This is a genomic window from Aeromicrobium sp. MLTX1, assembly GCF_046452335.1.
Classification (GTDB): Bacteria; Actinomycetota; Actinomycetes; order Propionibacteriales; family Nocardioidaceae; genus Aeromicrobium.
In genome coordinates this window covers 959151-1015639 of the sequence record NZ_JBKFDN010000002.1, presented here as the reverse complement: position 1 = coordinate 1015639, position 56489 = coordinate 959151, and the positions used below count along the sequence as shown (strand labels likewise).

The 56489-nt window shown below is 71.5% G+C and carries 56 protein-coding genes (2 of these 56 cut by a window edge); 45 read left to right on the top strand and 11 right to left on the bottom strand.

All coding sequences use genetic code 11. The features are described from left to right. Positions 1-904, top strand: the 3' portion of a protein-coding gene (locus ACK99Q_RS15350) for a sulfate/molybdate ABC transporter ATP-binding protein (protein ID WP_410186969.1). Its footprint begins 116 nt before the window's first position; 904 of the gene's 1020 nt are visible here — the last part of the coding sequence; the start codon falls outside the window, past its left edge; its stop codon occupies positions 902-904. Positions 905-949: 45 nt separating this feature from the next. After that, complete coding sequence (locus ACK99Q_RS15345; protein ID WP_410186968.1) at positions 950-1870, top strand: tyrosine recombinase XerC; 921 nt, start codon at positions 950-952, stop codon at positions 1868-1870. Position 1871: 1 nt separating this feature from the next. Here the strand turns inward: ACK99Q_RS15345 and ACK99Q_RS15340 are convergent, their stop codons facing one another. Then, positions 1872-2747, bottom strand: a complete 876-nt coding sequence (locus ACK99Q_RS15340) for a peptidoglycan DD-metalloendopeptidase family protein (RefSeq protein ID WP_410186967.1) — start codon at positions 2745-2747, stop codon at positions 1872-1874. Between the two features lie 313 nt (positions 2748-3060). Here ACK99Q_RS15340 and rpsB point away from each other — a divergent pair, with 313 nt between their 5' ends. The 10 genes from rpsB (at position 3061) to ACK99Q_RS15290 (ending at position 13067) form a co-directional block, all read left to right on the top strand. After that, positions 3061-3954, top strand: a complete 894-nt coding sequence (rpsB, locus tag ACK99Q_RS15335; protein WP_410186966.1) for a 30S ribosomal protein S2 — start codon at positions 3061-3063, stop codon at positions 3952-3954. A gap of 67 nt (positions 3955-4021) precedes the next feature. Then, positions 4022-4837, top strand: coding sequence for a translation elongation factor Ts (gene tsf / locus ACK99Q_RS15330; protein ID WP_410186965.1), 816 nt, complete (start codon positions 4022-4024; stop codon positions 4835-4837). 135 nt (positions 4838-4972) lie between these two features. Next, positions 4973-5677 carry a UMP kinase gene (gene pyrH, locus ACK99Q_RS15325; RefSeq protein WP_410186964.1) on the top strand — a complete coding sequence of 235 codons (705 nt, stop codon included), beginning with the start codon at positions 4973-4975 and terminating at the stop codon, positions 5675-5677. 72 nt (positions 5678-5749) lie between these two features. Beyond that, positions 5750-6271, top strand: coding sequence for a ribosome recycling factor (gene frr, locus ACK99Q_RS15320; RefSeq protein ID WP_410187005.1), 522 nt, complete (start codon positions 5750-5752; stop codon positions 6269-6271). Beyond that, on the top strand, positions 6261-7109 hold the full coding sequence (locus ACK99Q_RS15315) for a phosphatidate cytidylyltransferase (protein ID WP_410186963.1): 849 nt from the start codon (positions 6261-6263) through the stop codon (positions 7107-7109). Before frr ends, ACK99Q_RS15315 begins: the two co-directional genes overlap by 11 nt. A gap of 3 nt (positions 7110-7112) precedes the next feature. Continuing rightward, positions 7113-9584 carry a circularly permuted type 2 ATP-grasp protein gene (locus ACK99Q_RS15310; protein WP_410186962.1) on the top strand — a complete coding sequence of 824 codons (2472 nt, stop codon included), beginning with the start codon at positions 7113-7115 and terminating at the stop codon, positions 9582-9584. Beyond that, positions 9581-10456, top strand: coding sequence for a transglutaminase N-terminal domain-containing protein (locus tag ACK99Q_RS15305; RefSeq protein WP_410186961.1), 876 nt, complete (start codon positions 9581-9583; stop codon positions 10454-10456). Before ACK99Q_RS15310 ends, ACK99Q_RS15305 begins: the two co-directional genes overlap by 4 nt. Positions 10457-10513: 57 nt before the next feature. Continuing rightward, positions 10514-11506 carry a putative zinc-binding metallopeptidase gene (locus ACK99Q_RS15300; RefSeq protein WP_410186960.1) on the top strand — a complete coding sequence of 331 codons (993 nt, stop codon included), beginning with the start codon at positions 10514-10516 and terminating at the stop codon, positions 11504-11506. Positions 11507-11559: 53 nt separating this feature from the next. Further along, positions 11560-12705 (top strand): 23S rRNA (adenine(2503)-C(2))-methyltransferase RlmN, encoded by a 1146-nt coding sequence (gene rlmN, locus ACK99Q_RS15295; protein WP_410186959.1) that lies wholly within the window; start codon positions 11560-11562, stop codon positions 12703-12705. 5 nt (positions 12706-12710) lie between these two features. Next, positions 12711-13067 carry a hypothetical protein gene (locus ACK99Q_RS15290; protein WP_410186958.1) on the top strand — a complete coding sequence of 119 codons (357 nt, stop codon included), beginning with the start codon at positions 12711-12713 and terminating at the stop codon, positions 13065-13067. A 204-nt stretch (positions 13068-13271) separates the two neighbouring features. Here the strand turns inward: ACK99Q_RS15290 and ACK99Q_RS15285 are convergent, their stop codons facing one another. Genes ACK99Q_RS15285 through ACK99Q_RS15275 form a run of 3 tightly spaced genes read right to left on the bottom strand, consistent with a single transcriptional unit; the run spans position 13272 to position 15670 of the window. Then, on the bottom strand, positions 13272-13811 hold the full coding sequence (locus ACK99Q_RS15285; RefSeq protein WP_410186957.1) for a hypothetical protein: 540 nt from the start codon (positions 13809-13811) through the stop codon (positions 13272-13274). A 60-nt stretch (positions 13812-13871) separates the two neighbouring features. After that, positions 13872-14531: a response regulator gene (locus ACK99Q_RS15280; protein WP_410186956.1), complete on the bottom strand. Its 660-nt coding sequence runs from the start codon at positions 14529-14531 to the stop codon at positions 13872-13874. Further along, entirely contained in the window at positions 14519-15670 is a 1152-nt protein-coding gene (locus ACK99Q_RS15275) for a sensor histidine kinase (protein WP_410186955.1), read from the bottom strand. The genes ACK99Q_RS15280 and ACK99Q_RS15275 overlap by 13 nt, the downstream gene beginning before the upstream one ends. A gap of 129 nt (positions 15671-15799) precedes the next feature. Here ACK99Q_RS15275 and ACK99Q_RS15270 point away from each other — a divergent pair, with 129 nt between their 5' ends. Genes ACK99Q_RS15270 through ACK99Q_RS15225 form a run of 10 tightly spaced genes read left to right on the top strand, consistent with a single transcriptional unit; the run spans position 15800 to position 25575 of the window. After that, positions 15800-16711 carry an ABC transporter ATP-binding protein gene (locus ACK99Q_RS15270; protein WP_410186954.1) on the top strand — a complete coding sequence of 304 codons (912 nt, stop codon included), beginning with the start codon at positions 15800-15802 and terminating at the stop codon, positions 16709-16711. After that, positions 16708-17538 (top strand): hypothetical protein, encoded by an 831-nt coding sequence (locus tag ACK99Q_RS15265; RefSeq protein WP_410186953.1) that lies wholly within the window; start codon positions 16708-16710, stop codon positions 17536-17538. Before ACK99Q_RS15270 ends, ACK99Q_RS15265 begins: the two co-directional genes overlap by 4 nt. Positions 17539-17581: 43 nt before the next feature. Further along, positions 17582-18310 (top strand): enoyl-CoA hydratase, encoded by a 729-nt coding sequence (locus tag ACK99Q_RS15260; protein WP_410186952.1) that lies wholly within the window; start codon positions 17582-17584, stop codon positions 18308-18310. Then, positions 18310-18768 (top strand): AMP-binding protein, encoded by a 459-nt coding sequence (locus ACK99Q_RS15255; RefSeq protein ID WP_410186951.1) that lies wholly within the window; start codon positions 18310-18312, stop codon positions 18766-18768. Before ACK99Q_RS15260 ends, ACK99Q_RS15255 begins: the two co-directional genes overlap by 1 nt. Positions 18769-18821: 53 nt before the next feature. Continuing rightward, a complete protein-coding gene (gene dxr / locus ACK99Q_RS15250; RefSeq protein WP_410186950.1) occupies positions 18822-20042 on the top strand; it encodes a 1-deoxy-D-xylulose-5-phosphate reductoisomerase in 1221 nt (406 codons plus the stop codon). Next, the gene (locus ACK99Q_RS15245; RefSeq protein ID WP_410186949.1) at positions 20039-21340 is read left to right on the top strand and encodes a M50 family metallopeptidase; all 1302 of its coding nucleotides are present in this window, start codon (positions 20039-20041) and stop codon (positions 21338-21340) included. Before dxr ends, ACK99Q_RS15245 begins: the two co-directional genes overlap by 4 nt. Before the next feature lie 17 nt (positions 21341-21357). Then, positions 21358-22488, top strand: a complete 1131-nt coding sequence (gene ispG, locus ACK99Q_RS15240; RefSeq protein ID WP_410187004.1) for a flavodoxin-dependent (E)-4-hydroxy-3-methylbut-2-enyl-diphosphate synthase — start codon at positions 21358-21360, stop codon at positions 22486-22488. Positions 22489-22529: 41 nt separating this feature from the next. Further along, positions 22530-23396, top strand: coding sequence for a GNAT family N-acetyltransferase (locus ACK99Q_RS15235; RefSeq protein ID WP_410186948.1), 867 nt, complete (start codon positions 22530-22532; stop codon positions 23394-23396). Between the two features lie 8 nt (positions 23397-23404). Next, the gene (locus tag ACK99Q_RS15230) at positions 23405-23776 is read left to right on the top strand and encodes a hypothetical protein (RefSeq protein WP_410186947.1); all 372 of its coding nucleotides are present in this window, start codon (positions 23405-23407) and stop codon (positions 23774-23776) included. Positions 23777-23826: 50 nt separating this feature from the next. Further along, positions 23827-25575 carry a proline--tRNA ligase gene (locus ACK99Q_RS15225; protein WP_410186946.1) on the top strand — a complete coding sequence of 583 codons (1749 nt, stop codon included), beginning with the start codon at positions 23827-23829 and terminating at the stop codon, positions 25573-25575. 108 nt (positions 25576-25683) lie between these two features. On the opposite strand, the gene ACK99Q_RS15220 is transcribed toward ACK99Q_RS15225, so the two are convergent. Continuing rightward, on the bottom strand, positions 25684-26094 hold the full coding sequence (locus ACK99Q_RS15220) for a DUF4439 domain-containing protein (RefSeq protein WP_410186945.1): 411 nt from the start codon (positions 26092-26094) through the stop codon (positions 25684-25686). Further along, a complete protein-coding gene (locus ACK99Q_RS15215; protein ID WP_410186944.1) occupies positions 26091-26504 on the bottom strand; it encodes a hypothetical protein in 414 nt (137 codons plus the stop codon). Before ACK99Q_RS15215 ends, ACK99Q_RS15220 begins: the two co-directional genes overlap by 4 nt. A gap of 73 nt (positions 26505-26577) precedes the next feature. Between ACK99Q_RS15215 and rimP the strand changes: the two genes are divergently transcribed. From rimP to ACK99Q_RS15170, 9 genes are all read left to right on the top strand, one after another. Then, on the top strand, positions 26578-27042 hold the full coding sequence (gene rimP / locus ACK99Q_RS15210) for a ribosome maturation factor RimP (RefSeq protein WP_410186943.1): 465 nt from the start codon (positions 26578-26580) through the stop codon (positions 27040-27042). Then, entirely contained in the window at positions 27042-28070 is a 1029-nt protein-coding gene (gene nusA / locus ACK99Q_RS15205) for a transcription termination factor NusA (protein ID WP_410186942.1), read from the top strand. The genes rimP and nusA overlap by 1 nt, the downstream gene beginning before the upstream one ends. 17 nt (positions 28071-28087) lie before the next feature. Next, positions 28088-28360 (top strand): YlxR family protein, encoded by a 273-nt coding sequence (locus ACK99Q_RS15200; protein WP_410186941.1) that lies wholly within the window; start codon positions 28088-28090, stop codon positions 28358-28360. A 158-nt stretch (positions 28361-28518) separates the two neighbouring features. Next, on the top strand, positions 28519-31314 hold the full coding sequence (gene infB / locus ACK99Q_RS15195; RefSeq protein ID WP_410186940.1) for a translation initiation factor IF-2: 2796 nt from the start codon (positions 28519-28521) through the stop codon (positions 31312-31314). Positions 31315-31316: 2 nt separating this feature from the next. Then, positions 31317-31757 (top strand): 30S ribosome-binding factor RbfA, encoded by a 441-nt coding sequence (gene rbfA / locus ACK99Q_RS15190; protein WP_410186939.1) that lies wholly within the window; start codon positions 31317-31319, stop codon positions 31755-31757. 67 nt (positions 31758-31824) lie between these two features. After that, on the top strand, positions 31825-32676 hold the full coding sequence (gene truB, locus ACK99Q_RS15185) for a tRNA pseudouridine(55) synthase TruB (protein WP_410186938.1): 852 nt from the start codon (positions 31825-31827) through the stop codon (positions 32674-32676). 20 nt (positions 32677-32696) lie between these two features. Continuing rightward, a complete protein-coding gene (locus ACK99Q_RS15180) occupies positions 32697-33938 on the top strand; it encodes a phospholipase D-like domain-containing protein (protein ID WP_410186937.1) in 1242 nt (413 codons plus the stop codon). Between the two features lie 95 nt (positions 33939-34033). After that, on the top strand, positions 34034-34495 hold the full coding sequence (locus ACK99Q_RS15175; RefSeq protein ID WP_410186936.1) for a hypothetical protein: 462 nt from the start codon (positions 34034-34036) through the stop codon (positions 34493-34495). Continuing rightward, a complete protein-coding gene (locus ACK99Q_RS15170; RefSeq protein WP_410186935.1) occupies positions 34495-35355 on the top strand; it encodes a serine/threonine-protein kinase in 861 nt (286 codons plus the stop codon). The genes ACK99Q_RS15175 and ACK99Q_RS15170 overlap by 1 nt, the downstream gene beginning before the upstream one ends. Positions 35356-35361: 6 nt before the next feature. On the opposite strand, the gene ACK99Q_RS15165 is transcribed toward ACK99Q_RS15170, so the two are convergent. The 4 genes from ACK99Q_RS15165 to ACK99Q_RS15150 all read right to left on the bottom strand — a co-directional run bounded on the left by ACK99Q_RS15165 (position 35362) and on the right by ACK99Q_RS15150 (position 38298). Further along, positions 35362-36021, bottom strand: coding sequence for a response regulator transcription factor (locus ACK99Q_RS15165; RefSeq protein ID WP_410186934.1), 660 nt, complete (start codon positions 36019-36021; stop codon positions 35362-35364). 1 nt (position 36022) lies between these two features. After that, positions 36023-37405 (bottom strand): sensor histidine kinase, encoded by a 1383-nt coding sequence (locus ACK99Q_RS15160; RefSeq protein WP_410186933.1) that lies wholly within the window; start codon positions 37403-37405, stop codon positions 36023-36025. A 21-nt stretch (positions 37406-37426) separates the two neighbouring features. After that, a complete protein-coding gene (locus ACK99Q_RS15155; RefSeq protein WP_410186932.1) occupies positions 37427-37744 on the bottom strand; it encodes a hypothetical protein in 318 nt (105 codons plus the stop codon). A gap of 62 nt (positions 37745-37806) precedes the next feature. Further along, complete coding sequence (locus tag ACK99Q_RS15150) at positions 37807-38298, bottom strand: Lrp/AsnC family transcriptional regulator (RefSeq protein WP_179425088.1); 492 nt, start codon at positions 38296-38298, stop codon at positions 37807-37809. A gap of 118 nt (positions 38299-38416) precedes the next feature. Here ACK99Q_RS15150 and hppD point away from each other — a divergent pair, with 118 nt between their 5' ends. The 8 genes from hppD (at position 38417) to ACK99Q_RS15110 (ending at position 47393) form a co-directional block, all read left to right on the top strand. Further along, positions 38417-39616, top strand: coding sequence for a 4-hydroxyphenylpyruvate dioxygenase (gene hppD / locus ACK99Q_RS15145; protein ID WP_269306488.1), 1200 nt, complete (start codon positions 38417-38419; stop codon positions 39614-39616). Between the two features lie 11 nt (positions 39617-39627). Beyond that, the gene (locus tag ACK99Q_RS15140) at positions 39628-40806 is read left to right on the top strand and encodes a homogentisate 1,2-dioxygenase (RefSeq protein WP_410186931.1); all 1179 of its coding nucleotides are present in this window, start codon (positions 39628-39630) and stop codon (positions 40804-40806) included. Beyond that, on the top strand, positions 40803-41504 hold the full coding sequence (locus ACK99Q_RS15135; protein WP_410186930.1) for a hypothetical protein: 702 nt from the start codon (positions 40803-40805) through the stop codon (positions 41502-41504). The genes ACK99Q_RS15140 and ACK99Q_RS15135 overlap by 4 nt, the downstream gene beginning before the upstream one ends. Further along, entirely contained in the window at positions 41501-42649 is a 1149-nt protein-coding gene (gene fahA / locus ACK99Q_RS15130) for a fumarylacetoacetase (protein WP_410186929.1), read from the top strand. Before ACK99Q_RS15135 ends, fahA begins: the two co-directional genes overlap by 4 nt. Positions 42650-42669: 20 nt before the next feature. Next, the gene (locus tag ACK99Q_RS15125; RefSeq protein WP_410186928.1) at positions 42670-43554 is read left to right on the top strand and encodes a phenylalanine 4-monooxygenase; all 885 of its coding nucleotides are present in this window, start codon (positions 42670-42672) and stop codon (positions 43552-43554) included. A gap of 33 nt (positions 43555-43587) precedes the next feature. After that, on the top strand, positions 43588-44520 hold the full coding sequence (locus ACK99Q_RS15120; protein WP_410186927.1) for a bifunctional riboflavin kinase/FAD synthetase: 933 nt from the start codon (positions 43588-43590) through the stop codon (positions 44518-44520). A 165-nt stretch (positions 44521-44685) separates the two neighbouring features. Then, positions 44686-44940 (top strand): 30S ribosomal protein S15, encoded by a 255-nt coding sequence (gene rpsO / locus ACK99Q_RS15115; protein ID WP_410187003.1) that lies wholly within the window; start codon positions 44686-44688, stop codon positions 44938-44940. Between the two features lie 236 nt (positions 44941-45176). Next, complete coding sequence (locus ACK99Q_RS15110) at positions 45177-47393, top strand: polyribonucleotide nucleotidyltransferase (protein ID WP_410186926.1); 2217 nt, start codon at positions 45177-45179, stop codon at positions 47391-47393. A gap of 65 nt (positions 47394-47458) precedes the next feature. On the opposite strand, the gene ACK99Q_RS15105 is transcribed toward ACK99Q_RS15110, so the two are convergent. Continuing rightward, positions 47459-50515, bottom strand: a complete 3057-nt coding sequence (locus ACK99Q_RS15105; protein WP_410186925.1) for a hypothetical protein — start codon at positions 50513-50515, stop codon at positions 47459-47461. 255 nt (positions 50516-50770) lie between these two features. Between ACK99Q_RS15105 and ACK99Q_RS15100 the strand changes: the two genes are divergently transcribed. The 6 genes from ACK99Q_RS15100 to ACK99Q_RS15075 form a co-directional block, all read left to right on the top strand. After that, positions 50771-52057 (top strand): ABC transporter substrate-binding protein, encoded by a 1287-nt coding sequence (locus tag ACK99Q_RS15100; protein WP_410186924.1) that lies wholly within the window; start codon positions 50771-50773, stop codon positions 52055-52057. 92 nt (positions 52058-52149) lie between these two features. Next, positions 52150-53052: a carbohydrate ABC transporter permease gene (locus ACK99Q_RS15095; protein ID WP_179425062.1), complete on the top strand. Its 903-nt coding sequence runs from the start codon at positions 52150-52152 to the stop codon at positions 53050-53052. 1 nt (position 53053) lies between these two features. Beyond that, complete coding sequence (locus tag ACK99Q_RS15090; protein WP_410186923.1) at positions 53054-53950, top strand: carbohydrate ABC transporter permease; 897 nt, start codon at positions 53054-53056, stop codon at positions 53948-53950. After that, on the top strand, positions 53947-55305 hold the full coding sequence (locus tag ACK99Q_RS15085) for a GH1 family beta-glucosidase (RefSeq protein ID WP_410186922.1): 1359 nt from the start codon (positions 53947-53949) through the stop codon (positions 55303-55305). Before ACK99Q_RS15090 ends, ACK99Q_RS15085 begins: the two co-directional genes overlap by 4 nt. Then, positions 55302-56306: a LacI family DNA-binding transcriptional regulator gene (locus tag ACK99Q_RS15080; protein WP_410186921.1), complete on the top strand. Its 1005-nt coding sequence runs from the start codon at positions 55302-55304 to the stop codon at positions 56304-56306. The genes ACK99Q_RS15085 and ACK99Q_RS15080 overlap by 4 nt, the downstream gene beginning before the upstream one ends. Beyond that, positions 56303-56489: the 5' end (the start) of an ABC transporter ATP-binding protein gene (locus tag ACK99Q_RS15075; RefSeq protein WP_410186920.1), read on the top strand. Its footprint extends 887 nt past the window's final position; only the first 187 of its 1074 coding nucleotides appear in the window; the start codon lies at positions 56303-56305; the stop codon falls past the right edge of the window. Before ACK99Q_RS15080 ends, ACK99Q_RS15075 begins: the two co-directional genes overlap by 4 nt.

Sequence of the window (56489 nt, the reverse complement as noted above, 5' to 3'; positions counted from 1 at the left end):
CCTGCTCGCGACCATCGCCGGCCTGCTGAGGCCGACCGAGGCGGAGGTCGTCGTGGGCGACCGCGTGCTCGCGGGGGACGGCACGTGGGTGCGTCCGCACCTGCGCTCCGTGGCACTGCTCGGCCAGCAGCCACGACTGTTCCCCCACCTGACGGTCCGGCAGAACGTCGCCTTCGGGATGCGCGGCGACGATGACGTCGAGCACTGGCTCGAGCTCGTCGGTGCCGGGGAGCTGCGCGACCGGCGCCCGCGCGAGCTGTCCGGGGGACAGGCCCAGCGAGTCGCCATCGCCCGCGCCCTGGCCGTGCGGCCCGACGTCGTGCTGCTGGACGAGCCCCTCGCGGCACTCGACATGGAGGCCGTTCCCGAGATCCGTCGCCTGCTGCGACACGTCCTGGACGCGAGCACGGTGGTGCTGGTGACCCACGATCCCCTGGACGCGCTGGCGCTCGCCGATCGAGCGGTGATCGTGGAGTCCGGACGGGCGGTGCACGAGGGCCCGGTCCGCGACGTGCTGGCCCATCCGCGCAGCGCGTTCGGCGCGGCCCTCGCTGGGGTGAACCTCGTGGACGGGGTCGCGCTCGGCGCGGATCGGATCAGGACGGCGGACGGCCGCGAGCTCACCGGCACGCCCACGGGTGGACTCGAGGCCGGCTCGGGGGCGACGGGCACCTTCGCCCCGTCGGCGGTGGCCGTGCACCGCGAGCATCCGAGCGGCAGCCCGCGGAACGTGCTGACCGGCACGGTCACGGGCGTCGAGGTCCGGGGCACGACGTGCCGTGTCGAGATCTCCGGATGGCTCGCCGACGTCACGACCGCGGCGGTGGCCGAGCTCGAGCTCGAGCCCGGCCGCGAGGTCTGGATGAGCATCAAGGCCACCGAGGTGCACCTCCACCCGGCCTGACCGCGCCTCCCGAGGATCCCGCGACGGCGGTGCGAGAGTGGGGGAGTGAGTGACTTCTCCGAGGCCTGGGCGCGCACGCTGGCCGACTACGAGCGTCACCTCGTGCAGGAGCGCGACCTGTCCGACCACACCGTACGGGCCTACCTGACCGACCTCGCGAGTCTCGCCGAGCACGCGACGCTGTTGCGGGTGGACGACCCCGCGGACCTGACGATCCGCACCCTCCGCAGCTGGCTCGCGAACCTGCAGACGCGCGGCAAGGCGCGCACGACCATGGCCCGTCGGTCCACCGCCGCACGCGTCTTCACCGCGTGGATGGAGCGCACGGGCCGCGCGTCCACCGATGCCGGAGCGCTCCTCGCGGCGCCCAAGGCGCACCGGTCGCTGCCGCCTGCGCTCAGCCAGGCCGACATGCGCGGCGTGGTGGACGCGATCGTGGAGTCGATCGATGACGACAGTCCGGTCGGTCTGCGCGACCTCGCGGTGATCGAGCTGCTGTGGGCGACGGGCATCCGCGTGGGCGAGCTGGTCGGCGCGGACGTCGACGACCTGGACACGTCACGTCGCGTCCTGCGGGTCATGGGCAAGGGCTCGAAGGAGCGGATGGTCCCGTACGGCATCCCCGCGCAGGACGCCGTCGCCGCCTGGCTGGACCGAGGACGGCCCGCGCTGGCAGTCTCCGGAAGCGGACCCGCGCTCTTCCTCGGGGCCCGCGGCGGCCGGGTGGACGCGCGCGTCGTGCGCCGCATCGTCCACGATCGCGTGGCCGCGGTTCCCGACGCACCGGACGTCGGGCCGCACGGGCTGCGGCACACCGCCGCCACCCACCTGCTCGAGGGCGGAGCCGACCTGCGCTCCGTGCAGGAGCTGCTCGGACATGCGTCCCTCGGGACGACCCAGATCTACACGCACGTCAGCGCCGACCGGCTGCGCGCCGCGTTCGCCCAGGCGCACCCGCGCGCATGACTCACCGCGCGGCGAGCGGATCGACGGGCCGCCCGTCGACGAGCCGCATGAAGTGCAGGTGGCAGCCCGTCGAGTAGCCAGTCGAGCCGACGCGCCCCACCACCGTGCCGCCCCCGACGCGCTGGCCCGGGCGCACCGCGACGGACCCGAGGTGGGAGTAGGAGGACGCGACGCCGCCCGCGTGCTCGACCTGCACCTGCAGGCCGTACCCGCCGCTCGGCCCGGCACGGCTGACCTCGCCTGCCGCCACCGTGGGCACGGAGGTCCCGCACGGCGCTCCGACGTCGACCCCGTCGTGCAGCTTCCGCTCGCCCGTGACGGGGTGCACGCGCATCCCGAACGCGGAGGTCACGGGACCGTCGATCGGCAGGTCGCCCGTGCCGGCGTCCGGCGGCTCGGGGACCTCGCCGTCGGGATCGATGAGCCGGTAGGCGCCGGCGGTGGCGAGCAGGTCGGCCGGGTCGAGGTACTCGTCGCCGCGCAGACGTCCCAGGTTCAGACATGTGCGACGGCACGACGGGTGGTCCGCGAGGAGGCGTCCGATCGGCTGGCCCGCCGTGACCGCGTCGCCGACGCGCACCGACGGCGCCACGGGCTGGTAGGTGGAGCGCTCGCCACCGTGATCGATCGTGATCGTCCAGATCCCGGCGACGCGTCCCGCGAACGCCACGCGGCCGACCGCGACGGCCCGCACCGTCTGACCGGCACGTCCGGGGATGTCGACGCCGCGGTGTCCGGCCCCGTACTCCGACGACGGCGGGTCGAAGGGCCGCTCGATCGTGTGGTCTCCCAGCGGCCACGTCCACGGGGCGGCGACGGCCGGCGGCGCGAGGACGAGGGCGAGCAGGAGCGGGACGAGGAGGAGGGCACGGCGCATGCCCCGAGCCAAGCGACCCGGGAGCGCCGGCGGAACCGTCGGCGGCGGCCCTGTGGACGGCTGCCGACGAGCCGCGTGACCCTGTGGAGATCGCCGCTTCGGCCCACCGTGGCACCGATTTCCTCGGGGGAGGGGCCGTGGACTAGACTTGGTCCGATCCGTCCACCGGACGGAAATTCGCGTGTCCTCTCCCGTGACGTGAGCAACCGAACGGGGCGCGATCCAGGTCCCATCTCCGATGGGTGGCCCGCGTCGGACACCAGGGCATCGCCGACCGGCGATGCGACAACTTGGTTTGAAAGGAAGTACGGCCATGGCCGTCGTCACCATGCGTCAGCTGCTCGAGAGCGGCGTCCACTTCGGGCACCAGACCCGTCGCTGGAACCCCAAGATGAAGCGATTCATCATGACCGAGCGCAACGGCATCTACATCATCGACCTCCAGCAGTCGCTGTCGTACATCGACTCGGCGTACGAGTTCGTCAAGAGCACCGTCGCCCGCGGCGGCACGATCCTGTTCGTCGGCACGAAGCGCCAGGCGCAGGAGCCCGTCGAGGAGCAGGCCAAGCGCGTCGGCATGCCCTACGTCAACCAGCGTTGGCTCGGCGGCATGCTCACCAACTACTCCACGATGTCCGCGCGCCTCCAGCGCATGAAGGAGCTCGAGGAGATCGACTTCGACGACGTGGCGGGCTCGAACCGCACGAAGAAGGAACTCCTTCAGATGCGTCGTGAGTACACCAAGCTCAACCGCACCCTCGGCGGCATCCGCGACATGGGCCGCGTGCCCAACGCCGTGTGGATCGTCGACACCAAGAAGGAGCACCTCGCGGTCGACGAGGCCAAGAAGCTCAACATCCCGATCGTCGCGATCCTGGACACCAACTGCGACCCGGACGACGTCGACTACCCGATCCCGGGCAACGACGACGCCATCCGCTCTGTGGGCCTGCTGACCCGCGTCATCGCCGACGCCGTGGCCGACGGCCTCATGTCGCGTGGCGGCGCCAAGACGGGCGAGGAGGCCCCGGGCCAGGAGCTCGGCGCCGAGGAGCCGCTGGCCGACTGGGAGAAGGAGTTGCTCGCCTCGAAGGCCGAGCAGCCCGCCGAGGCGCCTGCCGCCGAGGCCCCCGCCGCCGAGGCGCCGACCGCCGAGACCGCCGAGGCGCCGGCCGCTGACGCGGCCGAGGCTCCCGCCGAGTCCTGAGTCACTCCGACCATCTGCCGGCCCGACGCGATCCGTCGGGCCGGCACCACCAGAACCGAGGTTGAACATGGCAATCACTGCTGCCGATGTGAAGAAGCTCCGCGACGCCACGGGCGCGGGCATGATGGACGCCAAGAAGGCCCTCACCGAGGCTGACGGCGACTTCGACAAGGCCGTCGAGGTCCTGCGGATCTCGGGCGCGGCCAAGGCCGCCAAGCGCGGCGCCGAGCGCGAGGCCTCCTCGGGTCTCGTCGCCAACGCCGGCTCGGCCCTGGTCGAGCTGAACTCCGAGACCGACTTCGTCGCGAAGAACGACCAGTTCATCGCGCTGGCCGAGCGCCTGGCCACCGCGGCCGACGCCGCCAAGCCGGCCAACGCCGAGGAGTTCGCCCAGGTCACGCTCGACGACGGCAAGACCGTCGCCGAGACGATCAGCGCGCTCGCCGCCGTCATCGGCGAGAAGCTCGAGCTCGGTCGCGTCAGCGCCCTCTCGGGCCAGGTCGCCACCTACATGCACCGTCGCGCCAGCGACCTGCCGCCGGCCGTCGGCGTGCTCGTCGAGTTCGAGGGCGACAACGTCGATGCCGCCCGCGGCGTCGCGATGCAGATCGCGGCCATGCGCCCGCGCTGGCTGACCCGCGAGGACGTCCCCGCCGACCTCGTCGCCAAGGAGCGCGAGATCGCCGAGGCCACGGCCAAGGAGGAGGGCAAGCCCGAGCAGGCCCTGCCCAAGATCGTCGAGGGTCGCGTCAACGGCTTCTTCAAGGAGAACGTCCTCCTGGAGCAGTCCAGCGTCACCGACAACAAGAAGACCGTGAAGGCCGTCGCCGACGAGGCCGGCATCACCGTCAAGGGCTTCAGCCACATCGAGGTCGGCGCCTGAGTCGCACCACCGATCGTCGAGGGCCCCGCGGAGCGATCCGCGGGGCCCTCGTGCGTCTGCGGCGCGCGTCACAGCGGTCGCGCGATGCCCATGTCGGCTGCGCTCCGAGGGCGGTCATCGGATAATCTCGTACCCATGGCTCGCCGCGTACTCCTCAAGCTCTCCGGTGAGGTCTTCGGAGGAGGTGCGATCGGCATCGACCCCGACGTCGTCAACGACGCGGCCGCCCAGGTCGCCGCCGCCGTCCGAGACGGCGTCCAGGTCGCGATCGTCGTCGGCGGAGGCAACTTCTTCCGCGGGGCCGAGCTCAGCCAGCGCGGCATGGAGCGCTCGCGCGCCGACTACATCGGCATGCTGGGCACCGTCATGAACGCCCTCGCGCTCCAGGACTTCATCGAGAAGCAGGGCGTCGAGACGCGCGTGCAGTCCGCCATCGCGATGGCCCAGGTCGCCGAGCCGTACATCCCGCGCCGCGCCATCCGCCACATGGAGAAGGGCCGTGTCGTGATCTTCGGCGCCGGCGCCGGCATGCCGTACTTCTCCACCGACACGGTCTCGGCCCAGCGCGCGCTGGAGATCAAGGCCGACGTCGTGCTGATGAGCAAGAACGGCGTCGACGGGGTCTACGACTCCGACCCGCGCCGCAACCCCGAGGCCCAGCGCTTCGACAGCCTGACCTTCAACGAAGCCCTCCAGCGCAACCTCCAGGTCGTCGACGCGGCCGCGTTCGCGCTGTGCATGGAGAACGAACTGCCCATGATGGTGTTCAACATGAACGACGAGGGTGCGGTCACCCGCGCCCTGCGTGGTGAGATGATCGGAACACTCGTCCACGCCTGAGGCATGGACACCCCCGACGATGCAACGGAGCATGACGTGATCGACGAGACACTGCGCGATGCCGAGACCCGGATGAAGAAGGCGGTCGAGCACACTCGCGACGAGTTCGAGGCCATCCGGACCGGACGCGCCCACCCCGCGATGTTCGCCCAGATCACCGCCGACTACTACGGGACGCCCACGCCGCTGCAGCAGCTCGCGGGCTTCCAGGTGCCCGAGGCGCGCACCGTCATCATCGCCCCTTACGACATCGGCGCGAAGTCGGCCATCGAGAAGGCCATCCGCGACTCCGACCTGGGCGTCAACCCATCCGACGACGGCAAGGTGCTGCGCGTGACGCTGCCCGAGCTCACCGAGGAGCGCCGCAAGGAGTACATCAAGCTCGCGCGCTCCAAGGCCGAGGACGGCCGCATCGCGGTGCGCGGCGTGCGTCGCAGCGCCAAGCAGGCGCTCGACAAGGCCGAGAAGGACTCCGAGATCAGCAAGGACGACAACACCGGCGCCGAGAAGCGCCTCGACGGCCTGACGAAGAAGCACGTCGACGAGATCGACGAGGCCCTGAAGGCCAAAGAGGCAGAGCTCCTTGACGTCTGAGGGCCCGACTCCCGACGCTGCCGACGCCAAGAAGACCGGGAGGGCCGGCCGCGACCTGCGCGCGGCCATCACGGTCGGCGTCAGCCTGGTCGCCCTGGTCCTGCTGTCCCTGTTCTGGGTCAAGGACCTGTTCGGTGCGGTCGCGGCGGTCGCGCTCGTCGTGGCGGCGCTGGAGATCGCGCGTGCGCTCGCCACGGCCGGCATCCGCGTGCCGCTGCCGCCCGTGCTCGTGGGCGGCGTCGCCATGCTCGTGGTGGCGTTCTACGACGACATGGACACCGCCGCGGCGGTCATGGCGCTCACGGTCATCGCGACGATGGCCTGGCGACTGCGCTCGGGCAGCGAGGGCTTCGTCCGCGACGCGACGGCCGGCGTCTTCCTGCTGTCCTACCTGTTCCTCATGGGGACGTTCGTCATGCGCATGCTCGCGGCCGACGACGGCCCGTGGCGCGTCGTGGCGTTCATCCTGGTGACCATCGCCTCCGACATCGGCGGCTACGCCGCGGGCGTCCTGTTCGGCAAGCACCCCATGGCCCCGACGATCTCGCCGAAGAAGTCCTGGGAGGGATTCGCCGGCTCGCTGCTCGCGGGCATCGCGTGCGGCATCCTCGTGGTCATCTACGCGCTCGAGGGCCCGTGGTGGGCCGGCCTGCTTCTGGGCGTGGCCGGTGTCTGCTTCGCCACCCTCGGCGACCTGTGCGAGTCGCTCATCAAGCGCGACCTCGGCATCAAGGACATGGGCGACCTGCTGCCAGGCCACGGTGGACTGATGGACCGGCTCGACTCGCTCATCGCCGTCGCGCCCGTCGCGTACCTGGTGATGTACCTGCTGGTCTGAGCCATGACCGTCCTGCGTGACTACGCCGCCTCGGTGATCCAGCCGGCGCTGGGCCAGACGGCCGCCCTCTACGACGAGGTTGCCAGCCCCGACGGCACGCTGCGCACGTCGTGGAAGCGGCTGGCGGCCGAGGCGGTCGACCTGACCCTGCCCGAGCTGAACCGCGTCGGCGACGAGATCGCGCGCCTGCTCGCCGACGAGGGCGCGGTCTACACACCACCGGGCGCCGACCAGCAGGCGTGGCGGCTCGACCCCGTGCCCCTGGTCATCGCCGCCGACGAGTGGTCGGTGCTGGAGAAGGGCCTGGCGCAGCGCGCCGAGCTGCTCAATGCGATCTCGCGCGACCTCTACGGCCCGCAGGAGCTGCTCTCGAGCGGCACGCTGCCCGCGAGCATCGTGTTCGGGCACAGCGGCTTCCTGCGGGTGGTCGCGCGGGCCAGCGCCGACCACCGTCGTCAGCTCGTCGTCACGGGAACCGATCTCGGGCGCACGCCGTCGGGGGAGTGGCAGGTCATCGCCGACCGCACGCAGGCGCCGTCCGGGATCGGCTTCGCGATGGAGAACCGTCGCGTGCTGTCCCGCGTCCTGCCCGTCGCCTACCGCGAGGCCGGCCTGCACCGGCTCGCGCCGTTCTTCCAGGCCCTGCGGGTCGCGCTGACGCAGGTGGCGCCCGACGGACGCGAGCACCCGCGCGTGGTGGTGCTCTCGCCGGGTCCCACGTCCGAGACGGCCTACGACCAGGCGTTCCTGGCCACCACGCTCGGCTTCCCGCTCGTCGAGGGCAGCGACCTCGTCGCGCGCGACGGCGCCATCTGGATGCGGGTCCTGGGCAGGCTCGAGCGCGTCGACGTGATCGTGCGGCGCGTGGACGCCGAGTGGAGCGATCCGCTCGAGCTGCGCGGCGAGTCGCAGCTGGGCGTCACGGGTCTCACCGAGGCGGTCCGGCGCGGCACGGTGACGGTCGTCAACGGGCTCGGCTCGGGCGTACTGGAGAACGCGGCCCTGCTGCCGTTCATGTCCGCGATGTGCGAGCGCCTGCTCGACGAGCCGCTCCGGCTCTCCAGCGTGCCCACGGTCTGGGCCGGCACCCCGGAGGGTCGCGACCAGGTGCTCGACCGGCTCGACGAGCTCGTGGTCCGCCGGATCGACCCGCCGTTCGTGCCCGAGGCGCTGACCCGCGAGCATCTCGTCGCCGCGATCCGCGCCGAGCCGTACCGCTACGTGGGGCAGGAGCGCGCTGCCGTCTCGGTCTCGCCCACCCTCGACCGCGGCCGCCTGCAGCCGCACGCCCTGACGCTGCGCGCGTTCACGCTGCGGCACGGCTCCAGCTACCGCCCGATGATCGGCGGCCTCGCGACGGCCGCGCCCGTGGGCACCGAGTCCGACGAGGTCGGCGTCAGCAAGGACGTCTGGGTGCTCAAGGAGTCGCCGGACGAGCCCGACCAGGGCCTGCTCGACTCGCTGCCGGTCGCCCACGTGCGGGCTCCCGTCACGCCGGTTCCGCGCGTGCTGGACGACCTGTTCTGGCTGGGCCGCTACGCCGAGCGCGTCGAGGACCTGCTGCGGCTCGCGATCGTCACGCACGAGCTCGCCGAGGACTTCCAGGGGCGCCCACACTCCAGCGGGGGCCGCACGCTGTCCGTCGTCTCGCAGGTGCTGCGCTCGCTGAGCCCGTCGCCGTTCGAGGCGCAGGACTTCGAGGGCGACCTGCGGTCGCTGCTGCTCGACACCCGGCGCTCCGGGTCGGTGGCGCAGACCGTGGCACGCCTGAAGGAGATCGCGCAGAGCGTCCGCGACCAGGTCTCGCCCGACCTCTTCCGCGTCTTCGGCGCGATGGACCGCGCCCGCGGAGCGCTCGCGGCCAACCCGCACGGCTGGCAGATCGGCGAGAGTGCGGGCCGCATGCTCACCGACGTGCTCGCCCTGCACGGCGTGACGGGCAACATGGTGCGCGACGAGGGCTGGCACCTCATGGAGATCGGTCGCGGCATCGAGCGCAGCCTCCAGCTCTGCCACCTCGTCGGGCCCACCCTCTCGGTGCGCCGCGGGATCGACGTCGATCGCGACGTGCACCTCGCGGTCCTGCAGGCGGCCGAGAGCGCGATCACGCACCGCCGACGTCACCGCGGCGTGGTCCGGGGCGCCTCGGTGCTCGACCTGCTGCTCCTCGACGAGACGAACCCGCGGTCGCTCGCGTTCAACCTGCGCGCCATCGACGCCTCGCTCGCGACCCTCCCGGGCTCGAGCGGCTCGAGCCGTCCCGAACGGCTCGTGGACGACCTCCTGGAGGAGCTCGAGCGGCTCGACGTCGCGGCCCTCATGGCGATCGAGGGCGAGAACCGGCCGAACTTCGTGCGATTCGCGCAGGCCACCGCGCAGCAGCTGATGCGCCTGTCCGACGCGGTCGCCGAGGTGCACTTCGCGGCGGCGCCCACGCCGCGGGCCCTGGCGCTGTCGGCGGGAGGGGGCGCATGAGGTACCGGGTCTGGCACCGCACCACCTACACGTACGACGAGGACGTCTCGAACAGCTACGGCATCGCCCACGTCGAGCCCCGCTCCACCTCGTGGCAGCAGGTGGACTCCGTCGACGTGCGGATCGAGCCGACGCCGGGCGACGCGTCGCGCGACATCGACTTCTACGGCAACGCGGTGAGCTACTTCCAGGTCACCGAGCCGCACCGCACGCTCGTGGTCGACGCCACCAGCGAGGTCGAGGTGCAGGTGCCCACGTACGACGCCGACGCGCTCGCCACGCCGTGGGAGCAGGCCCGTCCGGGGGAGCGGTCGGATGTGGCCGACGCGTGGCGCGCGGTCGACTTCGCGCTCCCGTCGACGCTCGTCGACCAGACCGAGCAGGCGCACGCCTACGCCGCGGAGTCGCTCACGCCCGGCCGCCCGGTGGGGGAGGCGGTCACCGAGCTGATGCACCGCATCCACGCCGACTTCCGCTACGACAAGACCGCCACCACGGTCACCAGCCGGATCGACGACGTCTTCGAGCAGCGCGCCGGCGTCTGCCAGGACTTCGCCCACCTCACGCTCTCGTGCCTGCGCTCGCACGGGCTCGCCGTCGCCTACGTGAGCGGCTACCTCGCCACCACGCCGCCCCCGGGGCGCGAGCGGGTCGTCGGTGCCGACGCCTCACACGCCTGGGCCGCCGTGTGGCTGCCCGACGGCAGCTGGCTCGCGCTCGATCCCACCAACGACCACTGGGCCGACGACCGCTACGTCACGGTGGCGCGCGGTCGCGACTACAAGGACGTGCCGCCGGTGAAGGGCATCATCTACACCGACGCGCGCTCGTCCTCGCTCGACGTCCAGGTGGACGTGGCCCCGCTCGTGTGACCGAGGCCCTGTGGGCTCGAAGTGGCGCAGCCGCGGCTGTCGGGGTTGGGTGGTTCCGTGCGTGCGTTCGAGTGTCGCCGGTGCGGCAACCCCCTGTACTTCGAGAACACCACGTGTGTCTCGTGCGGCGCGGAGCTCGGCTTCTCCCGTGAGGAGCGGGCGATCGTCCCCGTCGACGAGCAGGGACGCTACGTCGACGCCGAGGGACTCGTGTGGTGGCGCTGCGCCAACCGGGAGCTGGCCGCGTGCACGTGGCTGACGCGCTTCGAGGGGACCCTGTGCTTCAACTGCGCCCTCACGCGGACCCGGCCGAACGACCACGACCCCGAGGGCATGCGCGCGTTCCCCGAGGCCGAGTCGGCCAAGCGCCGGCTCGTCGTCGAGCTCGACGCCCTGGAGCTGCCGATCGTCACGCGCGCCGAGGACCCCGAGAACGGGTTGGCCTTCGACCTGCTCTCCAGCGCCAACGAGCCGGTGACCACGGGGCACCAGAACGGCATCGTCACGATCGACCTCGCCGAGGGCGACAGCGTGCACCGCGAGCGGCTGCGCCGCGACCTCGACGAGCCGTACCGCACGCTACTGGGGCACTTCCGTCACGAGACCGGCCACTACTACGAGTCCCAGCTCGTGAAGGGCGACCTGCTCGAGGCCGCGCGCGAGCTGTTCGGCGACGAGCGCGCGGACTACCAGGAGGCCCTCGACCGGCACTACGCCGACGGCCCGCCGGCCGGCTGGCGGGACCGCTACATCAGCGCCTACGCGACGATGCACCCGTTCGAGGACTTCGCCGAGACGTTCGCGCACGTGCTGCACATCGCCGACACGATCGACACGGCACAGTCGTTCGGGCTCACGACCGTGGAGGTCGGCGCGTTCCGCTCGTTCCGCGACCTCGTGACGGGCGTCTGGATCCCGCTCTCGGTGGCGCTCAACCAGATCAACCGCTCGATGGGCAAGGACCCCCTCTACCCGTTCGTCATCGCGGGACCGGTGCTGGACAAGCTCGAGTTCGTCGCCGCGCTGTCGCCGCGGTTCCGCGCGCTCTGAGGCGTCCGCGCGCGGATTCGTTCCCGGTGGGCGCTGTCTGGGACACTGGGGACATGGCGAACGAGGTGAACGTTGCGGACGTGAATCCCAAGCCGTTGCCTCTCGTGATGGCACCGGCGCGTGGACGGGGCAAGCCCCCGCGGCACCTCGCCGACCTCTCGGGCGACGAGCGCAAGGCCGCCGCCGAGGAGCTCGGTCTCAAGCCGTTCCGGGTCAAGCAGGTGGCGCACCACTACTTCGCCCGCCACGAGCGCGACCCCGAGCACATGACCGACCTCCCGGCGAAGGAGCGCGACGCGATCGTCGGCGCCCTGCTGCCGCAACTGCTGTCGCAGGTCCGCGTGCTCGAGGCCGACAAGGGCACCACCCGCAAGACCCTGTGGCGCCTGTTCGACAACGCGCTCGTCGAGTCGGTGCTGATGCGCTACCCCGACCGCGCCACGATCTGCGTCTCCAGCCAGGCCGGCTGCGGCATGGCCTGCCCGTTCTGCGCCACGGGCCAGGGCGGCCTGCAGCGCAACATGAGCACCGCGGAGATCATCGACCAGGTCGTCGACGCCGCGCACCAGATGGAGTCGGGCGCCGTCCCCGGCGGCCCGGGCCGCCTCTCGAACGTCGTGTTCATGGGCATGGGCGAGCCGATGGCCAACTACAAGGCCGTCATCGGCGCCGTCCGCCGCATGGTGGCACCCGCGCCCGACGGCCTCGGCATGAGCGCCCGCAACATCACGGTGTCCACCGTCGGCCTCGTCCCGCGCATGCGCCAGCTCGCCGAGGAGGGCATCCCGGTGACCCTCGCGCTCAGTCTGCACGCGCCCGACGACGAGCTGCGCAATGAGCTCGTGCCGATCAACAACCGCTCCAGCGTCGCCGAGACGGTCGAGGCCGCGTGGAACTACGCGAAGACCACCAAGCGCCGCGTCTCGATCGAGTACGCGATGATGCGCGACATCAACGACCAGGCGTGGCGCGCCGACCTGCTGGGCGACGTGCTGAACTCGTACGGCGACTGGGGCTGGGTGCACGTCAACCTCATCCCGCTGAACCCGACGCCCGGCTCGATGTGGACGGCCTCGCGTCGTGAGGACGAGCGCGAGTTCGTCCGCCGCCTCGAGGCCAAGGGCATCCCCACCACGGTCCGCGACACCCGCGGCTCCGACATCGACGGCGCCTGCGGCCAGCTCGCCGCCGCCGAGTAGCCGCCTTGCGCCTTGCGATGTTCGGTCGTGACGATTGGCCGGAAGACCCGCGTCTTCATCCCTTCCGTGAGGCTGTCTGGGAGCTGTCCCGCGATGGCGTCGTCGTCGGATACCTCATCTCGGACATCTGGCCGATGCGATCGCTTCCCCTCTTCTGGAAGCGCCAGGAGCACATGTGGTTCGCCCTCGTCTGGGCTGATGGGGAAGTCGACCGACCGAACGAGGACTACGGACCCGACTGGTACACGGTGAGTGAGCTCGAGCAGGGCTTTCTCGACGAGGGTGGCGATCGGTTCGAGGCCCGCCCGCTTGAGGGTCAGGACCGTGACGCGTTGTGGGATCGGCACAAGGACCTCATCTAGCAAGGTAGGTGCTTCGCGCGCGCGGAGATTGCCGCACCGTTCCAGCGTGCACGTGCGTTCCAGACAGGGGTGGCGAAGCCGAGGGACCGAATGCCTTGGCGCCGTCGGGACCACACGGCATACTGGTGGTGTCTGGCGCGCTCTGCGTCAGGAAGTGAACCCGAGACCCGTCCGGACGGACGCGGCGCTCGGGTTTCGCGTTTCTCAGACCTCGCGCCTGTCGATGATCACGGGCTGTACCCGCCGCCGCCAGTCGCCGCCGCGGGCCCAGCACCACGCGATGACGTCCGGAAGAGCCAGCAGCGGTTGCGACGCCAGCGTCTGGTGGCTGTAGGTGATCTCGGTGGCACGCCGCTCTTGAAGGGTCGAGGCGAGGACGCGGGCATCACGCGAGCGCAACGTCTCGTCCAAGTCGAGGGTCAGGTTCGCAGGGGTGCTGCCGGCCGTCGCCAGTGCGACGATGCCGCGCAGCGCTCGCTCCCGCCGTGCGATCTCGGGCTCCGGCCCGCGACCCGCGTCCAGCACCACCGCGCTGACGCCGACCTGGGTCAGTCCGCAGACTGCGCTGGCGATGTGGGTCCTACGCCTTGAACTCTCGTTCTTCATGTGGATGGTTCGCTGACCGGGCAGTACCAGGGCATCGACGGTTCTGCGCGCCGCTGCGAGAGCAGAGGCAGGACAAGCGACCGCGACGACGACATAGCCCTTGGCCTTGGTCTCGTCGATGAAGTACTGCGTGGTCACGGCACGAGCATGGCGAAGAGGGCCGACGGCTCTCGTCCGCAGCGGCCGGCGGACCAACCCTCAGAGGCGGCCGGCGTCGTGCATCGTGATCGCGACCTGGACGCGGTTCGAGGCGTCGAGCTTCGCGAAGATGCGCGAGATGTGCGCCTTCACCGTGGCGAGGCTCATGAAGAGCTCGGCCGCGATCTCGGCGTTCGACCTGCCCTGACCGACGGCGTGGGCGACGTCGAGCTCGCGCTCGGTGAGGGTCGCGACGAGGCGTTCAGCGGCGGTGCGTCGCTGGTCGGCGCCGTCCGCCGTGACCTGGCGGATCAGGTTGGCCGTCACGGCCGGCGACAGGATCGGCTCGCCCGCCATGACCGCCTGGATCGCCTGGACGATCCGCGGGGGAGGCGTGTCCTTCAGGAGGAACCCGTCGGCGCCGGCCGCGAGGGCGTGCACGATGTGGTCGTCGGCGTCGAAGGTCGTGAGCACCACGACCTTCGGGGGAGAGGGCTCGGCGGTGATCGCGCGGGTGGCCTCGATGCCGTCCATGACGGGCATCCGCAGGTCCATCAGCACGAGGTCGACCGGCCGCTCGCGCACGGTGGTTACCGCCTCGCGCCCGTCGGACGCCTCGGCCACCACCTCGATCCCGGGCGCGCCGCCCAGGATGAGGCCCAGGCCCGCGCGCACGAGCGGGTCGTCGTCGGTGAGCAGGACTCGAATCACGCGATCCACGGCAACCACACTCTCAGGACGTGGTGGCCGGCCACCGTGGCGTGGTGCAGTCGGCCACCGGCGAGCTCGGCACGCTCGGCCAGACCCACGAGTCCCAGGCCCGAGGCCGGGAGCCCGGGAGCACGCCCGCCGGCCGGCAGCGGGTTCGACACCTCGATCACCAAGCCGTCGTCCGGACCGCCGGTGATCGCCAGGGCGACACGCGCGTGCGGGGCGTGCTTGGACGCGTTGGTCAGGCCCTCCTGCACCGCGCGGAACGCCGTGCGCCCGATGGACTCCGGCACGGTCGAGAGGTCGACGGACAGGTTCGCGTCGAGGTTCATCCCCGAGGCGCGGAAGTGCTCGACGAGGCCGTCGATGCCCGCAGCCGTGGGCTGGGGCGGCTCGGGTGCGCCGTCGCCGACGTCGTCGCGCAGGACGCCGAGCACCTCACGCAGCTCCACGAGGGCCAGGCGCGAGCTCTGCTCGATGATGCCGGCCGTGCGGCGGATCTCCTCGGCCCCGAGGTCGTCACGGAAGGTGAGGGCCCCGGCGTGCATCGTGACCATCGAGATCCGGTGGGCCAGCACGTCGTGCATCTCGCGGGCGATGCGGGCCCGCTCGGCCGTGCGCGCCTGCGAGACCCGCGCGGCCTGCTCGGCCTCGGCCCGCTCGGCGCGCTCCTGCAGCGTGGCCAGAAGCTCGCGCCGCGACCCCACGTAGAGGCCCCAGCCCACCGTGAACCCGATGATCGTGACGATGAATCCGGCGTTGAGCAGCCACAGGTCACGGTCCGTCACGGGGTCGACCAGCACGAACACGAACGCGGAGACGAGCGTGACGACGCCGACGGGGACGATCTCGTTCCACCGGCGTCGCGTGGCGAGCGAGAACAGCGCGAGGGTGGCCGGGCCGCCGGCCGAGGTCGCGAAGGCGCTGGCGACGTTCGTGACCAGCGCGACGGTGACCGGGAAGCGGCGTCGCCAGAACGTCAGGACGAAGCAGGCCAGTCCGATCCCGAGGTCCAGCCACCACCACCAGCGCGCGTTCTCCCACTGCCACAGGAAGACCCCCGACCACGCGACGGCGGAGATGAGCAGGACGACGACGGTGCGCCAGGCGTGCCCCCACAAGGACAGGGGAGGGGGCGGGGGCGTCACCGACTCAGGATAGGCGCGACTCCCGACTCGGCGCCTCGGGCGGGAGGATGGCGCGCCCCCTACTTTCGGCTAGGAGAACCAGCGTGTCGGAGGCTGTTGCGAGACCTCGACACACGGCAGGGTGGAGTCATGATCGAAGTCCAGAACCTGTCCAAGTCGTACGGCGACTTCCGCGCCGTCGACGACGTCTCGTTCGTGTGCCGACCCGGACGCGTCACCGGGTTCCTCGGACCCAACGGCGCCGGCAAGTCCACCGCGATGCGGATGATCACCGGCCTGACCCGCCCCTCGGGCGGCACCGCCACCATCGGCGGCGCGAACTACGCCGACATCCCCAACCCCGGCACGCAGGTCGGCGTCCTCCTCGACGCCTCGGCCCAGCACGGCGGCCGCACCGGTCGCGAGGTGCTCGTGATCGGCGCCCGCGCGATGGGCCTGCCGATGTCGCGCGTCGACGAGATGCTCGCCCTCGTGGGCCTCACGCCCAAGGAGGCCAAGCGCCGCGTCCGCAACTACTCGCTCGGCATGCGCCAGCGCCTCGGCATCGCGCACGCGCTGCTCGGCGACCCGAAGGTGCTCATCCTTGACGAGCCCGCCAACGGTCTCGACCCGGCCGGCATCCACTGGATGCGCCAGCTGCTGCGCGAGTACGCCAACCGCGGCGGCACCGTCATGCTCTCGTCGCACCTGCTGCACGAGATCCAGATCATCGCCGACGACCTCATCGTCATCGGCCACGGTCGCATCGTGGCCAGCGGCACGAAGGACGAGCTCCTGCGCGCCGCCGGCACCCGGGTGCGAGCTCGTGACCACGTCGCGCTGATCGGAGCGCTCGAGGCCGCCGGTCTCGACGCGTCGATCGCCTCCGACGCCGTCACCTCGACCGCGTCGCCCGAGGAGGTCGGCCTGGCCGCCGCGAAGGCGGGCGTGGCCCTGCTCGAGCTGCGCGAGGCCGACGGAGCGGGCCTCGAGGCCATGTTCCTGCAGCTCACCGCCGACGACCAGCGCGATGCCCTCGCCACCGAAGGAGCCCAGTCATGAGCACGACCACCACCAGCGGTTCGACGATCGACCTGTCGCGTCCCGCCATCCCCTTCTCCCGCGAGGTCAGGGTCGAGCTGCGCAAGATGTTCGACACCCGCGGAGGTCTGTGGCTGTTCATCATCACCGGTGGGCTGCTGCTGCTGGCCATGGCGCTCACGCTGCTCGTGCTGGCCCTCAACGACGACGTGACGATCACGGCGTCGGGCTTCTCCCAGATCATGACCATCCCGCTGTCGATCCTGCTGCCCGTGTTCGCGATCCTGTCCGTGAGCAGCGAGTGGAGCCAGCGCACGCACCTGACCACCTTCAGTCTGCAGCCCCACCGGGGCCGCGTCATCGGTGCGAAGTTCGCCGCCGTCACGCTGCTCGCCCTCGGCACGCTCGTCCTGGCGGCCGTCTTCGGTGCTCTGGGCAACGTCCTCTACGGCATGCTGACCGACCATGACGTCGTCTGGAACCTCACGGGCAGGGAGCTGCTCTGGACGGTCGTGCTGCAGCTGGCGTTCTTCTGGATGGCCTTCGCGTTCGCGTCGCTGCTGTTGAACACGCCGGCCGCTGTGGCCAGCTTCTACGTCGTCGCGCTGATCCTGCCGCTCGTGGCGTACCCCATCCTGATGGCCCTGTTCGGCTGGGCGCGCGATCTGCTGCCGTGGCTGGACTTCAACTACGCGGCCACGCCTCTCATCGCCGGAGAGGACGTCATGGGCAACTCGGTCGACGTCGGGGCGCTGGAGTACCTGCGCTTCGCGTTCACGTTCTGCCTCTGGGTCGTCGTGCCCGGCGTGCTGGGCTTCCTGCGGGTCCAGCGCACCGAAGTGAAGTGACGCCGCGCCGTCCGCGCGATGGTCGCTCGCTAGGTTGGGTCGCATGCCCGACCTGCTGACCACCGCGCGCGACGGCGACGTCGTCGTTCTCACCCTCCGCCGTCCCGACCGGCGCAACGCGCTCAACCTCGCGCTGTGCCGCGAGCTGCACGAGGCCGCCACCGAGGCGGTCGAGCAGGGAGCCCGCGTGCTCGTCGTGACGGGGGAGGGCTCGGCGTTCTGTGCCGGGGCCGACCTCGACGGCGTCTACGGCGACGAGTTCATCGAGGCGCTGTACCGGATGCTGCACCACCTCGCGCAGGTCCCCGTGCCCGTCATCGCGGCCGTCAACGGCCCCGCGATCGGCGCCGGCACCCAGCTCGCGATCGCGTGCGACCTGCGGGTGGTCGACGAGCGCGCCCGCTTCGCGGTCCCCACGGCGCGCAACGGCATGGCCGTCGACGCGTGGACCATCCGCACCCTGGCCGACCTCGCCGGCCACGGCCGCGCGCGCCGGGTCATGCTCGCCGCCGACACGATCGACCGCGACGAGGCACTCGCGTGTGGGCTGGCCGACCGCGCCGGCACCCTCGACGACGCGATCGCCTGGGCGCACGAGATCGCCCGCCTCGCGCCGCTCACCTTGGCGCACAACAAGCTGGTCCTCAACGGCTCGAGCAGCGACGACGAGCGCATCGAGCAGAGCTTCCGCGACGTCTGGGCCAGCCAGGACGTCAAGGAGGCGGCCCTCGCCCGCACCGAGAAGCGCGAACCGATCTTCAGGGGGATCTGATGGCACGTACGCAGAGCATCGCCTTCCGGGCCTTGGACCGTCACGTCGTCGAGGGCCGCGCCGACGAGCTCGCGCTCGTCACGCCCTCAGGCTCGCTGTCCTACGCCCAGCTGCTCCACGAGAGCGCGTCGCTCGCGGGTGGCCTGCGCGACCTCGGCCTGCGCGCCGGCGCCCCCGTGGCCCTGGCCGTCCCCGACCGCCACACCTGGGTCGTGAGCGTCCTCGCGATCGTGCGTCTGGGGGCCGAGCCCGACCGCGAGGCCGGCTTCCGGATCGAAGGGGATCCGGCCACGATCCACACCGGCGACGAGGAGTACGAGCTCGAGCTCGTGCTGCGCGCCGGGCGGGTCGATCCCGCCCGCGCCGAGATGCACGACGCCGGCGACTACGGCGAGCGCATGGAGCGCAAGTACGGCGACGTGCTCGCCACGCTCCTGCACGGCGGCACCCTCACCTGAGCGGCTCGCAGGGTCCGGCCCCGGGTTCGCCGGCCGGTGCCACAATGGACCCCATGAGTTCGCGGGTGGTCGTCCTGGGCTCGACCGGGTCGATCGGCACGCAGGCGCTCGACGTCGTGCGAGCCAATCCGGACCGGTTCGACATGGTGGCGCTGGCCGCCGGAGGCGCCGATCCGGCGACCCTGGCGTCCCAGGCGCTGGAGTTCGGCGTGGAGCTGGTCGCCGTGGCCAATGCCACCGCCGCGCAGGACGTGCAGCTCGCGCTGTACGCCGAGGCGCAGCGACGCGGCTGGTCGGCGGGGGAGTACCAGCTGCCGCGGCTCGTGGCCGGGCCCGAGGCCGCCGTCCAGGCCGCGCGGGTGCCCGCCGACACCGTCCTGAACGGCATGACCGGTGCCGTGGGCCTGATGCCCACGCTGGCCGCCCTCGAGACCGGCGCCACGCTCGCGCTGGCCAACAAGGAGTCGCTCATCATCGGCGGCGAGCTCGTGCTCGACGCCGCGAAGCCAGGCCAGCTCGTGCCCGTCGACTCCGAGCACTCGGCCCTCGCACAGGCACTGCGCGGCGAGGATCCCGAGGACGTGCGCCGGCTCGTGCTCACCGCCAGCGGCGGCCCGTTCCGTGGCCGCTCGCGCGACGAGCTCCTCGACGTCACGCCCGAGCAGGCGTCCGCCCACCCCACGTGGGACATGGGCCCGGTCATCACGATCAACTCCGCCACGCTGGTGAACAAGGGCCTCGAGGTCATCGAGGCGCACCTGCTGTTCGGCATCGACTACGACCGCATCGACGTCGTCGTGCACCCGACCTCGGTCGTGCACTCGATGGTCGAGTTCGTCGACGGCTCCACGATGGCCCAGGCCTCGCCGCCCGACATGCGCCTGCCGATCGCACTCGGGCTCTCGTGGCCGCGTCGTGTCCCCGGCGCGGTGCCGGCCTGCGACTGGACGTCGCCCACCGCCTGGGAGTTCTTCCCGCTCGACGACGAGGCGTTCCCCGCGATCCGCGTGGCCCGCCGCGCCGGCGCCTTCGGACGCACCGCCCCCGCCGTGTTCAACGCCGCGAACGAGGTCTGCGTCGACGCGTTCATGGCCGGCGACCTCGACTTCCTCGGCATCGTCGACACGGTGGCCGAGATCGTCGACGACCACCTCACCGACCCTGACGCCGCCGCTGGCGACCTCTCCGTCGAGCGCGTCCTCGAGGCCGACGCGCGTGCTCGTGAGCGCGCCCGTGAGGTCGTCGCCGCCCGAGCACAGGCGGTCCGCCGATGATGTACGCGCTGGGAGTCATCGTCTTCCTGATCGGCGTCGCGGTCTCGATCGCGCTGCACGAGGTCGGGCACATGTGGCCCGCGAAGAAGTTCGGCGTCAAGGTCACGCAGTTCTTCGTCGGCTTCGGCCGCACCGTGTGGTCGGTCAAGCGCGGCGAGACCGAGTACGGCCTCAAGGCCATCCCGCTCGGCGGCTTCGTCAAGCTCGTCGGCATGCTCCCGCCCGAGCGCGAGGAGCGCGACCACGACGGCCACCTTGTCGTCCGCTCGTCCAACACCGGCCTGTTCACGCAGATGGCCACCGACGCCCGCGCGGCCGAGTATGAGGACGTCGATCCCGCCGACGAGGACCGCCTGTTCTACCGCAAGCCCTGGTGGCAGAAGGTCATCGTGATGGCCGGCGGACCCACGGTGAACCTGCTGATCGCCACCGTGCTGTTCGCGATCTCGTTCATGGCGTTCGGCGTGCCGACGCCGACCACCACCGTCGGTCAGGTGTCGGACTGTGCGATCACCGATGCCGAGGTGGGCCGTGCGTGCACCGACGCCGACCCGGTGACTCCCGCGCGGCAGGCCGGCCTCGAGACCGGCGACGTGCTCACCACGTTCAACGGCGAGCCGCTCGACGACTGGACCGAGGTCACCACGCTGATCCGCCGCAACGGCGACCGCGAGGCCACGATCGGCTTCGAGCGCGACGGCGCCGAGCGCGAGGTCACCGTGAACACCTCGGTGCTGGCGCGGGCCTCGGTCGACGACCCCGAGCGCGTCGAGAACGTGGGCTTCCTCGGCGTCTCGCCCACCTTCGTCAACGAGCGCCAGGGACCCGTCTTCGTCATCGACCAGATGGGGGAGATGATCGGCGCCACCGCCAACGCGCTGGTCCACCTGCCCGCGCGCATGGTCGACGTCGCGAAGGCCGCCGTCGGTGCCGAGCGCGACGCCGAGGGCCCCGTCAGCGTCGTCGGCGCCAGCCGGGTGGCCGGCGAGCTCGTCACGTACAACGACCCCACGTGGGGCGAGCGCGCGCAGCGCATCATCGGCCTGCTGGCGAGCCTCAACCTGTTCCTGTGGCTGTTCAACCTCATCCCGCTGCTGCCGCTCGACGGCGGGCACATCGCCGGGGCGCTCTGGGAGCAGCTGCGCCGCGTGTTCGCCCGCCTGCGGGGCAAGCCGGATCCCGGTTTCGTGGACGTCGCGAAGATGCTGCCGGTCGCCTATGGGGTTGGGCTCGTCCTTATAGTCATGGGTGTGGTCTTGATCTACGCGGACATCGTCAATCCGGTGAGGCTCTCGTGACCGGGGTCGACCTCGGGATGCCCGAGGGCCCGCCGCCGGTGCTGGCTCCTCGCCGGCCCACGCGCAAGATCAAGGTCGGCACCGTCGACGTCGGTGGCGACGCCCCGATCTCGGTGCAGTCGATGACCACCACGCTGACCTCCGACGTGAACTCCACGCTCCAGCAGATCGCCGAGCTCACCGCCGCGGGCTGCGACATCGTGCGCGTCGCATGCCCCAGCCAGGACGACGCCGACGCGCTGCCCGACATCGCGCGCAAGTCGCAGATCCCGGTCATCGCCGACATCCACTTCCAGCCGAAGTACGTCTTCGCCGCGATCGACGCCGGCTGCGCCGCCGTGCGCGTCAACCCGGGCAACATCCGCAAGTTCGACGACCAGGTCGGCGCGATCGCCAAGGCGGCCAAGGACGCCGGCGTCTCACTGCGCATCGGCGTCAACGCGGGCTCGCTCGACAAGCGCCTGCTCGAGAAGTACGGCAAGGCCACGCCCGAGGCGCTGGTCGAGTCCGCCGTCTGGGAGGCCTCGCTGTTCGAGGAGCACGACTTCCACGACTTCAAGATCTCGGTCAAGCACAACGACCCCGTCGTCATGGTGCGTGCCTACGAGCTGCTCGCCGAGCGCGGCGACTGGCCGCTGCACCTGGGCGTCACCGAGGCCGGTCCCGCGTTCCAGGGCACGATCAAGAGCGCCACGGCGTTCGGCGCGCTGCTCAGCAAGGGCATCGGCGACACGATCCGCGTCTCCCTCTCGGCCCCGCCGGTCGAGGAGGTCAAGGTCGGCATCCAGATCCTCCAGTCGCTCAACCTGCGCCCGCGCAAGCTCGAGATCGTCTCGTGCCCGTCGTGCGGCCGCGCCCAGGTTGACGTCTACACGCTCGCCGAGCAGGTCACCGCGGGGCTCGACGGCCTCGAGGTCCCGCTGCGCGTCGCGGTCATGGGCTGCGTCGTCAACGGACCGGGGGAGGCCCGCGAAGCCGACCTCGGCGTCGCCTCGGGCAACGGCAAGGGCCAGATCTTCGTCAAGGGCGAGGTCATCAAGACCGTCCCCGAGAGTCAGATCGTCGAGACCCTCATCGACGAGGCGATGCGCATCGCCGAGACGATGGAGCCGGTCGAGGGCGGTTCGGCCTCGGTCTCCGTGTCCTGACTCCGAGTTGCACCCGAAGCCCCGCGGGTAGTCTGGGTCACATGACCGAGGTGTGCGATCCGCCTGCCGCGACGTCCTCCTACGTGAGGCCGCTGGGACGCGCCGACCTCGAGCTCATCCACGAGGTGCTCGACCGCGAGCCGCTCGTCGACATGTTCGTCCGCCACCGCGTGGACTCCACGCGGCTCGACCGGCGCTGGTTCGGTGCCGAGCTCTGGGGCTACTTCGAGGACGGCCAGGCCGTCTCGCTGCTGCACGTGGGCGCCAACGTCGTCCCGGCCCAGGCCACGCCCGCGGCGATCGAGGCCTTCAGTGAGCGCCTGCTGACGCACGGCCACAAGCCCAGCTCGCTGGTCGGGACCGCCTCGACGGTGCTGCCACTGTGGGACCGGGTGAAGCACGAGTGGGGCCCGGCGCGCTCGCCCCGCCCGTCGCAGCCGTTCATGGTGCTCAAGCACGACAGCGACGTGCCGCTCGACCCGCGGGTGCGCCCGGTCCGGATCGACCAGGTCGACACGCTGTACCCGGCATGCGTCGCGATGTTCACCGAGGAGGTCGGGGTCCACCCCGAGTCGGTGGGCTCGCCGAGCGGCTACCGCGCCCGCGTCACGCAGCTCGTGTCGATGGGCTGGTCGTACGCGATCATCGAGGACGACACGGTGCTGTTCAAGACCGAGGTCGGCGCAGCGACGGACACCGGGTGCCAGCTGCAGGGTGTGTGGGTGCACCCCGAGCTGCGCGGCACCGGCGTGGCCGCGCCGGCCCTCGCCTCCGTGATCCGCCAGGTGCGTCGCGCGGTGGCGCCCGCGGTCACCCTCTACGTCAACGAGCACAACACCCCCGCCCGCCGCACGTACGAGCGTGTCGGCTTCCGCCAGGTCGAGACGTTCGCCTCGATCCTGCTCTGAGAGGCATCATGTCCCGTCGCACCGACCTGGCGCTCGTCGCCGTCCCGTTCGCCGTCTCCGGCGTCATCCACCTCGTCCGTCCGCAGGTCTTCGAGCGGATCGTGCCGCGCTTCCTGCCGCGCCACCGCGAGATCGTCCTCGCGTCGGGCGTCGCCGAGCTGGTCTGCGCGGCCGCGGTGATCGCACCTCCCACGCGCCGCGTCGGCGCGCTCGCATCCGCGGGTCTGCTGGCGGCCGTGTTCCCGGCGAACGTGCAGATGGCGGTCGACGTCGTCGGCAGCCGCCGGACCTCCCCGGCGTTCAAGGCCGGAGTCCTGGCGCGCCTGCCGCTGCAGTGGCCGCTGATCCGCGCGGCGCTCAACCTCGCGCGCTCCTCCTGAGCCCGTCGGGCGGTCACGTCGCCCGTCGTGCCAGCCGATAGCCTCGTGCCATGCGCATGAGCCAGCTCTTCCTCCGTACCCTGCGCGACGATCCCGCCGATGCCGAGGTCCCGAGCCACAAGCTGCTCGTCCGCGCCGGCTACGTGCGTCGCGTCGCGCCCGGCATCTACTCGTGGCTGCCGCTGGGCCTGCGGGTGCTGGCGAAGGTCGAGGCGATCGTCCGCGAGGAGATGGCCTCCATCGGCGGCCAGGAGGTGCGCTTCCCGGCGCTGCTGCCGCGCGATCCCTACGAGGCCACCGACCGCTGGACCGAGTACGGCGACAACCTCTTCCGGCTCAAGGACCGTCGCGGCAACGACATGCTGCTCGGCCCCACGCACGAGGAGATGTTCACGCTGCTGGTGAAGGACACGTTCTCGTCCTACAAGGACCTGCCCGCGATCCTCTACCAGGTCCAGACGAAGTACCGCGACGAGGCGCGTCCGCGCGCCGGCATCCTGCGCGGCCGCGAGTTCATCATGAAGGACTCGTACTCCTTCGACGTGAGCGACGAGGGCCTCGAGGCGGCCTACCAGGCGCACCGCGCCGCCTACATCCGCATCTTCGATCGTCTTGGCTTCGACTACGTCATCGTCCAGGCCGACTCCGGCGCCATGGGCGGCTCGGCGAGCGAGGAGTTCCTCGTGGTCTCCGAGACCGGCGAGGACACGTTCGTGCGCTCGCCCGGCGGCTACGCGGCCAACGTCGAGGCCGTCACCACGGTCGTGCCCGACGCGATCGCCTTCGAGGGCCTGCCCGCGGCGCACGTCGAGGACACGCCCGACACCCCGACGATCGAGACGCTCGTCGCCCACGCCAACGAGAAGCACCCGCGCCAGGACCGGCCCTGGACCGCGGCCGACACGCTCAAGAACGTGCTCGTCATGCTGCGCCACCCCGACGGCTCCACCGAGCCGCTCGCGATCGGCGTCCCCGGCGACCGCGAGGTCGACGCGAAGCGCCTCGAGACGCAGGTGGCGCCCGCCGAGGTCGAGCCGTTCGACGAGGCCGCGTTCGCGCAGCACCCGGGCCTCGTGAAGGGCTACATCGGCCCCGCGGCGCTGGGCGCCGAGAGCACCACGGGCATCCGCTACCTGACCGACCCCCGCGTCGTCGACGGCACCAGCTGGATCACCGGCGCCAACGAGCCCGGCCGGCACGTCTTCGACCTCGTCGCGGGCCGCGACTTCGCCTCCGACGGCACGATCGAGGCCGCCGAGGTGCGCGCGGGCGATCCCGCGCCCGACGGCTCGGGCCCGCTCGAGCTGGCGCGCGGCATGGAGATGGGCCACATCTTCCAGCTCGGCCGCAAGTACGCCGAGCGGCTGGGCCTGCAGGTGCTCGACGAGAACGGCAAGCTCGTCACGGTCACGATGGGCTCGTACGGCGTCGGCGTCTCGCGCGCCGTGGCCGCGGTCGTCGAGGGCTCCTACGACGACGCCGGCATCGTGTGGCCGAAGGAGGTCGCGCCCTTCGACGTCCACCTCGTGGTGGCTGGCAAGGATCCCGCCCTGTTCGAGGCGGCCGACGGCCTCGTCGCCGAGCTCGAGACGGCCGGCTTCGACGTGCTCTACGACGACCGCCCGAAGATGTCGCCGGGCGTGAAGTTCAAGGACGCCGAGCTGATCGGCGTGCCGACGATCGTCGTCGTGGGCAAGGGCCTGGCCGACGGCGTCGTCGAGGTCAAGGACCGCGCCACCGGCGAGCGTCGCGACGTCCCCGCCGGCGAGCTCGCCACGGTCCTCGCCGACCACGCCTGACCACCGCTCCGCGGCGCCAGATCTGTAGCGCTATCCACGCTTTTTCGGCCTGAACGCCGCGAAAGCGGTGGATACCGCTACAGATCTCGCTCGCCGGAGGCGAGGGGGTCAGTCGAGGCCGGGGAAGGGCTCGGGGGCGGCGCCCCAGCGGACCTGGGCGAGGGCGGCGGCGCGCAGGCCGCGGACGGCGCGGTCGCGCGCCCGGTCGCTCGTGGGCCCGACGAGTCGCACGCAGGCGGCGGCGATGCGAGCCTCAACATCGCGCACCAGCGAACGGGCGGCACTCGCGTCGCGAGGATCGGCGACGTCGTAGGAGGGCTGGGTCGCGACGGGCGTCCCACCGAGGTCCGTGACGGCGTCGGCGAGCCGGTCGCGTGTGGTCTCGTGAGCCGGCAGGGCGTCCTGCGCGGCCTCCTCGAGCGCGGGGAAGCGCGCCCCGACGAGCGCGAGCACCCAGATCGCCTCGTGCTCGAGCGCCAGCCACTGCTGCGTCAGGCGCAGCTCGGTCGCGGTGCTCACGCCAGCGTCACCGCCTGCGCGAGACCCGCGGACATCGACGCCAGCACCTGGGCGAAGTCGGGGGAGATCGCGGCACGCGCGTCGGTGGCGCGGTGGCCCACGGCCGTGCGCAGCACCTCGGCGAGGTCGCCGGTCCCGGTGCTCGTGCCCGGGGTCGCGCCGAGCTGCTCCAGCTGGGCCGAGACCAGGGTCACGACCTCCGGGTTCGCGGCGCCACGCGCGACGGCCAGCACGCGCTGCTGGTCCTCGACGACGGCCTTCATGAGCGAGGTGTCCTCGGGGCGGGGGAGCGGCTTGGGCGTGGCGCCCACGGCCCGCAGCGCGTCGTCGAAGGTGTCGGTGACGAACAGTCCGGCCAGGCCGACCGCGGCACCGCCGGCGGCGGCGATGACGACGCGTCGGCTGCTCACGACCGCAGACTACCGACCTCGACCTCTTCGGTAGGGTGGGGCAGTACGGATGACAACTGAACAGGAGCACCCGATGACCACCCCCACCCCGGAACGGATCTCGAGTCTCCTCGAACCCGTCACCACCTCCCTCGGACTGGACCTCGACGAGGTCGAGCTGCTGGGCAAGGGCGAGCGCCGTCGCCTCCTGATCGCCGTCGACCGCGACGGCGGCGTCGACATCGACACCATCGCCGCGGCCACCCGCGCCATCTCCGCCGCGCTCGACGACTCCGACGTCATGGGCGAGAGCCCGTACACGCTCGAGGTCGCGTCGCGCGGCGTCGACCGTCCCCTCGTCGAGGCCCGCCACTGGCGTCGCAACGCCGGCCGCGTCGTGGCCGTCGAGCTGACCGACGGCGAGCGCTTCGAGGCCCGCGTGGGCGAGAGCGACGCCACGGGCGTCGACCTGGCCGCCAAGGGCGACACCACCCGCTTCCCGTACGACGAGATCGTCAAGGCCGTCGTGCAGATCGAGCTGAACCGGAAGGACGTCTGATGGACATCGACATGTCCGCGCTGCGGATGCTGGAGCGCGAGAAGGGCATCAGCTTCGACCTCGTCGTCGACGCGATCGAGACCGCCCTGCTCTCGGCGTACCACAAGACCTCGGGCGCCCAGCAGCACGCGCGCGTCGAGCTGGACCGCAAGAGCGGCCACGTCACGGTCTGGGCGCGCGAGCGTCTCGAGACCCCGCCGTCCGAGGACGGCGAGACGCCCCCCGCCACGTTCACGGAGGAGTTCGACGACACCCCCGAGGACTTCGGCCGGTTCGCCGCGTCCGTCGCGCGTCAGCTGATCATGCAGCGCATCCGCGACGTCGAGGACGAGCGCAAGTTCGGCGAGTTCTCCGGCAAGGTCGGCGACATCGTCTCCGGCGTGATCCAGCAGGGTCGCTCGCCGGGCGACGTCTACATCGACCTCGGCTCGATCGAGGCCGTGCTGCCGCTGAACGAGCGCGTGCCCGAGGAGCGCTACGCGCACGGCGAGCGCATCAAGGCCTACGTCTACGAGGTCGAGCGCGGCCTGCGCGGTCCGCGCGTCAAGGTCTCGCGCACCCACCCCAACCTGGTGAAGCTGCTGTTCGCGCTCGAGTCGCCCGAGATCGCCGACGGCTCGGTCGAGATCGCGGCCATCGCCCGCGAGGCCGGGCACCGCACCAAGATCGCCGTGCGCGCCACCGCGGCCGGCGTGAACCCCAAGGGCGCCTGCATCGGCCCCATGGGCCAGCGCGTCCGCGCCGTGATGACCGAGCTGCACGGCGAGAAGATCGACATCGTCGACTTCAGCGAGAGCCCGGCCGAGTTCATCGCCTACGCCCTGTCGCCGGCGCAGGTGAAGGGCGTCACGATCGTCGACGAGGCCACGCGCTCCGCGCGCGTCGTCGTGCCCGACTTCCAGCTCTCGCTGGCGATCGGCAAGGAGGGCCAGAACGCCCGTCTCGCAGCGAAGCTGACGGGCTGGCGCATCGACATCCGACCCGACACGGCACCCACGCCGGGTGGCGATTCGGCGTCGCCTCGGTAGAGCCGCTAGACTTGACGATGGTGATTCGTACGTGCGTCGGTTGTCGGCAGCGTGCGGAGAAGTCCACTCTGGTGAGAGTCGTCGCCGGAAGGAGCGCCACGGGAGTCACCGTGGAGCCCGACCCAGACGGCACTCGACCGGGCCGCGGAGCGCATCTGCACCCCGCGGAACGGTGCCTGCAACTCGCCCTCGACCGGCGGGCGTTCGTCAGGGCCCTTCGACTCGAAGGCTCCCCGGACACCGACGCCCTGGCCACCTGGGTGCGCGACGAGGTCCAGCGCAGACCCTGACCACTGCGGCACCGACCGGTGTCGCTCGAAACGGAAATCGGAGCACACGCTCATGAGCACTCGATGAGTACTGCGCAATGAAGATGCACCGCGCAATGAGCCTGTACGTCTACAACTGATCCGTGCCTCCTTCGGGGCCGGATCCCTGAAGGAGAAGAGTGGCCGTAAGAGTCCACGAGCTCGCCCGCGAGCTCGGTGTTGAGAGCAAGGTCGTCCTGTCCACCCTCAAGGAGATGGGCGAGTACGTGAAGTCGGCGTCCTCCACCGTCGAGGCGCCGGTCGTGCGCCGTCTGAAGGAGGAGCACGGCGACCGCCTGCGCGAGCAGGGTTCGAAGAAGGCTGCCAAGAAGGCCCCGGCGAAGAAGCCCGAGGCCCCGCAGGCGCCCGAGAGCACCACCCCCGAGTCCACGCCCGTCGAGGTCGCCGCATCGCCGGCCGCCCCGGCGGCGCCTGCTGCGCCGAAGCCGGGTCCGGCTCCGGCGCCCAAGCCGGCGGCACCCGCCCCGGCCGCGAAGCCCACCCCGGCACCCCAGCAGCCGTCGGCCCCCGAGGCCCCGGCCGCTGCCGCCGCGGAGGCTCCCGCCCCCGCGCCGTCGCGCACCCCCGGTCCCCGTCCGGGACCGGCGGCCCCGCGCCCCGGCCAGGCCGGCGGCCTGCCCACCAGCGGTGGTCCCCGTCCGGGTCCGCGCACGCCGGCGGCCCGCCCGGGCAACAACCCGTTCTCGTCCAAGCAGGGCATGCAGCAGGAGCGCGCACCGCGTCCGCCTGCGGCCCGTGAGGGCGGCGGCGCCCCGGCTCGTCCGGGCATGCCCCGTCCCAACCCGGCGATGATGCCCAAGCAGTCCTCGGTCGGCCCCGCCCGTCCCGGCGCGCGTCCCGGACCCGGCGGTCGCGCCGGTGGTCCCGGTCGTCCCGGTGGCGGCGGTCGTCCCGGCGGCGGTGGCGGCGGAGCCCGTCCCGGCGGCTTCAGTGGCCCTCCCGGTGGCGGTCGCCCCGGCGGTCCCGGCCGCAACCAGCGCGGCGGCACCCAGGGTGCCTTCGGTCGCGCCGGTGGTCCGGTGCGTCGTGGACGCAAGAGCAAGCGCGCGAAGCGTCAAGAGTTCGACCAGATGCAGGCGCCGTCGATCGGCGGCGTGCGCGTCCGCAAGGGCGACGGCCAGGTCGTGCGCCTGGCCCGTGGCGCCTCGCTGACCGACTTCGCCGACAAGGTCGGCGTCGACGCGGCATCGCTCGTCCAGGTGCTGTTCCACATGGGCGAGATGGTCACCGCGACGCAGTCGGTCAACGACGACACGCTCCAGCTGCTCGGCGAGGAGCTGAACTACGACGTCCAGGTCGTCTCGCCCGAGGACGAGGACCGCGAGCTGCTCGAGTCGTTCTCGCTGGAGTTCGGCGAGGACGCCGGCGACGAGAGCGATCTGGCGGCCCGTCCGCCGGTCGTCACCGTCATGGGTCACGTCGACCACGGCAAGACGAAGCTGCTCGACGCGCTGCGCAAGGCCAACGTCGCGGCCAAGGAGGCCGGCGGCATCACGCAGTCGATCGGCGCCTACCAGGTCACGACCGAGGTCGACGGCAACGAGCGTGCGATCACGTTCATCGACACCCCGGGTCACGAGGCGTTCACCGCCATGCGTGCCCGTGGTGCCCAGGCCACCGACATCGCGATCCTCGTGGTCGCGGCCGACGACGGCGTCATGCCGCAGACGGTCGAGGCGCTCAACCACGCCAAGGCCGCCGGTGTGCCGATCGTCGTCGCGGTCAACAAGATCGACAAGCCGGGTGCGGACCCGTCCAAGGTCCGTGGCCAGCTGACCGAGTACGGCCTGGTGCCCGAGGAGTACGGCGGCGACACGATGTTCGTCGACGTCTCGGCCAAGGCCGAGCAGGGTCTCGACACCCTGCTCGAGTCGATCGTGCTGACCGCCGACGCCGAGCTCGACCTGCGCGCCAACCCGGCGCAGAAGGCCGAGGGCCTGGCGATCGAGGCGCACCTCGACCGTGGTCGTGGCCCCGTGGCCACCGTCCTCGTCCAGCGCGGCACCCTGCGTGTCGGCGACTCGCTCGTGGCGGGTCCGGCCTTCGGCCGCGTCCGCGCCATGCTCGACGAGTTCGGCGACAACATCGAGGAGGCGACCCCGTCGCGTCCGGCGCTCGTGCTCGGCCTCACGGCCGTGCCCGGCGCGGGTGACAACTTCATGGTGGTCGAGGACGATCGCATCGCCCGTCAGATCGCCGAGAAGCGCGAGGCGCGCGAGCGCAACGCCCTCCTGGCCAAGCGCTCGGGTCGCCGCACCCTCGAGGACTTCATGTCCTCGATGGAGAAGGGCGAGACGGACGAGCTCCTGCTCATCCTCAAGGGCGACGGCGCCGGCTCGGTGGAGGCCCTCGAGGACTCGCTGGCCGGCATCGAGATCGGCGACGAGGTCGCACTGCGGGTCATCGACCGTGGTGTCGGCGCGATCACCGAGACCGACGTCAACCTGGCGGCGGCGTCCAACGCGGTCATCATCGGCTACAACGTCCGGCCCCAGGGCAAGGCGACCGAGCTGGCCGACCGCGAGGGTGTCGAGATCAAGTACTACTCGGTCATCTACCAGGCCATCGAGGAGATCGAGAGCGCGCTCAAGGGCATGCTCAAGCCGATCTACGAGGAGCAGCAGCTCGGCACCGCCGAGATCCGCGACATCTTCAAGTCCTCGAAGGTCAAGGGCGGCAACATCGCCGGCTGCATGGTCACCAGTGGCTCGATCCGACGCAACGCCAAGGTGCGCATCGTCCGCGACGGCTCCGTCGTGGCCGACAACCTCGACGTGCTGTCGCTGCGCCGTGAGAAGGACGACGCGTCCGAGGTCCGCGAGGGCTTCGAGTGCGGTGTCGTGGTCTCGTACTCCGACATCAAGCTCGGCGACGTGATCGAGGCCTTCGAGCTGGTCGAGAAGAAGCGGGACTGACGATGGCGAGTCCTCGTCAGGCCAAGAAGTCCGATCGGATCAAGGAGATCGTGGCGACGATGCTCGAGCGGCGGGTCAAGGACCCGCGGCTCGGCTTCGTCACCATCACCGACGTGCGGCTGACCGGCGACGGTCAGCACGCCTCGATCTTCTACACCGTGATGGGCGACGAGACCGCTCGTGCGGAGACGGCCGCGGCGCTGGTCAGCGCCACCGGCCTGATCCGCTCCGAGGTCGGCAAGCAGCTCGGCGCTCGGCACACGCCGTCGCTGGAGTTCTTCCTGGACTCCGTCCCCGAGACGGCCCGCGAGATCGAGGACCTGCTGGCGAAGGCCCGTGAGTCCGACGCGCGGGTCGCCGAGCAGGCCCAGGGCGCCGCGTACGCCGGCGACGCCGACCCGTACAAGCAGCGCGAGGACGAGGACGAGTCCACTGAGCAGTGAGGTTCCGCGGTCGCGGCACGGCTCGCCCCAGGGCGAGCGCCGTGCCGCGACCACGGAGTCCGGTCTCGTGGTCGTCGACAAGCCGATCGACTGGACGTCGCACGACGTCGTCGGTCGGATGCGCCGGCTCGCCGGCACGCGCAAGGTCGGCCACGCCGGCACGCTCGACCCGATGGCCACGGGTGTCCTCGTGATCGGCGTCAACCGCGCCACGCGCCTGCTCGGGCACGTGGCGGGCGCCGACAAGGAGTACCTCGCCACGATCGCGCTCGGCGCGACCACCGTCACCGACGACGCGCAGGGTGACGAGACCTCCGTCGCCGACGCCTCGGCCCTGACGATCGACGACGTCCGCACGGCCATGCTGCCGCTGACGGGGGCGATCGAGCAGGTGCCGTCGTCGGTGTCGGCGATCAAGGTCGACGGCCAGCGCGCGTACGCGCGCGTGCGGTCGGGCGAGCAGGTCGAGCTCAAGGCGCGACCCGTCGTCGTCTCGGCGTTCGAGCTGCTCGAGTTCGAGCCGGGGGAGCGGGCCGTCGCCCGCGTCCGCGTGGAGTGCTCGAGCGGCACGTACGTCCGCGCGCTCGCGCGCGACCTCGGTGCCGCCCTCGGCGTGGGTGGTCACCTCACGAGCCTGCGACGCACGCGCGTCGGCGGCTTCACGCTCGACCAGGCGCGCACCCTCGACCAGCTGGGGGACCACTTCGAGATGGTCGGCCTCGACGATGCGGCGCGTGCCGCGTTCACCGCGGTCGAGCTCGACGAGGACCAGGCGCGCGACGTCCGGTACGGCCGCGCGCTTCCCGGCCTCTCCGTCCCTGCGGGCAAGCCGGTGGCGATGTTCGCGCCCGACGGCACCTTCCTCGCGTTGTACGAGGCCGCGGGCTCCGGGGCGCGCCCGGTCGCGGTCTTCGTGTGAGACCACCTAGGCTGAGCGCCATGTCGCTCCGGTCGTCCCACCCCCGCGGTTGGCTCCGCCGGTTCCTCCTCGGTGCCCTCCTCGTCCAGGTCGGCGCCGTCGTCTCGCTCATGACGGCGACGTCGGTGCGCAAGCGTCTGCGCGGCAAGGGCACCGAGCCGCTGCCGCGCGTCGAGGCCGACCACTTCACCATCGGCGGCGGCAACGAGGTCCAGGTCTACGTCTCGGGCGAGGCCCTCTACGACGACATGCTGGCCGCCATCGCCGGGGCGCGGAAGCGCGTCCTGCTGGAGTCCTACATCATCAAGGCCGACGCGATGGGCCGTCGCTTCCGCGCGGCGCTGCGCGAGGCGGCCGACCGTGGCGTCGAGGTCTGCGTGGTCTACGACGGCTTCGCGAACCTCGTCGTGCCGCCGAGCTTCTTCCGCTTCGGCCACGGGGTCCGCATGATGCGGTACCCGATCCTGCCGCACCGGCTGGCGTTCTTCAGCCCGCGCGCATGGGGCCGCAACCACCGCAAGATCCTCGTCGTCGACGACACGATCGGCTTCGTCGGCGGGTACAACATCGGCAGTCTCTACGCCGACGAGTGGCGCGACACGCACGTGGCGGTGACGGGACCCTCGGTGTGGGACCTGGAGAACGCGTTCATCGACTTCTGGAACGACGTCCGCCCGCACGAGAGCATGACGTCCCTGACGGAGTCCACGTGGGACCCGCACGTGCGTGCGCACCGCAACGTGCCGCGGCAGCTGATCTACCCGATCCGCGGGATGTACCTCGAGGCGATCGACCGCGCGACCGAGACGATCGAGATCACGCAGGCGTACTTCATCCCCGACCAGAACATCCTGCAGGCGCTCATCGACGCCAGCCGCCGCGGCGTGCAGGTGCGCATCCTCGTGCCGAAGGTCTCGAACCACGTGGTCGCCGACTTCGTCGCCCGCGGCTACTTCGGTCCGCTGCTCGACGCCGGCGTGGAGATCCTGCGCTACAGCGACCACATGGTGCACGCGAAGACGATGACGGTCGACGGCGAGTGGTCCACGATCGGCACGGCCAACATCGACCGGCTGAGCCTCACGGGCAACTACGAGATCAACCTCGAGATCCTCGACGAGGGCCTCGCCAAGGGCATGCGCCGCATCTTCGAGCGCGACGCCGAGAGCGCCCAGGTCCTCGACGCCGAGACCTGGCGCGAGCGCCCCACGATCGCCCGCCTCTACGAGCGCCTCATGCGCCCCTGGCGGCCGCTGGTGTGATCCCTGCGGCGTTCATGAGAGTCCTCTCACGAACGTCTCACGGAGGCTTCACGGCCGGGCCCGAGAGTGGAGGCAACGACACTCGAGGAGGATGCATGAACAACCTAGTGCGCACCGGCATCGCGACCCTGGCCGGAACGATCGCCCTGACGACCGGAGGCGTCGTCGTGGCGCAGGCGGCCGTGGGAGGCACGACCGACCCGGCCAAGCGGGAGGACGCCACCAGCAGCGTGGTGACCACCGTGGACGACGAGCCCACGCCGGATCCCGATCCCACGACCGACCCCACCGTCGACCCGACGCAGAACACGCTGAAGACGACCGTGTCGGCGCAGACGACCTCGGCGACCGCCGGGGCCGACGACCCGACGGCCAACACGGTGCAGTCGCGCCAGACGGTGCAGTCGCGTCAGACGGTCCAGACCCGCCCGAGCGCCCCGTCGCGTCAGACGGTGCAGACGAAGCAGTCGCGCGCGAGCGCGCCGTCCAAGCAGACGGCGCCGAGCAAGCAGACCGTCGCGTCGAAGCAGTCCGCCAACACGCGCGGCACCAACTGATGCCCACCCCCGCAGCGTCCGGCACCCCGGCGGCACACCTGCCGCCGGGGCTCGTCGGGCTCTCCGAGCTCGGCGGCGGCGTCCACCACGAGGTGTGGCTCGCGTACGACGAGTCGCGCCTGGCGCCCGTCGTCGTGAAGATCCTGCGGCCCGAGCTGGTCGGCGACCCCGACGCGGTGGCGAGCACGCTGCGCGAGATCGAGGTGCTGTCGCAACTGGCGCACCCGTCGATCGTGCGGCTCTACGACTTCGACGACGGCGCCGAGCGCCCGTACCTCGTCCAGGAGCATCTCGACGGCCCCACGCTGTCGGCCCTCATCTTCCGCGACGGCCCGGTGCAGCTGCACCAGCTGCTGCCGCTCGCGCTCGAGCTCGCCGGCGGAGTGCACTACCTGCACGCCCGCGGCCTCCTGCACCTCGACGTGAAGCCCAGCAACGTCATCATGGGCGCCCCCGCGAAGCTCATCGACCTCAGCCTCGCGCTGGACCTCGACACCGCCGCCGCGCTGGACTACCCGGTCGGCAGCGACGAGTACATGCCGCCCGAGCAGTGCGACCCGGCCGCGCACGGGCCCATCGGTCCGGCCGCCGACGTCTGGTCGATCGGCGCCACGCTGTACCGCGCGGCGGTCGGCCACCGCGCGTGGCGCTTCGGCGGCGACGACCGCTGGCCCCAGCTCACGACGGCACCCGCTCCGATGCCGGACTTCGTCCCCGCGCCCGTGCGCGACCTCGTGATGGAGTGCCTCGCGTTCGACCCCGCCGCCCGGCCCACGACGGTCGAGCTGGTGGAGCGGATCGAGCCCCTGCTCGCGGCGCTGCCCTCGGCGCGCCTCGCGGGCTTCAGCCTGCGTCGCTGAGCGTGCTCAGCCGGCCCGGTAGCCGACGCCACGCACCGTGGTGACGAGCTCCGGGCCGAGCTTCTTGCGCAGGTACCCGACGTAGACGTCGACGATGTTCGAGCCGGGGTCGAAGTCGTACCCCCACACGTGCGAGAGCAGCTGCTCGCGCGACAGCGCCTGGCCGCGGTGGCGCAGCAGCACCTCGGCGAGGGCGAACTCCCGCGCCGACAGGTCGACCTCGCGGTCGCCGACGTACGCGCGCCGGCTGCGGACGTCGAGTCGCACGTCGCCGGCCGACAGGTCCTCGCTCACGACCGTCTCGGTGGTGGTGCGCAGCCGCAGCCGCACCCGCGCGACCAGCTCGGCGAAGCGGAACGGCTTGCTCATGTAGTCGGCGGCGCCGCCCTCGAGCGCCGCGACCGTGTCGGTGACGGAGTCGCGCGCCGTGAGGACGATGACCGGGAGCGTCGAGCGCTCCTCGCGCAGCCGCCGCAGGACGGTGTAGCCGTCCATGCCGGGCAGGCCGATGTCGAGCACGATGAGGTCGAACTCGCCGCTGAGCGCGTAGTCGAGCCCCGTGATCCCGTCAGCTACGACGGTGGGCGTGAAGCCCTCGGAGCGCAGCCCCTTGGCGACGAAGGAGGCGATGCGCTCCTCGTCCTCGACCACCAGGATCCGGCTCATGTCACCGATCCTGCACCCTCGGCAGGCGCAGCCGGAACACGGCCCCCGAGCCGCTGGGTGGATCGTCGAGGACCACCGTGCCGCCGTGCGCCTCGGCGATGGCGCTCACGATCGACAGGCCCAGGCCGAAGCCGTCGTGCGAGCCGGTCGTCGTGAAGCGGTCGAAGATCTCGTCCCGCAACTCGGGCGGCACGCCGGGTCCGGTGTCCGCGACCCAGAGCTCGACCGTCGTCGACGTCGCACCGGAGCCGATCGTGATGGTGTCGCCGTCCTGCGTGTGGCGCACGGCGTTGTCGGCGAACTGGAGCAGCGCCTGCGTGATGCGCTGGCCGTCGAGCATGGCCTCGCCCACGGCCGAGAGGTCGGTGCGCCAGTCGCGGTCGGCGAGCGCGCGCGAGCGGGCAACGACGCCCTCGCCCAGCGTCTGCAGGTCGACCGGCTCGAGTCGGATGAAGTCGGGCCGCCGTGCCTTGGCGAGCACGAGCAGCTCGTCCACGAGCCGCGACATGCGGTCGATCTCGTCGAGCAGCAGCGCCTTCGTCTCGTCGACCTCGGCCCGGTCGTCCGGGTCCATGAGCTCGATGTGGCCGCGCAGGACCGTCAACGGCGTGCGCAGCTCGTGTCCGGCGTCGTCGAGCATCTGCCGCTGGGTGGAGAAGGCCGCCTCCAGCCGGTCGAGCATGTCGTTGAAGGTGACCTGGAGGTCCGTGAGGTCGTCGTGGCCGGTGACCTCGAGCCGCTCGTCGAGCGAGCCCGCGCTGATGTCGCGGGCGGTGTCGCGCAGCCGGCTGAGCGGCTGGAGCAGCCGGCCGGCGAGCCAGGACGACGCCGCCAGCACCACGACGAGCGCGAGCAGGCCGACGAGCGCGTAGGTGATGAGCAGGTCGTTGAGCTGCTCGGTGGCCTCCGTGCGGTCGCGCGTCACGACGAGCGCCGCGGCGGCGTCGCCCTGCTGCACCGGGAGCACGCCCACGCGATAGCGCTCGCCGCCGGCGGTGAAGTCGCGCAGGCCCCCCGTCGCGCGCAGGTCCTCCACGAGCGCGGAGAACCGGGGCGAGTCGAGCAGGTTGCGGTCGGCGTCGCCGATGTAGGACGGCCCGCCCGTCGTGGGGAACATCCACACGATCTCGCCGTCGTCCGGCAGGGTGCGAGCCAGGAACTCCGACAGCCGGGCGTCGGCGCCGACACTCGGCTCGGTGGCGAACGCGGTGCGGAACTCGGCGAACTCCTGGCTGATGGCGGCGTCGATGCTCTGGTCGATCCGGCGTGACTCGACGACCCACATCGAGACGCCGGCGGCCAGCAGCGCGGCTCCGACGAGCAGCCCGATCGCGGCGATCAGGCGACTGCGGACGGAGAACGTGGGCCGGGCCGGCCTCACCACGCCCGGCTCCGCCCGCGCGACTCAGTCGTCGTCATCGGGGTCGTCACGGTCGTCGGGGTCATCGTCGTCATCATCGTCGTCGTCCACCCGGCGCGGTGAGGGCTTCACCTGGCTGGGCTCGGGCTGCGTCGGCTTCGCGGTGGTCGGCGTGGGGCTGGGGGTCGGGCTGGGCGGGGGCGTCGGGTCGACGGTCTCGCTCACGGCGGAGGGGTCGATGACGACCGGCTCGACCGTGCCGTCGGATCCCTGCGCCGGGCTCAGCCGGCCGACGAGCACGCCCCCGAGGACGAGGACGACGGCGCCGAGCAGGCCGGCGACGAGCAGGGAGCGGGGGGACATGCTCCCATTCTCGCGGTTCCGACGCCGATTCGAATGAGGTCTCGATGAGAATCCGTGCCCGCTCACCGGAACGCCGGGGCGCGCGGCGGCGGGTCGACGGCGCCCTTGCGCAGCATCGGCAGCACGCGGGCCGGCACGAGCTCGGACAGCACGATCACACTGCTCGTGCGGGCCACGGAGCCCGAGCCGCTGATGTGCAGCAGCGTGTCCTTGAGGTCCTCGTGCGAGGTGGCGGCGATCTTGCAGACGATGTCGGCATCTCCGCTGGTGATGAACGCCTCCAGCACGTTGGGCAGCGACTCGAGCTCCTCGGTGACGTCGGCGATCGAGCCCTGCACGATCTGCAGGGTCACGAAGGCCTGCACGGGGTGGCCGGCGGCGGCGAGGTCGATGTCGGGGGCGTAGCCGGTGATGACGCCGGCCTCCTCCATCTTGCGCAGTCGGGACTGCACGGTCGCTCGGGCGACGCCGAGGAGGCGCGACAGCTCGAGGTCGCCGACACGGGGGTGGGTGTGCATCGCGTCGATCAGCGCGACGTCCAATCGGTCCAACATGACCTGAGCCTAGCAATCTGCCCAGTTCGCGACCGTCTTTCCTGCGCGACATGGCACCTCTGACCACCTCGACATGAGCCGGTTGCCCACTCGGCCCCATGGGTGTGTCCTGAGTCACATGAGCCTCGACCTCACCGATGCCGAACGCCTCGCCCACCTCGACCTCGAGCAGCTCCAGCAGCTCGTCGGACTCGTCGAGCACGACCCCTCCACCGACCCCTTCCCGGTGACCGGCTGGGACGCGATCGTGTGGAACGTCGGCAACGCCACGCAGTCGGCGCACTTCTTCATGTCGGCCTACCGGATGGACCTCGTGGCCTACTCCGGCCCCGAGACCGGCAACCGCGACCACCACGCCTTCGTGCTGGCCAGCGGCGCCGTCCGCTTCGTGCTGAAGGGAGGCGTCGACCCCGAGAGCCCGGTGCTGGACCACCACCGCCGGCACGGCGACGGCATCGTCGACATCGCCCTCGAGGTGCCCGACGTCGACACGTGCGTCGAGCAGGCGCGGCGGCAGGGCGCGACGATCCTCGAGGAGCCCCACGACGTCAGCGACGAGCACGGCACCGTGCGGATGGCCGCGATCGCCGCCTACGGCGAGACCCGCCACTCGCTGGTCGACCGCAGCCGCTACTCCGGTCCGTACCTGCCGGGCTACGTCGAGCGGACGTCCACGATGAAGCGTCCCGAGGGCGCGCCGAAGCGCATCTTCCAGGCGCTCGACCACGTCGTCGGCAACGTCGAGCTGGGCCACATGGACGAGTGGGTCGACTTCTACAACCGGGTCATGGGCTTCACCAACATGGCCGAGTTCGTCGGCGACGACATCGCCACGGAGTACAGCGCCCTGATGAGCAAGGTGGTCGCCAGCGGCAACCACCGCGTGAAGTTCCCGCTGAACGAGCCCGCGATGGGCAAGAAGAAGTCGCAGATCGACGAGTACCTTGAGTTCTACGGCGGCCCGGGCGCCCAGCACCTGGCACTGGCCACGAACGACATCCTCGCGACGGTCGACTGGCTGCGCGACGCCGGCGTCCAGTTCCTCGACACGCCCGACTCGTACTACACCGATCCCGCCCTGCGGGAGCGCATCGGCGAGGTCCGCGTGCCCATCGAGGAGCTCCAGCGGCGCGGCATCCTCGTCGATCGTGACGAGGACGGCTACCTGCTGCAGATCTTCACCAAGCCCGTCGGCGACCGCCCCACGGTGTTCTTCGAGCTCATCGAGCGCCACGGGTCGCTGGGCTTCGGCAAGGGCAACTTCCAGGCGCTGTTCGAGGCCATCGAGCGCGAGCAGGCCCGGCGAGGGAACTTCTAGGACGGTCGGACATGGCCCACTACCGCAGCGCCGGGCTCGTCCCGCCGAAGCGTCACACCCAGCACCGGGCGCCCGACGGCTCCCTCTACCGCGAGGAGCTGATGGGGGAGGAGGGCTTCAGCTCGGACTCGTCCCTGCTCTACCACGTGGGCGTGCCCTCGGCGATCGTCGAGGCGCGCACGTGGCAGCTGCCCGACCAGGCGACGACGCCGAACGAGCCCCTGCTCCCGCGGCACCTCAGGCTGCACGACCTGTTCCGTGACGCCGAGCGCGACCTCGTGCGCGGCCGGCGGCTCGTGCTGGGCAACGGCGACGTGCGGATCTCGTACGCCGTGGGCGCCGAGACCTCACCGCTCTACCGCAACGCCACGGGCGACGAGTGCGTCTTCATCGAGGCGGGCAGCGGCGTGCTGGAGACGGTGTTCGGACACCTCGCGTTCGGGCCCGGTGACTACCTGCTGGTGCCGCGCGCAACCACGCACCGCTGGGTGCCCGATGGCCCGGTCCGCGCCTACTGCATCGAGGCGAACAGCCACATCGGCCCGCCGAAGCGCTACCTGTCGCGGTTCGGTCAGCTGCTGGAGCACGCGCCCTACTGTGAGCGCGACCTGCGCGGACCCGGACAGCCCGAGGTGCGCGACGAGACCGACGTCGAGGTCTACGTGAAGCACCGCGGATCGGGACCCGGCGGGCTCACGGGGTCGGTGCACGTCGTGCCGCGGCATCCGTTCGACGTCGTCGGCTGGGACGGCTGCCTGTACCCCTACGCGTTCAACGTGGCCGACTTCGAGCCGATCACGGGCCGCATCCACCAGCCGCCGCCGGTGCACCAGGTGTTCGAGGGGAACAACTTCGTCATCTGCAACTTCGTTCCCCGCAAGGTCGACTACCACCCGCTGGCCATCCCGGTGCCGTACTACCACTCGAACGTCGACTCCGACGAGATCATGTTCTACGTCGACGGGGACTACGAGGCGCGCAAGGGCTCGGGCATCGGCAAGGGCTCGATCTCGGTGCACCCGGGAGGTCACTCGCACGGCCCGCAGCCGTCGGCGATCGAGGCGAGCCTGGGCGCGGAGTCCTTCGACGAGCTCGCCGTCATGGTGGACACGTTCCGGCCGCTCGAGCTGGGGGAGGGCGGCCGCGCCGTGGACGACGGCGTCTACCACCTGTCGTGGGGGCGGTCGTGACGACGACGTTCGACGCGTTCCTCGACGACGCCGCGATCTTCCCGCCGGGCAACGCGCCGGTGGACGTCGCCGTCAAGGACCACTTGGCGCGTACCGGTCGCGGCGACGGCGTGCACGTGGGACCGCTCGTGTGCGACGTCGAACGGCTGCCCGGGGTGCTCGACGCCGCGGTCCGTCCGGTGCAGGTCTCGGTGGTGGGCACGGCCGAGGAGCTCGTGCCGGCGCTCCGGTCGCTGATGGGCTCGACGGTCGAGCCGGTCGCGGCGGAGGTGCGCGGGCCGATCCACCTCCTGCCCGACCTGCCGGTGCGCCAGATCGCGGTCGAGATGCCGTGGGGAGCGGGGTTCCGTGTTCCTCCGGGGGCGGTGCTGAAGCTGCGCTGCGGGGGCGCGTACGTGCCGACCCCGGAGGAGCTCGGGACCGCGATCGTCCACTGCGTCGAGCACGGCCGCCCGTTCAAGCTGACGGCGGGCCTGCACGCGGCGATCGCGCACGACGGCGCCCACGGTTTCGTCAACGTCATGGCGGCGGTCGTCGCGGCGGACCGCGGTCAGGACCCCGTCCCGGTGCTCACCGCGGCGGCCGACGACCTCGACCTCGAGTCACTGGGGGAGTCGCGCCGGCTGTTCCGCTCGGTGGGCACGTGCAGCATCGACGAGCCGCTCGGCCACCTGCGCGCGCTGGGCCTGCTGCGATGACGGACTTCGGGACGACCACGCTGCCGTACTGCACTTTCACGGCCGACGACCTCGACGGGCCGCGCGTGGGTGTCGGCGTCGGCGAGGGCGTGCTGGACCTGACGGGCCTCGCCCCGTCCCTGCTGCCGGACCTCGCCCACCTGTTCGCCACGGGCACGCTGGACGCGCTGCTGGCGGCCGACCGCGAGACGTGGTCGACCGTCCGGGCCGCGCTGCTCCACCACGTCGCGGGCTCCCCGGAGGTGCGCGACGGGTCGGGCGTCGAGCTCCGCCTGCCGTTCACCGTGGCCGATTACGTGGACTTCTACGCCTCACGTCACCACGCGACGAACGTCGGGCGGATCTTCCGCCCCGACGGCGAGCCGCTGACGCCCAACTGGAACCACCTGCCGATCGGCTACCACGGCCGCGCGGGCACGGTCGTCGTCTCGGGCACGCCCATCCGGAGGCCGTCCGGCCAGGTGCGGTCGGCCGATGGTGCCATCTCGTTCGGGCCGAGCGCGAAGCTCGACATCGAGGCCGAGGTCGGCTTCGTGGTCGGCACCGGGACCGCCCTCGGCGAGCCCGTGCCGATCGAACGCGCCGAGGACCACCTCTTCGGCGTCTGCCTCGTCAACGACTGGTCGGCGCGCGACGTCCAGGCCTGGGAGTACGTGCCGCTCGGCCCGTTCCTGGGCAAGTCGTTCGCAACGTCAGTCTCGCCGTGGGTCGTGCCGTGGGAGGCGCTCGCGGACGCCCGGATCGATCCGCCGCCACCCGAGGCCGACCTGCAGGACTACCTGCTGCCGGCGGGACACGGACTGGATCTCGAGCTGACGGTCGCGGTCAACGGCACGGTCGTGGCACGCCCGCCGTTCCGGACGATGGGCTGGACGCCGGCGCAGATGCTGGCGCACCTGACCGTGAACGGCGCCTCGCTGCGGCCGGGCGACCTGTTCGCCTCGGGGACGGTGAGCGGACCGGAGCGCGACCAGGTGGGGTCGCTGCTCGAGCTGACCTGGAACGGGACCGAGCCGCTGCGGCTCGACGACGGCTCCGAGCGCGGCTTCCTGCGCGACGGTGACCGCGTCGTCATCGCGGCGGTGGCCCGCACACACGACGGCCGGACCCTGCAGCTGGGCGAGGTCGAGGGGATCGTGGCCTGAGGGCCACGGGGAGGAGCGAGATGTTCGAGGAAGGTCAGTACTTCGCACCCGTCGTCAAGAAGGGCGACGGCAGCGTGTCCGTGGAGCTGGGAGAGGGCCATCCCGGCCTCGACGACCCGGTCTACCGCGAGCGCCGCGACCGCATCGCCACCGCCGCCGCGCAGTGGCAGCCCGGCGAGCCGGCGCCACTCATCGACTACACCGACGAGGAGCACGAGGTGTGGCGCGTGGTCTGCGCGGACCTGCACGCGAAGCACCGCACGTACGCGTGCCGCGAGTACCTCGACGGCAAGGACGCGTTCGGCCTGCCCGAGGACCACGTGCCGCAGCTGCACGAGCTGTCGGAGGCCCTCGCGCCGCTCACCGGCTTCGCCTACCAGCCCGCCGCCGGACTGGTGCCGCTGCGCGACTTCTACGGCGCGCTGGCCGACAAGCGGTTCTGGGCCACGCAGTACGTGCGGCACCACTCCGTCCCGCTCTACACCCCCGAGCCCGACGTGCTGCACGAGGTCGTGGGCCACGGGAACACGCTCGCCGACCGCCGCTTCACCGACCTCTACGAGGTCGCCGGCGCCGCGGCTCGCCGGGTCGAGTCCGACGAAGCCCTCGAGTTCGTCAGCAAGGTCTTCTGGTTCACGCTCGAGTTCGGCGTGGTGCACGAGCCCGACGGGTTGAAGGCCTACGGCGCGGGCATCCTGTCGAGCCCCGGCGAGATCGAGGAGTTCCGGCAGATGACCATCCGGCCGCTGGACCTGGCCGACATGGGCACCACCGACTACGACATCACCCACTACCAGGAGGTGCTGTTCGCGGCGTCGTCGTTCGGGCAGGTGCAGGACGTCGTCGGCGGCTTCTGGGACACGTGCACCGACGACTCGATCGCCGCGCTGAGGCTCGCTGCCTGAGGACGCCGGGGCGGCGTGTGGCAAAGTGACGCCGTGGCGATCTGGAAGGCGGTCGAGGGAGCTCCCGACACCTCGGTGTCCGAGCCGACGGCCGTGACGATCGGCAACTTCGACGGCGTCCACCGCGGACACCAGTCCCTGCTGGCCGCCACGCGCGCCGTCGCGGGCGACATCGCGACCCTCGCCATCACGTTCGACCCGCACCCGGTCGCGATCTTCGCGCCCGACCGCGCGCCGGCCCGGCTGACCACGCTGGAACGCCGCATCGAGCTGCTGCACGAGCACGGCGCCGACCACGTGCGCGTCCTGGACTTCTCGAAGGAGATGGCCGCCTGGTCGCCCGAGGAGTTCGTGCGGGCCGTCGTGCTCGACCAGTGCCACGCCCGGGCGGTCGTCGTGGGGGAGGGCTTCCGCTACGGCAGCCGGGCCTCCGGCTCGATCGAGACGCTCGCGGAGTCCGGGCGCGCCCACGGCTTCACGGCGCAGGAGTCGGCGCTCGAGGGCGACGACGAGGCCTTCTCGTCCACCCGGGTGCGCGCCGCCGTCGCCGCGGGCGACGTCGAGCAGGCCGCGGTGCTGCTGGGCCGCCCGCACGAGGTCGAGGGCGTCGTCGTCGAGGGCGACCGCCGCGGTCGCGACCTCGGGTTCCCCACGGCCAACGTGCCGGTCGACGACGCCTACGCCGTCCCGCCCGACGGCGTCTACGCCACGCGGCTGCTGCTGCCCGACGGCACGCGCCTGCCCGGCGCCACCTCGGTGGGCACCAACCCCACCTTCGAGGGGGTCCGCGGGCGCCGCGTGGAGACCTACGTGCTCGACCGCGACGACCTCGACCTCTACGGCGCGAACGTGCGCGTGGAGTTCGTCGCGCGGTTGCGCGAGATGGTGGCGTACACGACGCTCGAGGCGCTCGTGCAGCAGATGCACCGCGACGTCGCGGACGCTCGCGTGGCCCTGCGCTCCTGACCGCGTGGCGATTAGGAGCCCCCGAGACCGCGCTGGTATCCTGATGGTTGCCGTCGAACGGCCACGGACAGAGAGTGCCCCGGTGAACAGGCCCGGGCGCGCCGTGCAACGGACACTCCAAGGAGAAACGTGTCGAAGAAGACCGCTGCCCCCACGGTGGCAGACATGTCGAAGCAGGACATCATCGCCGAGTACGCGACCGCTGAGGGCGACACCGGATCCCCCGAGGTCCAGATCGCGCTGCTCACGGGCCGCATCTCGCACCTGACCGAGCACCTGAAGGAGCACAAGCACGACCACCACAGCCGTCGTGGCCTGCTCCTGCTGGTCGGCCAGCGTCGCCGCCTGCTGAACTACCTGCAGAAGAACGACATCGAGCGCTACCGCTCGCTCATCGAGCGACTCGGTCTGCGCCGCTGAGGACGCGGGCGGTCATCCCCTCGGGGGTGGCCGCCCGTTCCGCATGCACCACAACTGAAGAAGAACCCACGACGAGGCCGGCGACTGCTCGGTCCTCGGTAGTGGCCCTCGGAGCCATCGGGCGCCGCGGGCCTCGATCGAAGACCGGCACCGGCCCGGGTCCTGTATGCGGACCGCTCCGGCGCAGCCGTCCTCGTCCCGACGAGCAGGGGAGCAACCCTGCAGAAGGGACACACATGTCCGACATCACCTCCGTGGAGACCGTGATCGACAACGGTCGATTCGGTACCCGCACCATCCGTCTCGAGACGGGCCAGCTGGCCCAGCAGGCCGCCGGCTCGGTCTCGGCGTTCCTCGACGACGACACGATGCTGCTCTCGGCCACCACGGCCGGCAAGCACCCGAAGGACCACTTCGACTTCTTCCCGCTGACGATCGACGTCGAGGAGCGCATGTACGCCGCGGGCCGCATCCCCGGCTCGTTCTTCCGTCGTGAGGGCCGCCCCAGCGAGGACGCGATCCTCACGTGCCGCCTGATCGACCGTCCGCTGCGCCCCACCTTCAAGAAGGGTCTGCGCAACGAGGTCCAGGTCGTCATCACGGTCCTGGCACTCAACCCCGACACCCCCTACGACGTCCTGGCCATCAACGCGGCCTCGGCGTCCACGCAGATCTCGGGCCTGCCCTTCAGTGGCCCGGTCGGCGCCACGCGCGTCGCGCTGATCGACGGCGAGTGGGTCGCGTTCCCGACGCACAGCCAGCTCGAGGAGGCCGTGTTCGACATGGTCGTCGCGGGCCGCATCGCGGGCGACGACGTCGCGATCATGATGGTCGAGGCCGAGTCCACCGAGAACACGTGGGAGCTCGTCCAGTCGGGCGTCCAGGCGCCCACCGAGTCGATCGTCGCCGGCGGCCTCGACGCCGCCAAGGTGGCCATCCGCCAGCTGTGCGAGGCCCAGGCCGAGCTCGCTGCCGCGGCCGCCAAGCCGGTCCAGGACTTTCCGGTCTTCCTCGACTACGAGGACGACGCCTACGAGGCCGTCCGCGAGATCGCGACCGCCGACCTCACCGAGGCCCTGACGATCGTCCGCAAGGCCGACCGCGAGGAGCGCGAGTCCGAGATCAAGGCGAACGTCGTCGAGCAGCTCGGCGAGCGCTTCGAGGGTCGCGAGAAGGAGCTCGGCGCCGCGCTGCGCTCGCTGACCAAGTCCCTCGTGCGCGAGCGCGTCCTGCGCGACAAGGTGCGCATCGACGGTCGTGGTCTGGCCGACATCCGCGCGCTGTCCGCCGAGGTCGGCGTGGTCCCGCGGGTGCACGGCTCGGCGCTGTTCCAGCGTGGCGAGACCCAGATCATGGGCATCACGACGCTGAACATGCTCGACCTGGAGCAGAAGCTCGACACGCTCTCGCCCGAGACGACGCGTCGCTACATGCACAACTACAACTTCCCGCCGTTCTCCACCGGTGAGACCGGACGCGTGGGCTCGCCCAAGCGTCGCGAGATCGGCCACGGCGCGCTCGCCGGCCGGGCCCTGCTGCCCGTCCTGCCCTCGCGCGAGGAGTTCCCGTACGCGATCCGCCAGGTCTCCGAGGCGCTGAGCTCCAACGGCTCCACCTCGATGGGCTCGGTCTGCGCGTCCACCCTGGGCCTGCTGAACGCGGGTGTGCCGCTGCGCGCCCCGGTCGCCGGCATCGCCATGGGCCTGATCTCCGGTGAGGTCGACGGCGAGCAGCAGTTCGTCACGCTGACCGACATCCTCGGAGCCGAGGACGCCTACGGCGACATGGACTTCAAGGTCGCCGGCACGCGTGACTTCGTCACCGCCCTGCAGCTGGACACCAAGCTCGACGGCATCCCCGCCGACGTGCTCGCCGGTGCCCTCCAGCAGGCGCACGACGCGCGCCAGACGATCCTCGACGTCATGGCCGAGGCCATCAGCGAGCCCGACGAGATGAGCCCCTACGCTCCGCGGATCATCACGGTGAAGGTCCCGGTCGACAAGATCGGCGAGGTCATCGGCCCCAAGGGCAAGATGATCAACCAGATCCAGGACGACACCGGCGCGAAGATCTCGATCGACGACGACGGCACCGTCTTCATCGGCGCCGAGGGTGGCGACGCGGCCGAGGCCGCGAAGGCCGCGATCAACGCGATCGCCAACCCGACGATGCCCGAGGTCGGCGAGCGCTACCTCGGCACGGTCGTGAAGACGGTCGACTTCGGCGCGTTCGTCTCGCTGCTGCCGGGCAAGGACGGCCTGCTGCACATCAGCAAGCTGCGTGAGCTCAACGGCGGCCAGCGCGTGAACAACGTCGACGACGTCGTCAAGGTCGGCGACAAGATCCAGGTCCAGATCGCCGAGGTCGGCGATCGCGGCAAGCTGTCGCTGGTCCCGGTCGTGGAGAAGGCCGACGAGCCCGCCGAGGAGGCGCAGGAGTCCACCGACGCCTGATCGTCACGCTCGACCGCACGAGGCCCCGCACCGAGAGGTGCGGGGCCTCGTCCCGTTCGGGGCCGTCACATCTCCTCGCGGGTGAGGTCGTACGTGATCGTGAACTCGTAGTCGCTCGTGGCGAACCCGCCCGGGTCGTGGGTCCACGTGGTCGCCCCGCTCAGGCGCAGCGGGCTCGGATCCGTGTCGTTCAACGGCCGGTCCGAGGTCGCACCCGTTCCACCGCCGGGGTCGAACGACAGCGGCCAGGAGGTGGCCTCGCTCTCCGTCTCCCATCCGGGGCACAGGTAGCGGTGGCTCGTCGTGACCCGTGCCGGGAGCGGCCAGACGTAGGTCCCGTCCGGCTTGTCGGCGAAGGCGATCACCTCGCCGTTCGAGTAGCCCAGTGCCTCCGACGAGCCGGCCTCGGTCGCCTTCGCCTCCGACGTGGGGTCCAGGTGGTAGTAGGGGCCTCCGACGTCCGGCGGCGGCGAGCAGTTCCCCTTGCTCCAGTCGGTGACGGTGAGGCTCACGTCGGCCCTGTAACGGCGCCACTCCACGGCGGGCTCCGGATCGCTCGGCTCGAGCTCGGTGTAGCTGCCGCTCGCGACCTGGCGCAGACCCGTCAATCCGGCACTCTCGGGATACTCGGTCGCCCAGCGGGACTGGATCGAGACGGTGCCGTGCCACGGACCGTAGCAGCCGTCGACGGTGAACGGCAGCTTGATCCGCTCGAACTCCTTGTCGTACAGATCTCCCGCGTGCGAGACTTCCTTCTCGAACGACATCACCTCCAGCGAGGCCGACAGGGAGTACCCGAGCCTGCCGCTGATGCGTACCCGGCACTCCGGGTACGTCCAGTCGGCGTTGAGGCTGACGGGCAGGCCGACGGCGAGCTCGCCGTGGTCGTAGAGCTCGAGCTCGGCCTCGGGATGGAGCCCGACCTCGGCGTGCAGGGCGGCCTCGGCCCGCGTCACGCTGACGGTGGGGTCGGTGCTGTCGGTCCGGGTGATCAGCCCGTCGTCGAGGTCGATGCCGATCGTGGCGGAGGCGGACTGGTGCGCCTCGACCGTCGCGGCGCCGGACACCGAGCCGGAGGTCCACGCATCGACCTCCAGTCCCGGCTGCACGACGACCGGAACGGGTCCGATGGTGAAGACGATCGTCGCGAACGTGATCTCGGCGAGGTCGTCGATCGTCTCGCTCCAGCTTGCGAGGGCCTCCGCCTCGAAGGACGCGTCGAGTGCCTCGGTGAGCGTGAGGCTGGCCCGGCCGTCGATGCCCTTCCAGCCGATGTCGATGTCGAGATCGCCGTCGACCGTGAGACTCGCGCTCCCGCTGACGGTGGCCGTCGCGTCACCGCCGCCGACCTGGCGCTGCCAGTCGAAGGAGATCGTGTGGGGGTCGAGGAGGGTGGCCGCGCGCCGGGCAGTGGCGCGCGGGACGAAGGCGGCCGAGCGGCTGGCTCTGCCGCGGCGCACCGCCTCGGTGAGGGCGGCGTCCCGGGTCGACAGCGTGGTCGTGCCGTCGCCGTGGTCCGCGCCTGCGAGCACCCGCAGGAGGAAGCCCTGCGGGTTGGTCGCGGTGGGGCCGGAGGCGAGCACGGCGCCGACGGGTGGTCTCGCCGCGGTCGGGACCGTCAGGGAGCCGCTCACGGGATCGCGGGTCCCGAACGTGGCGCCCGCGGACGTGACGACGCGCGTGTCGGGATCGAGCAGGCTCGTGCCGGTGGTCCAGCCGACGACGGAGAGGCCCACCGTGGCGGACGTCGTGCCGACGTTGCGGACCGTGATCGTGCCGTTCGGCGCGATCGGCACCCACCAGGTCGACTGGTCGGGGCGTCCTCGCAACGGTCGCAGGGTGGCGAGCGTGGAGCCGGCGCCGACCGCGGCCGCCGAGGCCGACGTCGATGCCTTCGCGGTGAGGAGGACCGCCGTCGGGGGAGTGGCGCTCGTGAGAGCGGGAACCCCGGCCCGCCCGGCGACGGCGATCCCGGCGGTCGCCCGGCCGCGCAGCGAGACGGTGCCCACGGGGCGCGCCGCCTGGGTGGTGGTCCACTCGCCCGCCGTGCCCGGATCGGCCTGGACGGCGTTCCGCGAGGAGACCCACCCGGTCACCGCCGCGCGCACCGACGCGGAAGCCGATCCGCTGACGACGCGGAACCGGCCCGCCGCATCGAGCGGGACGATCGTCGTGGCCTGCGTGGTCCGCCTCGGCACGGTCGTGACGACCGGCGTCCCCGACCCTCTCGCCGAGGTCGTGAGACCCACCGTCGACGCCTTCGAGGACCCGGTCGCCGTCAGCGTCACGACCGCCGCGCGGACGCCGGACGAGGGCACGCCGCCGCGGCGTGCCGAGACCCACACGGACCGTCGCGCCCTCAGGCTTCCGGCGGAGCCGAGGACCGAGGTCGGTGCAATCGTCGTGATCGTCCCGGTCCGACCGGCGGACGCCGCGGCGGACAGGGTCCAGGCCACGGCGCGGATCCGCACGGACACCGCGCCACGGCCCGCGCGCAGCCGCAAGGTGCCGGGCCGGACGTGAAGGGTGCGGACCGTTCGCGCGCCGCGGGCGAGGCCGAGCGACGTCGTCGCGCCCGGCGTCGACAGCGCGATGCTGGTGGCCCGGGTGTTGCGCTTCGAGGCCGCGGCGTCCACCGTGACCCAGACGCCCGTGACGCCGGTGCGCGGCACGCCGCCGCGCCCGGCGAGGGCGACCGAGGCGCTGCGGCGCGCCTTCAGGGAGGTCGCCACGACCGTGCGCGGAGCGGACGCCACGGTCACCGTCCCGCCCGGACTGCTTGCGACCCGACGGGCCGAGACGGTCGGGGCCGACTCCATCTCGCCGGTCACCGCCACCACCGAGACGCTGCGTGCGGTCGAGGTGTCGGGCAGGCCGAGGAACACGTCCCGGGTGTCAGCGGGGATCGTCACCGAGGTGTCGCTCTCCGATCCTGTGACCCATGCGCGGTACGCGGTGGCGCCGTCGACGGCCGGCCAGCTCGCCCGCAGGCCGAGGGGCTGCGACGAGACCGACACCGACGCGGGCGAGGAGACATCCGCGGCCGCGTCGGGCGCGACCGGGGCGAGGCCGAGGGCCAGCGCACTCGCGGCGGTGATCCAAGTGGCGAGGTGCGGGAACATGGCGGCCTCCGGCGTAGCTGCTCCGTCCCCGATCTCGCGAACGTAACAGCCCCGGATGCCGATGTCGGCTGGAATCGCAGAATGCGCGGGCCTCCGAGAACCCCGCGTCGCAACAGCCTCAGAGGTGTCGCCCCGCCCCTCGCGTGGACGCATATGGGAGCGCTCCCAAAAATCTCTTGACAGAGCAGTGTGACGCGGACCACACTGCATGGGAGCGCTCCCATGACGGGTGGGGGACTGACGGAAGGCACGACGTTGAATCGCACACGACGGATCGCCGCCTCCCTTGCCGCTGTCGTCGCCCTGGGTGGCCTGGCCGCCTGCGGCGGGAGCGACTCGGGCGAGGACGGAGACGACATCACCCTGCGGGTGAACCTCTTCGGCAAGTTCGGCTACACCGAGGCGTACAAGAAGTTCGAAGAGGCCCACCCGGGCGTCAAGATCGTGGAGACGGCCGAGGGCGACCTCGGCAAGTACAACACCAAGCTGACGCAGCAGATCGCCGCCGGCGGCGACGCGGGCGACGTGGTCGCGATCGAGGAGGGCCAGACGGTCGCCTTCCTCGCGGCCACCGACAAGTTCGTGAACCTCCAGGAGAACGGCGGCAACGACCTCAAGGACCGCTGGCTGCCGTGGGTCTGGGACAAGGCCACGAGCGCTGACGGCAAGACCACGATCGGCTACGGAACCGACGTCGGCGGCCTGGCCATGTGCTACCGCCGCGACCTGTTCGAGAAGGCGGGCCTGCCCACCGACCGCGAGGAGGTCGGCAAGCTCTGGCCCACGTGGGACGACTTCATCGCCACGGGCAAGAAGTTCCAGTCCGGCATCGGCGACGACAAGGTCGGGTTCATCGACTCCTCGACGAACACGTACAACTCGATCCTCATGCAGCAGGGCGACCACACCTACTTCGACCGCGAGGAGAACCTGGTGTTCGACACCAACCCCGCGGTGAAGACGGCGTGGGACTACGCGGTGGAGATGACCGAGGCCGACCTGTCCGCGCAGCTCAAGGCGTTCAGCGACGAGTGGAACGCGGGCTTCAAGAACGGCTCGTTCGCCACCGTGGCCTGCCCCGCCTGGATGACCGGCTACATCAAGGACCAGTCGGGCGAGGAGAACGCCGGCAAGTGGGACATCGCCACGGTGCCCGGCGGCGGCGGCAACTGGGGTGGCTCGTGGCTCGCGGTGCCCCAGACCAGCAAGCACCAGGAGATGGCGCTCGAGCTGATCAAGTACCTCAGCGACGAGGAGGGCCAGATGCTCGCCTTCGAGGCCGAGGGACGCCTGCCCTCCCTGCCGGCCCTGTACGACCAGCCCGAGCTGAAGGACGCCACCAACGCGTACTTCAACGAGGCGCCGATCGGCCAGCTGTTCGTGGCCGGTGCGGAGCAGCTCGAGCCGGTCTACCTCGGCACCAAGAACGTTCCCGTCCGCGACGCGGTCGAGAACGCCCTGCGCAGTGTCGAGAACGGAGAGGTCCCGCCCGCCCAGGGCTGGGACGACGCCTCAGCCGCAGCCGAGAAGGCCGCACGCTGACGCACCCCTGACGCGGCCGGTGTCCGCGCGTTCCTCCAAGGCGCGGACACCGGCTGCCCACGTCCGGACACCGAGATCGGAGAGGATCAGCCATGGCAACCAAGCGACTCGCACGGCAGCAGGGCGCCGGCCTCGCGTTCGTCTCGCCCTACTTCGTCGTCTTCGCGGTGTTCGGCCTGTTCCCGCTCGTCTACACCGCCTGGGTGTCGATGCACGAGTGGACGCTGCTGGCCGGCAAGGTCGAGTTCATCGGCCTGGACAACTACCGCGAGCTGATGGGGGACACGGCCTTCTGGCGGGCCCTGGTCAACACCTTCGGCATCTTCGTGCTCGCCACCGTGCCCCAGCTGGTGCTGGCCACGGTGCTGGCCCAGATGCTCAACACGCGGCTGCGGGCCCGCACCTTCTGGCGGATGGGCGTGCTGCTGCCGAACGTGGCCTCGGTCGCCGCCGTCGGCATCATCTTCGGCCTGATCTTCGCCCGCGACTACGGCATCGCCAACTGGTTCCTGGGCCTGTTCGGGGTCGAGAACATCGACTGGCGGGCCCACCGCTGGTCGTCGTGGCTCGCGATCGCGACGATGGTCGACTGGCGCTGGACCGGCTACAACGCGCTGATTCTGCTGGCGGCCCTGCAGTCGGTGCCGAAGGAGCTCTACGAGGCGGCGCGGATCGACGGCGCCTCGGCCTGGCGGCAGTTCTGGTCGGTCACCGTGCCGATGCTGCGGCCCACCCTGATCTTCGTGACGATCATCGCCACGATCGGCGGCATCCAGCTGTTCACCGAGCCCTTGCTGTTCAACTCCGGCGCCAACGCGATCTCCGGCGGCAACCGCGGCCAGTTCCAGACCCTGGCGATGTACCTCGTCCAGCAGGCCTTCACGGGCCAGCGGTTCGGCTACGCGTCCACCATCGCGTGGGTCCTGTTCCTCATCATCGCCGTCGTGGCGGCGATCAACCTGCTGCTCCTGCGGCGCATCCGATCGGCGGACTGACATGAGCCTGAGCACGCGCGCCGGCGCCTCCACCCTGGTCATCCCGCCCGCGGACCGCCCGCCCGTGACGTCCCGCGTCACCGGCGCCTCGCCGCTGATGTACGTCGCGCTGGCGTTCGTGGTGCTGCTGTCCGCGGCCCCGCTGTACTTCATGGTCGTCATGGCCTCGCGCGCCAACAGCGACATCCTGGGCATCCCGCCGCCGCTGCTGCCCGGCGACCAGCTCGCGACCAACATCGAGCGGGTCTTCGCCAACGACGACGTCCAGTTCGCCAAGGCGCTGCTCAACACGCTGCTGGTGGCGACGGTCGCGACGATCTCGGTCGTGGTGACCTCGGCGCTCGCGGGCTTCGCCTTCGCCAAGCTGCGGTTCCGCGGACGCAACGTCCTGCTCGTGATCGTCGTGGCCACGATGATGGTGCCGGTGCAGCTGGGCCTGATCCCGCTGTACATGCTCATGACCAAGCTCGGCCTCGCCGGCGGGCTGGCCTCGGTCACGCTGCCGTTCCTGGTGAGCGGCTTCGGCGTGTTCTTCATGCGCCAGTACGCCTCGCAGGCCATCCCCGACGAGCTGATCGAGGCCGCGCGCGTCGACGGCGCCTCCACGTTCCGGATCTTCTGGTCGATCGTGTTCCCGGCCCTGCGACCGGCGGCGGCGGTGCTGGGCCTGCTGACCTTCATGGAGCGCTGGAACGACTTCCTGTGGCCGTACATCTCCCTCGACATCAACCACCCCACGGTGCAGGTCGCGCTCTCGCGCCTGTCCGGCGGGTACTACACCGACCAGGCGCTGGTCATGGCCGGGACCCTCATGGGCACCCTGCCGCTCGTCCTGGTGTTCATCGTGTTCGGCCGCCAGATCGTCGGCGGCATCATGGAAGGCGGGCTGAAGTCATGAGCGCTCTGAGCCAGCGGTTCGATCCCGGGTTCGTATGGGGCGCGGCCACCTCGGCGTACCAGATCGAGGGGGCCGTGAAGGAGGACGGACGGGGTCCGTCGATCTGGGACACGTTCGCGGCACAGCCCGGCCGCACGTTCGACGGGCACACCGGCGAGATCGCGGTCGACCACTACCACCGGTGGCCCGAGGACGTGGCGCTCGTGCGCGAGCTCGGCCTCGACGCCTACCGGTTCTCGATCTCGTGGTCGCGCGTCCAGCCCGAGGGCAGCGGACGCGTCGAGCCGCGCGGACTGGCGTTCTACGACCGGCTCGTCGACGGCCTGCTCGAGGCCGGTCTCGAGCCGTGGCCGACGCTGTTCCACTGGGACCTCCCGCAGGCCCTCGAGGACGCCGGCGGCTGGCCGCTGCGCGACACGGCGGAGCGCTTCGCGGACTACGCGCAGATCGTGGCCGACGCGCTGGGGGACCGCGTGCGGAACTGGACCACCACGAACGAGCCCTGGTGCGCGGCGTTCCTGGGCTACGGCGCCGGGATCCACGCTCCGGGCCGCACCGAGCCGGCCGCGGCGCTCGCCGCGTCGCACCACCTGCACCTGGCGCACGGCCTGGCGGTGCCGCGGCTGCGCGAGGGCCGGCCCGAGGCGCGTGTCGGGGTCACCCTGAACCTCTACGCGGTGTCCCCGGCCGACGACACCGGACGCCACGACGACGCCGCGCGGCGCATCGACGGGCTGATGAACCGCTGGTTCCTCGACCCGGTGCTGCTCGGCCGGTACCCGCAGGACGTGCTCGAGGACGTCGCGGGCGTCGGCGGCACCGAGGTGATCCGCGACGAGGACCTCCCCGTGATCGCGGCGCCGCTGGACTTCCTCGGGATCAACTACTACTCGCGGCACGTCGTGGCGGCGTCGCCGTGGCCGGGTGCCTCCGAGGTCGACTTCGTGAACCGCGAGTGGCCCAAGACGGCCTCGGGCTGGGACATCGACCCGGCGGGGCTCGGCGAGGTGCTGCGGCAGGTGCACCGCGACTACCCGTCGATCCCGATCTACATCACCGAGAACGGCGCGGCCTTCGACGACCTCGAGGTCCGCGACGGCACGATCGACGACCAGGACCGCATCGACTTCGTCGCCGGCCACCTCGAGGCGCTCGCGGACGCGGTCGACGACGGTGTCGACGTCCGGGGATACTTCGCGTGGTCGCTGTTGGACAACTTCGAGTGGGCCGAGGGCTACGCGAAGCGGTTCGGCATCGTCCACGTCGACTTCGACACCCTGGTCCGCACCCCCAAGGCCAGCGCACGCTGGTTCGCCGAGCTCGCCGGAGCGAGCAGCACGAAGGAGAGGGCATGACTGACAGCCGCCAGCCGACGCTGGAGGAAGTGGCCCGGCTCGCCGGGGTCGGGCGCGGCACCGCGTCCCGGGTCGTGAACGGCTCGGAGCACGTGTCGCCCCACACCCGCGATGCCGTGGAGCGCGCCGTTCGCGAGCTCGGCTACGTGCCGAACCAGGCCGCGCGCGCCCTGAAGACCCGGCGCACCGACACGGTCGCGCTGGTCATCGCCGAGGACGAGGAGCGCGTGTTCGCCGAGCCGTTCTTCGCCGGCCTGGTGCGAGGGATCTCGCGCTCGGTCGACGAGACGTCGCGCCGGCTCGTGCTCTCGATGGTCCCGGACGAGTCGCACCTCGCGCGGCTCGGCCAGTTCCTCACGCCGCAGCACGTCGACGGCGTGATGGTGGTCTCGATGCACGACGCGCTGAGCCTGCCCGAGAGCCCCGACCTGCCGATCGTGCACGTCGGCCGGCCGCGCGATCCGCGCGCCTGCTTCGTCGACGTCGACAACGTCGGCGGCGCGCGCCAGGCCGTGGACCACATCGCGTCGCGCGGACGGCGCCGCATCGCCACGATCACGGGCCCCCAGGACCTCGCCTCGGGCCGCGACCGCCTCGCCGGCTACCGCGAGGCTCTCGAGGCCGCCGGGCTGCCGTTCGACGACGAGCTCGTCGAGACCGGCGACTTCAGCGACGCCAGCGGGGTGAGCGGCGCGGCGGCACTGCTGGAGCGCCGACCCGACGTGGACGCGATCTTCGTCGCGAACGACGTCATGGCGCTCGGCGCGCTGCGCGAGCTGGGCCGGCGCGGCGTGCGGGTGCCCGAGGACGTCGCGATCGTCGGCTTCGACGGATCGCCCGCCGCGGCCGCCTCGACGCCGGTGCTGACCACGGTGCACCAGCCGCTCGCCGAGCTCGGCGCGACCGCGGTCGACGTGCTGGCCCGCCGGATCGACGACCCGGCGGCCGAGCCGCGGTCGGTCGTCCTCCCGGCCGTGCTCCAGGCGGGTGAGACCGCATGAGCGCCGTGGTGTTCGACGGGGCCACCCGCGTGTACCCGGGCCAGGATCGTCCGGCGGTCGACCACATCGACCTCGAGGTCAAGGACGGGGAGTTCCTCGTGCTGGTCGGGCCCTCGGGCTGCGGCAAGTCCACGACCCTGCGCATGCTGGCGGGGCTCGAGGACGTCGACGCGGGCAGCATCA

Bases quoted from the DNA above. Each gene is read 5' to 3' on its own strand.
- ACK99Q_RS15090 (WP_410186923.1), top strand. From the start codon at position 53,054: ATGAGCCTGAGCACGCGCGCCGGCGCCTCCACCCTGGTCATCCCGCCC.
- ACK99Q_RS15230 (WP_410186947.1), top strand. From the start codon at position 23,405: ATGTCCCGTCGCACCGACCTGGCGCTCGTCGCCGTCCCGTTCGCCGTC.
- ACK99Q_RS15310 (WP_410186962.1), top strand. From the start codon at position 7,113: ATGACCGTCCTGCGTGACTACGCCGCCTCGGTGATCCAGCCGGCGCTG.
- pyrH (WP_410186964.1), top strand. From the start codon at position 4,973: ATGGCTCGCCGCGTACTCCTCAAGCTCTCCGGTGAGGTCTTCGGAGGA.
- rpsB (WP_410186966.1), top strand. From the start codon at position 3,061: ATGGCCGTCGTCACCATGCGTCAGCTGCTCGAGAGCGGCGTCCACTTC.
- ACK99Q_RS15270 (WP_410186954.1), top strand. From the start codon at position 15,800: ATGATCGAAGTCCAGAACCTGTCCAAGTCGTACGGCGACTTCCGCGCC.
- ACK99Q_RS15085 (WP_410186922.1), top strand. From the start codon at position 53,947: ATGAGCGCTCTGAGCCAGCGGTTCGATCCCGGGTTCGTATGGGGCGCG.
- ACK99Q_RS15080 (WP_410186921.1), top strand. From the start codon at position 55,302: ATGACTGACAGCCGCCAGCCGACGCTGGAGGAAGTGGCCCGGCTCGCC.
- ACK99Q_RS15180 (WP_410186937.1), top strand. From the start codon at position 32,697: ATGTCGCTCCGGTCGTCCCACCCCCGCGGTTGGCTCCGCCGGTTCCTC.
- dxr (WP_410186950.1), top strand. From the start codon at position 18,822: ATGAGTTCGCGGGTGGTCGTCCTGGGCTCGACCGGGTCGATCGGCACG.
- rimP (WP_410186943.1), top strand. From the start codon at position 26,578: ATGACCACCCCCACCCCGGAACGGATCTCGAGTCTCCTCGAACCCGTC.
- ACK99Q_RS15170 (WP_410186935.1), top strand. From the start codon at position 34,495: ATGCCCACCCCCGCAGCGTCCGGCACCCCGGCGGCACACCTGCCGCCG.
- ACK99Q_RS15200 (WP_410186941.1), top strand. From the start codon at position 28,088: ATGGTGATTCGTACGTGCGTCGGTTGTCGGCAGCGTGCGGAGAAGTCC.
- tsf (WP_410186965.1), top strand. From the start codon at position 4,022: ATGGCAATCACTGCTGCCGATGTGAAGAAGCTCCGCGACGCCACGGGC.
- ACK99Q_RS15150 (WP_179425088.1), bottom strand. From the start codon at position 38,298: ATGTTGGACCGATTGGACGTCGCGCTGATCGACGCGATGCACACCCAC.
- frr (WP_410187005.1), top strand. From the start codon at position 5,750: ATGAAGAAGGCGGTCGAGCACACTCGCGACGAGTTCGAGGCCATCCGG.
- rbfA (WP_410186939.1), top strand. From the start codon at position 31,317: ATGGCGAGTCCTCGTCAGGCCAAGAAGTCCGATCGGATCAAGGAGATC.
- ACK99Q_RS15175 (WP_410186936.1), top strand. From the start codon at position 34,034: ATGAACAACCTAGTGCGCACCGGCATCGCGACCCTGGCCGGAACGATC.
- ACK99Q_RS15340 (WP_410186967.1), bottom strand. From the start codon at position 2,747: ATGCGCCGTGCCCTCCTCCTCGTCCCGCTCCTGCTCGCCCTCGTCCTC.
- ACK99Q_RS15225 (WP_410186946.1), top strand. From the start codon at position 23,827: ATGCGCATGAGCCAGCTCTTCCTCCGTACCCTGCGCGACGATCCCGCC.
- ACK99Q_RS15105 (WP_410186925.1), bottom strand. From the start codon at position 50,515: ATGTTCCCGCACCTCGCCACTTGGATCACCGCCGCGAGTGCGCTGGCC.
- ACK99Q_RS15095 (WP_179425062.1), top strand. From the start codon at position 52,150: ATGGCAACCAAGCGACTCGCACGGCAGCAGGGCGCCGGCCTCGCGTTC.
- ACK99Q_RS15245 (WP_410186949.1), top strand. From the start codon at position 20,039: ATGATGTACGCGCTGGGAGTCATCGTCTTCCTGATCGGCGTCGCGGTC.
- ACK99Q_RS15260 (WP_410186952.1), top strand. From the start codon at position 17,582: ATGCCCGACCTGCTGACCACCGCGCGCGACGGCGACGTCGTCGTTCTC.
- rlmN (WP_410186959.1), top strand. From the start codon at position 11,560: ATGGCGAACGAGGTGAACGTTGCGGACGTGAATCCCAAGCCGTTGCCT.
- nusA (WP_410186942.1), top strand. From the start codon at position 27,042: ATGGACATCGACATGTCCGCGCTGCGGATGCTGGAGCGCGAGAAGGGC.
- ispG (WP_410187004.1), top strand. From the start codon at position 21,358: ATGCCCGAGGGCCCGCCGCCGGTGCTGGCTCCTCGCCGGCCCACGCGC.
- fahA (WP_410186929.1), top strand. From the start codon at position 41,501: ATGACGGACTTCGGGACGACCACGCTGCCGTACTGCACTTTCACGGCC.
- ACK99Q_RS15165 (WP_410186934.1), bottom strand. From the start codon at position 36,021: ATGAGCCGGATCCTGGTGGTCGAGGACGAGGAGCGCATCGCCTCCTTC.
- rpsO (WP_410187003.1), top strand. From the start codon at position 44,686: ATGTCGAAGCAGGACATCATCGCCGAGTACGCGACCGCTGAGGGCGAC.
- ACK99Q_RS15255 (WP_410186951.1), top strand. From the start codon at position 18,310: ATGGCACGTACGCAGAGCATCGCCTTCCGGGCCTTGGACCGTCACGTC.
- hppD (WP_269306488.1), top strand. From the start codon at position 38,417: ATGAGCCTCGACCTCACCGATGCCGAACGCCTCGCCCACCTCGACCTC.
- ACK99Q_RS15110 (WP_410186926.1), top strand. From the start codon at position 45,177: ATGTCCGACATCACCTCCGTGGAGACCGTGATCGACAACGGTCGATTC.
- ACK99Q_RS15155 (WP_410186932.1), bottom strand. From the start codon at position 37,744: ATGTCCCCCCGCTCCCTGCTCGTCGCCGGCCTGCTCGGCGCCGTCGTC.
- ACK99Q_RS15305 (WP_410186961.1), top strand. From the start codon at position 9,581: ATGAGGTACCGGGTCTGGCACCGCACCACCTACACGTACGACGAGGAC.
- ACK99Q_RS15140 (WP_410186931.1), top strand. From the start codon at position 39,628: ATGGCCCACTACCGCAGCGCCGGGCTCGTCCCGCCGAAGCGTCACACC.
- ACK99Q_RS15235 (WP_410186948.1), top strand. From the start codon at position 22,530: ATGACCGAGGTGTGCGATCCGCCTGCCGCGACGTCCTCCTACGTGAGG.
- ACK99Q_RS15265 (WP_410186953.1), top strand. From the start codon at position 16,708: ATGAGCACGACCACCACCAGCGGTTCGACGATCGACCTGTCGCGTCCC.
- ACK99Q_RS15125 (WP_410186928.1), top strand. From the start codon at position 42,670: ATGTTCGAGGAAGGTCAGTACTTCGCACCCGTCGTCAAGAAGGGCGAC.